The sequence below is a fragment of the Planktothrix sp. PCC 11201 genome, assembly GCF_900009135.1.
In the GTDB taxonomy this organism is placed as follows: Bacteria; Cyanobacteriota; Cyanobacteriia; order Cyanobacteriales; family Microcoleaceae; genus Planktothrix.
Genome location: NZ_LT797688.1, coordinates 787,813 through 845,483 on the forward strand (window position 1 = coordinate 787,813; position 57,671 = coordinate 845,483).

The 57,671-nt window shown below is 39.7% G+C and carries 48 protein-coding genes, 1 tRNA gene and 3 pseudogenes (2 of these 52 only partly in view); 29 read left to right on the forward strand and 23 right to left on the reverse strand.

What is annotated here, in order from left to right; all coding sequences use genetic code 11:
• The 4 genes from PL11201_RS04145 to PL11201_RS04160 all read left to right on the forward strand — a co-directional run.
• Nucleotides 1–418: the 3' portion of a tetratricopeptide repeat protein gene (locus PL11201_RS04145; RefSeq protein WP_079677322.1), read on the forward strand. 917 nt of this gene lie to the left of the window's left edge; only the last 418 of its 1,335 coding nucleotides appear in the window; the start codon falls outside the window, past its left edge; its stop codon occupies nt 416–418.
• Between the two features lie 19 nt (nt 419–437).
• Nucleotides 438–959 (forward strand): ElyC/SanA/YdcF family protein, encoded by a 522-nt coding sequence (locus PL11201_RS04150; protein ID WP_079677323.1) that lies wholly within the window; start codon nt 438–440, stop codon nt 957–959.
• Nucleotides 960–1,091: 132 nt separating this feature from the next.
• A complete protein-coding gene (locus PL11201_RS04155; RefSeq protein ID WP_079677324.1) occupies nt 1,092–1,682 on the forward strand; it encodes a chromophore lyase CpcT/CpeT in 591 nt (196 codons plus the stop codon).
• Between the two features lie 58 nt (nt 1,683–1,740).
• Nucleotides 1,741–2,898, forward strand: coding sequence for an NAD-dependent epimerase/dehydratase family protein (locus PL11201_RS04160; RefSeq protein WP_079677325.1), 1,158 nt, complete (start codon nt 1,741–1,743; stop codon nt 2,896–2,898).
• Between the two features lie 126 nt (nt 2,899–3,024).
• On the opposite strand, the gene PL11201_RS04165 is transcribed toward PL11201_RS04160, so the two are convergent.
• Complete coding sequence (locus PL11201_RS04165; RefSeq protein WP_079677326.1) at nt 3,025–3,381, reverse strand: KGK domain-containing protein; 357 nt, start codon at nt 3,379–3,381, stop codon at nt 3,025–3,027.
• Nucleotides 3,382–3,425: 44 nt separating this feature from the next.
• Nucleotides 3,426–4,454: a c-type cytochrome biogenesis protein CcsB gene (ccsB, locus tag PL11201_RS04170; RefSeq protein WP_079677327.1), complete on the reverse strand. Its 1,029-nt coding sequence runs from the start codon at nt 4,452–4,454 to the stop codon at nt 3,426–3,428.
• Nucleotides 4,455–4,639: 185 nt separating this feature from the next.
• Here ccsB and PL11201_RS04175 point away from each other — a divergent pair, with 185 nt between their 5' ends.
• Both PL11201_RS04175 and PL11201_RS26740 read left to right on the forward strand, forming a co-directional pair.
• On the forward strand, nt 4,640–5,137 hold the full coding sequence (locus PL11201_RS04175; RefSeq protein ID WP_079677328.1) for a 2TM domain-containing protein: 498 nt from the start codon (nt 4,640–4,642) through the stop codon (nt 5,135–5,137).
• Nucleotides 5,138–5,340: 203 nt separating this feature from the next.
• A complete protein-coding gene (locus tag PL11201_RS26740; RefSeq protein ID WP_162832328.1) occupies nt 5,341–5,490 on the forward strand; it encodes a hypothetical protein in 150 nt (49 codons plus the stop codon).
• 117 nt (nt 5,491–5,607) lie between these two features.
• On the opposite strand, the gene PL11201_RS04180 is transcribed toward PL11201_RS26740, so the two are convergent.
• Complete coding sequence (locus tag PL11201_RS04180) at nt 5,608–6,294, reverse strand: diacylglycerol/polyprenol kinase family protein (protein WP_079677329.1); 687 nt, start codon at nt 6,292–6,294, stop codon at nt 5,608–5,610.
• Nucleotides 6,295–6,558: 264 nt separating this feature from the next.
• Between PL11201_RS04180 and PL11201_RS04185 the strand changes: the two genes are divergently transcribed.
• The 5 genes from PL11201_RS04185 to PL11201_RS04205 all read left to right on the forward strand — a co-directional run bounded on the left by PL11201_RS04185 (nt 6,559) and on the right by PL11201_RS04205 (nt 12,813).
• Nucleotides 6,559–7,017 (forward strand): phosphate-starvation-inducible PsiE family protein, encoded by a 459-nt coding sequence (locus PL11201_RS04185; RefSeq protein ID WP_079677404.1) that lies wholly within the window; start codon nt 6,559–6,561, stop codon nt 7,015–7,017.
• Between the two features lie 140 nt (nt 7,018–7,157).
• A complete protein-coding gene (locus tag PL11201_RS04190) occupies nt 7,158–10,769 on the forward strand; it encodes a Yip1 family protein (RefSeq protein ID WP_079677405.1) in 3,612 nt (1,203 codons plus the stop codon).
• Nucleotides 10,770–11,234: 465 nt separating this feature from the next.
• Nucleotides 11,235–12,140: a polysaccharide deacetylase family protein gene (locus tag PL11201_RS04195; RefSeq protein ID WP_079677330.1), complete on the forward strand. Its 906-nt coding sequence runs from the start codon at nt 11,235–11,237 to the stop codon at nt 12,138–12,140.
• Nucleotides 12,141–12,289: 149 nt separating this feature from the next.
• Nucleotides 12,290–12,505, forward strand: a complete 216-nt coding sequence (locus PL11201_RS04200; protein WP_079677331.1) for a hypothetical protein — start codon at nt 12,290–12,292, stop codon at nt 12,503–12,505.
• A gap of 128 nt (nt 12,506–12,633) precedes the next feature.
• The gene (locus PL11201_RS04205; protein ID WP_144017662.1) at nt 12,634–12,813 is read left to right on the forward strand and encodes a PIN domain-containing protein; all 180 of its coding nucleotides are present in this window, start codon (nt 12,634–12,636) and stop codon (nt 12,811–12,813) included.
• Nucleotides 12,814–12,876: 63 nt separating this feature from the next.
• Here PL11201_RS04205 and ilvD read toward each other — a convergent pair whose 3' ends face one another.
• The gene (gene ilvD, locus PL11201_RS04210; RefSeq protein ID WP_079677333.1) at nt 12,877–14,562 is read right to left on the reverse strand and encodes a dihydroxy-acid dehydratase; all 1,686 of its coding nucleotides are present in this window, start codon (nt 14,560–14,562) and stop codon (nt 12,877–12,879) included.
• Between the two features lie 170 nt (nt 14,563–14,732).
• Between ilvD and PL11201_RS04215 the strand changes: the two genes are divergently transcribed.
• Together PL11201_RS04215 and PL11201_RS04220 are read left to right on the forward strand one after the other, a co-directional pair.
• On the forward strand, nt 14,733–15,443 hold the full coding sequence (locus tag PL11201_RS04215) for a TIGR04283 family arsenosugar biosynthesis glycosyltransferase (protein WP_079677334.1): 711 nt from the start codon (nt 14,733–14,735) through the stop codon (nt 15,441–15,443).
• A gap of 186 nt (nt 15,444–15,629) precedes the next feature.
• Nucleotides 15,630–15,702: transfer RNA gene (locus tag PL11201_RS04220), tRNA-Thr, on the forward strand.
• A 335-nt stretch (nt 15,703–16,037) separates the two neighbouring features.
• Here PL11201_RS04220 and PL11201_RS04225 read toward each other — a convergent pair.
• From PL11201_RS04225 to PL11201_RS04240, 3 genes and pseudogenes are all read right to left on the reverse strand, one after another.
• Nucleotides 16,038–16,293, reverse strand: a pseudogene (locus PL11201_RS04225) (IS701 family transposase); the annotation flags it as partial.
• A gap of 657 nt (nt 16,294–16,950) precedes the next feature.
• A complete protein-coding gene (locus tag PL11201_RS04235) occupies nt 16,951–17,514 on the reverse strand; it encodes a 2'-5' RNA ligase family protein (protein WP_079677336.1) in 564 nt (187 codons plus the stop codon).
• Nucleotides 17,515–17,673: 159 nt separating this feature from the next.
• Nucleotides 17,674–18,828, reverse strand: coding sequence for an ABC transporter ATP-binding protein (locus PL11201_RS04240; RefSeq protein ID WP_079677337.1), 1,155 nt, complete (start codon nt 18,826–18,828; stop codon nt 17,674–17,676).
• Nucleotides 18,829–19,007: 179 nt separating this feature from the next.
• On the opposite strand from PL11201_RS04240, the gene PL11201_RS04245 reads away from it, so the two are divergent.
• Together PL11201_RS04245 and mnmE are read left to right on the forward strand one after the other, a co-directional pair.
• The gene (locus tag PL11201_RS04245; RefSeq protein ID WP_079677338.1) at nt 19,008–19,823 is read left to right on the forward strand and encodes a squalene/phytoene synthase family protein; all 816 of its coding nucleotides are present in this window, start codon (nt 19,008–19,010) and stop codon (nt 19,821–19,823) included.
• A 129-nt stretch (nt 19,824–19,952) separates the two neighbouring features.
• Nucleotides 19,953–21,362: a tRNA uridine-5-carboxymethylaminomethyl(34) synthesis GTPase MnmE gene (mnmE, locus tag PL11201_RS04250; RefSeq protein WP_079677339.1), complete on the forward strand. Its 1,410-nt coding sequence runs from the start codon at nt 19,953–19,955 to the stop codon at nt 21,360–21,362.
• Nucleotides 21,363–21,504: 142 nt separating this feature from the next.
• Here mnmE and PL11201_RS04255 read toward each other — a convergent pair whose 3' ends face one another.
• The 3 genes from PL11201_RS04255 to PL11201_RS04265 form a co-directional block, all read right to left on the reverse strand.
• Entirely contained in the window at nt 21,505–22,020 is a 516-nt protein-coding gene (locus PL11201_RS04255) for a hypothetical protein (RefSeq protein ID WP_144017663.1), read from the reverse strand.
• A 50-nt stretch (nt 22,021–22,070) separates the two neighbouring features.
• Nucleotides 22,071–23,195 carry an aldo/keto reductase gene (locus PL11201_RS04260; RefSeq protein ID WP_079677340.1) on the reverse strand — a complete coding sequence of 375 codons (1,125 nt, stop codon included), beginning with the start codon at nt 23,193–23,195 and terminating at the stop codon, nt 22,071–22,073.
• A 135-nt stretch (nt 23,196–23,330) separates the two neighbouring features.
• Nucleotides 23,331–23,840: a bifunctional nuclease family protein gene (locus PL11201_RS04265; RefSeq protein WP_079677341.1), complete on the reverse strand. Its 510-nt coding sequence runs from the start codon at nt 23,838–23,840 to the stop codon at nt 23,331–23,333.
• A 193-nt stretch (nt 23,841–24,033) separates the two neighbouring features.
• Between PL11201_RS04265 and ribE the strand changes: the two genes are divergently transcribed.
• Entirely contained in the window at nt 24,034–24,756 is a 723-nt protein-coding gene (ribE, locus tag PL11201_RS04270; protein ID WP_079677342.1) for a riboflavin synthase, read from the forward strand.
• Nucleotides 24,757–24,957: 201 nt separating this feature from the next.
• Nucleotides 24,958–26,349: an asparagine--tRNA ligase gene (gene asnS / locus PL11201_RS04275; RefSeq protein ID WP_079677343.1), complete on the forward strand. Its 1,392-nt coding sequence runs from the start codon at nt 24,958–24,960 to the stop codon at nt 26,347–26,349.
• A gap of 68 nt (nt 26,350–26,417) precedes the next feature.
• On the opposite strand, the gene PL11201_RS04280 is transcribed toward asnS, so the two are convergent.
• From PL11201_RS04280 to PL11201_RS04290, 3 genes and pseudogenes are all read right to left on the reverse strand, one after another.
• Nucleotides 26,418–27,695 (reverse strand): NAD(P)/FAD-dependent oxidoreductase, encoded by a 1,278-nt coding sequence (locus tag PL11201_RS04280; protein ID WP_079677344.1) that lies wholly within the window; start codon nt 27,693–27,695, stop codon nt 26,418–26,420.
• A 192-nt stretch (nt 27,696–27,887) separates the two neighbouring features.
• Nucleotides 27,888–29,078: an LL-diaminopimelate aminotransferase gene (locus PL11201_RS04285; protein ID WP_079677345.1), complete on the reverse strand. Its 1,191-nt coding sequence runs from the start codon at nt 29,076–29,078 to the stop codon at nt 27,888–27,890.
• Nucleotides 29,079–29,354: 276 nt separating this feature from the next.
• Nucleotides 29,355–29,915, reverse strand: a pseudogene (locus PL11201_RS04290) (IS701 family transposase); the annotation flags it as partial.
• 361 nt (nt 29,916–30,276) lie between these two features.
• Here PL11201_RS04290 and PL11201_RS04295 point away from each other — a divergent pair.
• A pseudogene (locus tag PL11201_RS04295) lies at nt 30,277–31,099 on the forward strand (hypothetical protein).
• 152 nt (nt 31,100–31,251) lie between these two features.
• Here PL11201_RS04295 and fabF read toward each other — a convergent pair.
• The 5 genes from fabF to PL11201_RS04320 all read right to left on the reverse strand — a co-directional run bounded on the left by fabF (nt 31,252) and on the right by PL11201_RS04320 (nt 35,828).
• Nucleotides 31,252–32,511 (reverse strand): beta-ketoacyl-ACP synthase II, encoded by a 1,260-nt coding sequence (gene fabF, locus PL11201_RS04300; RefSeq protein WP_079677347.1) that lies wholly within the window; start codon nt 32,509–32,511, stop codon nt 31,252–31,254.
• A gap of 226 nt (nt 32,512–32,737) precedes the next feature.
• On the reverse strand, nt 32,738–32,977 hold the full coding sequence (acpP, locus tag PL11201_RS04305; RefSeq protein ID WP_079677407.1) for an acyl carrier protein: 240 nt from the start codon (nt 32,975–32,977) through the stop codon (nt 32,738–32,740).
• Between the two features lie 454 nt (nt 32,978–33,431).
• A complete protein-coding gene (locus tag PL11201_RS04310; protein ID WP_079677348.1) occupies nt 33,432–33,902 on the reverse strand; it encodes a hypothetical protein in 471 nt (156 codons plus the stop codon).
• Complete coding sequence (locus tag PL11201_RS04315; RefSeq protein WP_339394343.1) at nt 33,877–35,100, reverse strand: urease accessory protein UreH domain-containing protein; 1,224 nt, start codon at nt 35,098–35,100, stop codon at nt 33,877–33,879. Before PL11201_RS04315 ends, PL11201_RS04310 begins: the two co-directional genes overlap by 26 nt.
• 8 nt (nt 35,101–35,108) lie before the next feature.
• Nucleotides 35,109–35,828: a class I SAM-dependent methyltransferase gene (locus tag PL11201_RS04320; protein ID WP_079677349.1), complete on the reverse strand. Its 720-nt coding sequence runs from the start codon at nt 35,826–35,828 to the stop codon at nt 35,109–35,111.
• Nucleotides 35,829–36,361: 533 nt separating this feature from the next.
• Between PL11201_RS04320 and PL11201_RS04330 the strand changes: the two genes are divergently transcribed.
• From PL11201_RS04330 to PL11201_RS04360, 7 genes are all read left to right on the forward strand, one after another.
• Nucleotides 36,362–38,893 carry a mannose-1-phosphate guanyltransferase gene (locus PL11201_RS04330; RefSeq protein WP_079677351.1) on the forward strand — a complete coding sequence of 844 codons (2,532 nt, stop codon included), beginning with the start codon at nt 36,362–36,364 and terminating at the stop codon, nt 38,891–38,893.
• 111 nt (nt 38,894–39,004) lie between these two features.
• A complete protein-coding gene (locus PL11201_RS04335; RefSeq protein WP_079677352.1) occupies nt 39,005–39,613 on the forward strand; it encodes a single-stranded DNA-binding protein in 609 nt (202 codons plus the stop codon).
• 208 nt (nt 39,614–39,821) lie between these two features.
• Entirely contained in the window at nt 39,822–42,536 is a 2,715-nt protein-coding gene (locus PL11201_RS04340) for a bifunctional diguanylate cyclase/phosphodiesterase (RefSeq protein ID WP_159451511.1), read from the forward strand.
• A 324-nt stretch (nt 42,537–42,860) separates the two neighbouring features.
• Nucleotides 42,861–43,163 (forward strand): RNA recognition motif domain-containing protein, encoded by a 303-nt coding sequence (locus tag PL11201_RS04345; protein WP_079677354.1) that lies wholly within the window; start codon nt 42,861–42,863, stop codon nt 43,161–43,163.
• A gap of 340 nt (nt 43,164–43,503) precedes the next feature.
• On the forward strand, nt 43,504–43,854 hold the full coding sequence (locus PL11201_RS27280) for an RNA recognition motif domain-containing protein (protein WP_079677355.1): 351 nt from the start codon (nt 43,504–43,506) through the stop codon (nt 43,852–43,854).
• Nucleotides 43,855–44,208: 354 nt separating this feature from the next.
• Complete coding sequence (locus PL11201_RS04355; RefSeq protein ID WP_079677356.1) at nt 44,209–44,520, forward strand: RNA recognition motif domain-containing protein; 312 nt, start codon at nt 44,209–44,211, stop codon at nt 44,518–44,520.
• Between the two features lie 227 nt (nt 44,521–44,747).
• Nucleotides 44,748–47,567, forward strand: coding sequence for a TIGR02921 family PEP-CTERM protein (locus PL11201_RS04360; RefSeq protein WP_079677357.1), 2,820 nt, complete (start codon nt 44,748–44,750; stop codon nt 47,565–47,567).
• A gap of 38 nt (nt 47,568–47,605) precedes the next feature.
• On the opposite strand, the gene PL11201_RS04365 is transcribed toward PL11201_RS04360, so the two are convergent.
• The 5 genes from PL11201_RS04365 to lgt all read right to left on the reverse strand — a co-directional run bounded on the left by PL11201_RS04365 (nt 47,606) and on the right by lgt (nt 52,863).
• Nucleotides 47,606–48,283, reverse strand: coding sequence for a hypothetical protein (locus PL11201_RS04365; protein ID WP_079677358.1), 678 nt, complete (start codon nt 48,281–48,283; stop codon nt 47,606–47,608).
• Between the two features lie 371 nt (nt 48,284–48,654).
• Entirely contained in the window at nt 48,655–50,082 is a 1,428-nt protein-coding gene (gene pyk, locus PL11201_RS04370; protein WP_079677359.1) for a pyruvate kinase, read from the reverse strand.
• Between the two features lie 142 nt (nt 50,083–50,224).
• Nucleotides 50,225–51,040 carry an SDR family oxidoreductase gene (locus PL11201_RS04375; protein ID WP_079677360.1) on the reverse strand — a complete coding sequence of 272 codons (816 nt, stop codon included), beginning with the start codon at nt 51,038–51,040 and terminating at the stop codon, nt 50,225–50,227.
• Nucleotides 51,030–51,872: a precorrin-4 C(11)-methyltransferase gene (cobM, locus tag PL11201_RS04380; RefSeq protein ID WP_079677361.1), complete on the reverse strand. Its 843-nt coding sequence runs from the start codon at nt 51,870–51,872 to the stop codon at nt 51,030–51,032. The genes PL11201_RS04375 and cobM overlap by 11 nt, the downstream gene beginning before the upstream one ends.
• Before the next feature lie 127 nt (nt 51,873–51,999).
• The gene (gene lgt / locus PL11201_RS04385; protein ID WP_079677362.1) at nt 52,000–52,863 is read right to left on the reverse strand and encodes a prolipoprotein diacylglyceryl transferase; all 864 of its coding nucleotides are present in this window, start codon (nt 52,861–52,863) and stop codon (nt 52,000–52,002) included.
• Between the two features lie 272 nt (nt 52,864–53,135).
• Here lgt and PL11201_RS04390 point away from each other — a divergent pair, with 272 nt between their 5' ends.
• The 4 genes from PL11201_RS04390 to PL11201_RS04405 all read left to right on the forward strand — a co-directional run.
• Nucleotides 53,136–55,742: a zinc metalloprotease HtpX gene (locus PL11201_RS04390; protein WP_079677363.1), complete on the forward strand. Its 2,607-nt coding sequence runs from the start codon at nt 53,136–53,138 to the stop codon at nt 55,740–55,742.
• Between the two features lie 459 nt (nt 55,743–56,201).
• Nucleotides 56,202–56,396 carry a hypothetical protein gene (locus PL11201_RS04395; RefSeq protein ID WP_079677364.1) on the forward strand — a complete coding sequence of 65 codons (195 nt, stop codon included), beginning with the start codon at nt 56,202–56,204 and terminating at the stop codon, nt 56,394–56,396.
• A 41-nt stretch (nt 56,397–56,437) separates the two neighbouring features.
• Nucleotides 56,438–56,980, forward strand: coding sequence for an RNA recognition motif domain-containing protein (locus PL11201_RS04400; protein ID WP_079677365.1), 543 nt, complete (start codon nt 56,438–56,440; stop codon nt 56,978–56,980).
• Nucleotides 56,981–57,071: 91 nt separating this feature from the next.
• Nucleotides 57,072–57,671: the 5' portion of a nucleotidyltransferase domain-containing protein gene (locus PL11201_RS04405; protein WP_079677366.1), read on the forward strand. Its footprint extends 501 nt past the window's final position; the window shows 600 of its 1,101 coding nt (coding positions 1–600); its start codon is at nt 57,072–57,074; its stop codon lies beyond the right edge, outside the window.

Here is a 57,671-nt window from a genome sequence, read left to right on the forward strand (position 1 = left end):
GGTTTTTATTGCTCATCATCTCGCTTATATCTATCTTAACCAAGGAAATTTGACGGAAGCAAAAAAATTAGCAATAGTAGCTTTTGAAGGCTATAAAAAGACCGAGAATTACCAAGGAATTTCTGATTGTTATGAACAATTAGGTTTGATTAATCTGGCGGAAAATAAGTGTGAACAAGCTATCCAAAATTTTAAAATAGCCCTAGAAATGAGACAAGCTAGTTTGAATAGACATGGAACAGCTAGTTGTTTATTGGATTTAGCTTTAGCTTATTGGCATAAAAAACAAATTATGAAATCTATTTTTTTCTTAATTAAAGGTTTACAATCCTATGCTCAACTGGGAATTTTAAATAGAGTTCGATTCATGCGAATGCTAAAAATAGCTTATAGTTGGACTCTGGGTAAACAAAACTAAAAAATATCAGAAAATAAATATGAAAGTAGGAATTGTTTGTGGCTATGGTAATATTGTAGACGATAACCTGACTGATTATCTTGATTTTGTAATTAGCCATATCAAGGAGGAAAAAATTGATCAATTAATCCTGAGTGGTGGATGTAGTTTTACAAAATCCCCTATTTCTGAAGCTCAATTAATGAAGCAAATAATCACCAATAAAATATCAGATATAGATTTATTTTTAGAAGAAAAATCTTTAACCACTTTACACAATTTATTATATACAAAATTGATTTTAGATAATTTCGCGTATCATCAAATTCAAGTTGTTTATATATATTGTGATCAAGTTCGTTATTTAAAAATGATTTGTTTGGCTAAAATTATTTTTAGAGATTACCCTGTAAAAGTTATTAAATTACCAAGAAAAGAAAACATCCTGATTTATTTAGCACAAATTCCCTCTGTATTGATTCAATGTTTAGGAGCAATCTTTCCTAATATTGAAAAACAAATTCTGGTCAACAAGAAAAAATGGATTCAAAAATACAGATAGGAGTAATAACTCCCAAGTACAGCTTGTGTTAGTGTTGTCAGTATAGAATCTGGGTAAAAGAACACACCAATGAACTGCGGAATGTCATCTATATTATGATAACTTTGATTCTGATCTCAATCGAATTTAGTTATGACTCATTCCACTGATATTGTTAAACTAGCGCAATTAATGGCGGCGGACTTCAGCAACCAAGCCCAAGCATTTGAAAATCCACCGTTTTTTGCCCATATTCGCGTCTGTATGCGTCCCCTACCTGTAACATTATTAGATGGGGTGAGCTTGTATTTAGAACAAGCCTATGATATTAACTTAAAACAACCCTATCGAGTGCGGGTATTAAAATTAGTTCCGGTAGAAAATCATATTGAAATTGAGAATTATGTGATTGAAAATGAACAAGAATTTTATGGTGCATCCCGGGAACCTGAACGACTTCAAGGGTTAACAAAAGAACGATTAAAAAAAATGGCACAATGTTCTTTTATTACCCATTGGACAGGACATAGTTTTAAAGGAGAAGTCGAACCAGGGAAAGGATGTATGGTGGAACGCAAAGGGAAAGTCACCTATCTAGCAAGTGAATTTGAAATCGACGAACACCACTTTATTAGTCACGACCGAGGACACGACCCCGAAACCGATGAACAACTGTGGGGGGCCTTAGCCGGGCCATTTCAATTCGTGCGCTGGACAAGTTTTGCGGAGGAGGTAAAAATTTGACCCCCTTTCCTGATAAATTTACCGGGTATTGGTACATCAAGATTCAACAAGTGTATTTATGAAAGTCCTGGTTATTGGTGGTGATGGCTACTGCGGTTGGGCGACAGCATTGTATTTGTCTAACCGTGGCTATGAAGTCGGTATTCTGGATAGTTTAGTTCGACGTTATTGGGATCAACAACTGTGTATTGATACACTAACTCCGATTGCTCCAATTCAGCAACGAATTCAGCGTTGGAAAGATTTAACTGGAAAATCCATTGACCTATTTATTGGGGATATTAACAACTACGATTTCCTGATTAAAAGTTTACTGAAGTTTGAACCGGAAGCGATTATTCACTTCGGAGAACAGCGTTCTGCACCTTTCTCAATGATTGATAGAGAACACGCTGTCCTGACCCAAACTAACAACGTGATTGGCAACCTAAATTTATTGTATGCCATGCGGGAACATTTCCCTAATTGTCATCTGGTGAAGTTAGGAACGATGGGAGAATATGGAACTCCCAATATTGATATTGAGGAAGGTTATATTACCATTGAACATAACGGCCGTAAGGATACTTTACCCTATCCCAAACAACCTGGCAGTTTCTATCATTTATCCAAAGTTCATGACAGCCATAATATCCATTTTGCCTGTAAAATTTGGGGTCTGCGAGCAACGGATTTAAACCAAGGAGTGGTTTATGGGGTGTTGACGGAAGAAACCGGGATGGATGAGTTGTTAATTAATCGTCTCGACTATGATGGGGTATTTGGAACGGCGTTAAACCGTTTTTGTATTCAAGCGGCTATTGGTCATCCCTTGACCGTATATGGAACTGGGGGACAAACCAGAGCCTTCTTGGATATTCGGGATACGGTACGATGTATCGAATTAGCATTAGAAAATCCGGCGGATTCTGGACAATTCCGGGTGTTTAATCAGTTTACCGAATTGCATAGCGTCGGTGACTTAGCAATGATGGTAAAAAAAGCAGGAATTGCGTTAGGGTTAGATGTGGAAATCGAAAATATTCCTAATCCTCGTGTTGAACTAGAAGAACATTATTTCAACGCTAAGAATACTAATTTATTGGATTTAGGATTACAACCCCATTTTCTATCGGATTCTCTGTTAGATTCTTTGTTGAATTTTGCTGTTAAGTATCAGCATCGAGTTGATAATAGCCAAATTATGCCCAAAGTTTTATGGCGTAATCCTGGTTAATTTATAACCATGTTTACTGTAGAGAGAGGTTAGGTTCTCTACAGTAAGCCTTATTTGTAGTGAGGCGTTCACGCCTCTAAGCCCTGAAGGGCTTACTACTATTTGCGTTAAATTTACGACGAATCACTAACTCCACATTCCTACACTTTTAGTGGGTTGGTTAACAAAAGGTGGTAGATCCGAATTGGAATCAGAAGGAATTGTCGGGGAAGCATATTCAGAAGTTGGGACACCTCCTTTAGCTTCAACATCCGGTTCATCGGAAGAAAATTCTAAACAAATCCGAAATTTTCCGGTTTTCCAAGATTGACCCGGACGCAAGAGTTGACACTCAATTCCTTCCTTAAATAAATTTTCTTCCTCTAACTTGGATTCCATAATTGACAGGAATTCACTGGCTTTAAAAGTACATTGAAACATCAATGCACTTTCACTGGTATTAATCACATCATCATCATCGAGAATAGAGGTAAAATCGCTCATGTTTATGTCCTGAAAATTGTATTTTGTACTAGGGATTAACTGATTTAGAAAAACCAACCGTAGGAATGTAAACCTTTTCCTAATAGATTAACTCCTAAATAGCACACCCAGACCACCACAAAGCCCGTGGCGGCTAAAATAGCAGGTTTTCGACCTTGCCAACCGCGAGTAATTCTGGCGTGTAAATAGGCTGCAAACACTAACCAAGTAATTAACGCCCAAGTTTCTTTGGGATCCCAACTCCAATAGGAACCCCAAGCCTCATTCGCCCAGACCCCCCCGGAAATAATCCCAATGGTTAACAGGGGAAATCCTAATCCAATAATCCGATAACTGATATTGTCAATGGTTTCCACTAAAGTTAATCGCTGTGGGGAAAGCAGGGGAATCGATTCCAGGTTATCGGTTTTGACGAACTCTAACACAGCTGTTGTGCTATTACCATTGGTTGTGAACCCTTTGGGCTGGGACTCCGCCAGGATTTCTGGAGCATAATTGATCCCATTGCTAACGGGTTTATGATGATTTCGGGAAATCCGGGTTCCTAAAGAACTTCCACTTAACTCGATTTCCTGTCCCCGGGTGAGAATTAAAAAGGCGATCGCTAACAGAGATCCCACCATTAACGTTGCATAACTCAACATCATGACGCTAACGTGCATCATTAACCAATTCGACTTCAATGCTGGGACGAGGGGTTCAGCGACCCGCATTTGGGGCGGTAACTTCAGGGTAGCAAAGGCCGCAATTCCCATCGCCACTGGAGAGGTGACCACCCCAACTAAGCGACTCCGACTCATTTGTTCGGCAATTAGATGAATGGTTGTTAAACCCCAAGTCAGGAAAAACAGGGATTCATAAAGATTACTAATCGGGAAGTAACCCGCCTCAATCCATCTTGCCCCTAATAACGTGGCAATGGAGAGATTGGCGATCGCCATGGACGCAGTTCCCAACACCGACAAATAGGGAATATTAGGAAACGCCGCCCCCACCCAATACAACAATAGGGTGATCAACAAAATGGCAAAAGAAATATTATCTAATCCATTCTGGAGTACAACCAGATTCATGAACGATTCTCCTCGTAACGGTATTGATAACCGACTTTTTTTAACTTTATCTTAAATCTCGCCCCTAGAACTCGCCCTATACCCTGATAGGATAGGTTAGGCTAGATTAAGATTTCATATTATTAGGATTGCAGATCAACTGTAAACCTTGTCCTATTCGTATTTTAGCTTGATCAGAAAAACTTATGACCAACTCAGACAGTCAAATCACCCCGACCTATTTACAGGAAGATATACAAGAAATTCTCTATATTGCTATTTCTCGCAAACAAGATAACGAGGAAATGACTCGTCAAGAATTGTTAGACATTGCCAAAGATTTAGGAATTTCTCCCCTGGATTTAGAATTAGCTGAACAGCAATGGAAGTTACAAAAACAAGAAGCCGATGAAAAGTTAGTCTTTAATACCTATCGCCAAAATCGACTGAAACAAAATCTGATTCAATTTGGGATTGTTAACTCTTTCTTGATTTTAATTAACCTCGTTATTTGGCATGGAATCGGATTTGCAGCCTTTGTCTTTTTAACTTGGGGATTATTTTTAACCCTCAGAGCTTGGAAAACCTATCAATTGGAAGGAGAGGATTATGAAGTAGCATTCAAAGCCTGGAAATTGAAAAAAAATGTTGGCAAATCAATTAATGCTTTTACCGATAAGGTCTTAAAAGGATTGCAGTCTTAAACCTCGCTCGGGTTTGTAGGGGTTTGGTCTTGTCACCCAACCCCGAACCAGGTGAATTAAGTATTTCTTACAATTTGAACAGATAGTATAACTTTAGTAAATACAAAAGTGCAAATAAATGTTGCAAATCCGCACATTTTCTAATTTTTTCCGATAGAATGATTAGTATAGAAGCCTGGATAATAGAGTTGAGGTTAGGAATTATGAATATTTTACGTTCTCTTAAAGAAATGATGACCTATTTAACTGAAGCCGCCGGGCGGATGTTTATTGTTAGTGATGATGTCTACCCATCGGTAGGCACACAACCCTTTGAAGGTAATCCCAATAAAGATCCTCGTTGGAAACACTAGAAATAATTGTGATCAAATATTATGATGTGTTTCAAAATCTACTTAAATCTCCCATAACTCCTATGGGGGATTTATTGTTATTGTTCCCCATTCGTAATTCGTAATTCCCTACTATACCTAAAAAATTTGATTCATAAAAAAAGCTAGTGACGCACTACTTAAAGGAACAGTTAGATTATCAATTCCATACTTTGAAAAAGTTTCTAATCCCGTAGATACAACCGCCACAGCTATTGAAATACTCCAAATTATTTGATTATTTCCTTGAGTTGCTAATAAAATAACACCGGAAATAACAAAACTAACAAACAGCATTGTTAAAGAACCTTCCCAGCTTTTACCATTACCAAAAACTTGATATTTATGTTGACCCCATTGTTGACCAATAACCGCCGCCAAACCATCCCCCCAGGTCATCACTAAAATACCTAAAGCCGCATATTGAGGTTGTTTGATTGTCCAAAACCAACCAATTAAAACCCCAATACTAATCGCATAAAAAAACGTCCCTAAACTTTTACGTCCCACACTATTAATACTCGGAAGAATCGGGGTTTGATAGGAAATCAGGGCAATAATTCCTGAAAGCACACTCGCTGCAATTCCCACCCACGCCGGAATATTTAGCCACCAGGCAAATAGAATCACATTTCCTGTACCAATATGAACAATTTTACGCGAAACTTCGGCATTAACAGCAAAAATCCGATTTAGTCCTTCTGCTACCCCTAAAATTAAACCTAACCAACCAGCAACTAAGATAATTTCAAATCCTAAGTTGTGGATTTCAGCTAAACTCGGCATAGAATTAATGGAATATAAATTAACCTAAATCATTAGTATACGCTGATTCTTGCATTTTCAGACATTTCGCAATATCCTTTTCTATAATCCTAACCCTTTCTAATATAGATTAATTTCAATAGATATGATTGTTGAATTCGGCCAAGAAACTTTTAAAACCGGATTTCTGGACTGGTTAGATTGATTTTAAAAAATAATCTTGCATTAACTGACTATAAATTATATATTGATATTAATTTGTCCAACTCCAATTCACGGGTCACTATGTCACACAAAAGAACTTTTTTTGAATCCCTCACCCATTGGTTTAGCGACGAAAATTTCTTAATGATATTAGAAGAAATTCAAGTGGCGATCGCTAAAACCTTATCAATTGCTATGATAATCGTTATTGTCGTTTGCTGTGGTCAACTAATTTTATATTTAGCCCAAAAATTGTTAACGGATTCTACTCTAATATTTAAAAATTCTTTGTTTGAAATTTTTGGATTATTCTTAAATGTTTTGATTGCTATAGAGATTTTAGAAAATATCTCAGCCTATTTAAAAAAACACGTTATTCAAGTTGAGTTAGTGATTGTCACCTCCTTAATTGCGGTAGGAAGAAAAATCATTATTTTTGATCTCGATAAAAAAGGGGGTGAAGATTTGATTGGACTTGCTATTGCAGTTTTAGCCCTGTCAATCAGTTATTTAATTGTTCGAGTGTATCACGGTAAGTAAGGGCTAGAAATTTATTCAACGGTTGAAACATAGATTGATTTGGTCATAAGTCACTCTAAATATTGCTTTTTATGGTCGTTCAGGTTAGACTTAAAACCATTCAAAAACCATTAATTGCATCTTTAGTAAATTTTTGTTTTATGGAAACCGCATTTAACCAATTCTGGCATCTGGTTTCAGGGGCATTTGCCCTCAACCCAGAAGTTTTTGATCAAATTAATACCTTACCCGATGGTCTCACCGTAGCCTTAATTATTGTTCTCATCGCCGGGTTATCACAAGCAATTGGACAATGTATTGTTTTATTTGCCAATAAAGTTACACCCATTCGTTTTTTTCTCAGCTTAGGAATTTCTGCGATTGTTTTTGCTTTAAGTTATGGATTATGGGCCGGGAGTATTTGGATTGCAAGTAACCTGTTTTTTGATGTTTCTCTAAGTTTTGATCTAATTTTTAGAACTCTAGGACTCAGTTATGCCCCTCAAATGTTAGGGTTTTTAATTGCTTTACCCTACATGGGAATTGCAATTGGAGTATTCCTTTCAATTTGGAGTTTACTGGCTCAATTTATCGGACTAGAAAGCATTGCCGGATTTGAAGATTGGTCAGTCTTTATTTGTACTTTAATCGGCTGGGTTGTCCTCCAAATTGTCCAACGAACTATTGGTCGTCCGATTTTAGCCTTTAGTGGTTGGTTATCTAATTCGGTGGCAGGAACTTCATTAATTACTGACCCGAAAAAACTAGAACAAATGGTCATGTATGACGGGAATGAGCCTCAAATCATTACCGTAGGCAAGGAAATTTGGTTAGAAGCCGAACAGCAAGAAGATGTTCCCAAACAAAAAAGTTCATCTACCGTTAAATTTGTAGCCCTGGCATTGTTGGGCTTTTTATTAGTTTTAATTTTATATCCTAATAGTAATAACCCCTTAACAGTAGGGTTTAGTCTCCTTAATCATAGCTTTAGATTAGGCTTGAAATTAGTTCAATTTGGTTTAATTGCTCTATTAATTTCTATTATCCTAACACCGCTAGAATCTTTAACTTGGTGGGCAGGATGGTATGGAGTTCAACCCTTAGAAAATACCGGAACATTAGTCGAAAATCCTAATATTGATACCCCATTTAATCACTATGTTGTATATTTAGATGGAATCAATCAAGGCTCCTATCAATATTTACCAGAAGTTGAACGTTTTTTAGATGCCCTTGCCATTGCCACTCCCGATAATGTAGCAATTGTTAAAGGGATTATGCCCTATTCTGTTACTAATAAACCCTTAACTGAAAATCGGCCCCTATCCTTTTTGTGGCGGATGATTGACTCCATGGTAGTTCAAAATCCTGCCAACCCCATTGGTTTTATCATTAACGCCCGAAATGTCGTCTCAGTAGCCGTTTCAGCCGATCCCCGTTACGGCCCGATTCAAAATCAAGGCCTGGCGCAAGTTCTGTATAATAGTTTACTCAGCTATGGTTATCCCGTCGATAGTGAAGTTCCAGTGACTTTGATTGGCTACAGTGGTGGCGGTCAAATGTCCATGGGGGCTGTAACCTTTCTTAAACGTACCATTAAAGCCCCGATTACAGTGATTTCTATTGCAGGTGTGATCAGTGGAAATACGGGGACAATGGTAGCAGAACATCTCTATCATCTGGTTGGGGATCAGGATAGCGTGGAAAAAGTGGGGGCAATTATTTTCCCTGGACGCTGGCCGATTTCTCTGTTATCAAACTGGAATTTTGCCAAACGGCGGGGCAAAATTAGTTTTATCTCTTTGGGGCCAGTGGGACACAATATGATGGGTGGCCCGATGGGAGATAATCAACTACCAAATGGCAAAACCCATCTGCAACAAACCGTTGATATTGTCACTGGAATTTTATTAGAAAATTGGGAAATTACTGGGCTAGATCCTAATATTTTCAAAAAATCTAGTAACTATGAACTCTACAAAAAAGCCCCTTTTAACCAAGTTGCATATTATCCAGTTAAACAAACTCTTAATCCCGAATTATATCAACCCGTAGGGAATTGGATAGGTCGATTAATTTTACCTAAATTATCAGAGCGGGAACAGGTGCAGGGCGTATTATTTGAGATTTATCATGCCGATTCATCCCATCAGCATCGAGTCGGACAAATTGTTAATTTAAGATGGGATTTACAGGTTTCTTCTGTCAAGGAAAGAGTTAAATTAGTCACCCAGGATGTCAACTTTATTGATCAGGTAAAAGTTAGTAAATCCCAAGGTAATATTCACCCAGAAAGAATCAATGGTTGGTCAAAAGTTGACCCCTTAGAATCCATAGCCGGAGCTAGACCCCAGGATGATATGATTGTGGTTTTAAAAGATCCTGTAGTCTTGAAAGATACGGGTTTAGAACGTCCAAGTTTGTATATTCAACATGATCCAGTTGAAATTACTGGCCGATTTTATGCCCTGGTTCGGTTTATTGAAAATTTAGGCAATGACTTCTTTTTGGTGCGTCATTATTCTCCCGCCTCTCAACAATTTAACGGCCCCGAAGAAAGGGTCTATTTACCCTCAGTCATTGCTAACCGAGATGGGGCTTTATCTTCAATAAATCAGGATTTAGAACAATCTCCGGTTAATGCTTCAGGATGGTATATTTTTGGACAGAAAAATATTGATGGTCAGTTTGTAGTACAGGCGATCGCCCCCTATCAATTATTTTCTTTAACTCCTGATTTGGTGATTTCAGGACAACAAAAAACCCTAGATTATATTAACTGGGAATACTGGAAAAATAAAGTCACACCCCAAGGACAGGTTAAGACAATTTTCCTCAATCCTAATCAGGATAATTCCACTAACAATATTGTCCCGGAATCCCTCTGGAAAGAAGGGGATAGAGCCTTATTAATGCACGTTTATGGAGGCATTGGCGGGCCAAATGGAGATCATACTCCCTTTGGGATTTATTTCGGACATTTTGCCTATGGAATCGCTACGGTGGTGCGCGATCGCCTTACTCAAGACCTGCGATTTAACATCGAATATCGCCAAATTTATACCCATAATTGTGATGGAATAATCTCAGGAAGTTTAGACTGGACAAGGTATAGTGGCGATCGTCAATTCGGTTGGTTAGGATCTCGTCCCTTTACCGATATTCTAATTAAATTTGATCCCCTCACCCAAGATTATGATTTTGATGGGTTCAAGTTTTCTCCCTTGGATATTGTGATTAATGAACTAGATATTATGACCGCTCGATATCGCGTAGGGGATGGAACTGGAACCACTTTTGTCAGTGCAATTAATTCCTGTTCTCAAGATTCCAGTCAAGCCTTATATTTATCATTAAGAAGAATGCTGGCGCAGTTTGAATTAAATCCCCTATTAATGAAATGGTTACGAGAAAATCCCCACCACGAACAAGCCCAACGGTTCATTCAATTAAGAACCTTAGTTGCCAGTTTAGAAAGTATCTTAATTGCTGGAAGGAAAGTCCGAAAAGATTGGCAATATGGTTCTCCAACTTTAGGGCGTTTTACTCAAGAAACCCCCCTAAAAACCCTGTCTCGGTTAAGCTCTAGTTGGCGCTCATTATTACCGCGATTAATTAATGATAAAATCGCCATGATTTTCCTCCAATTAGGAGCCTATCTCTGGATTCTCCGCACCCATCAAGTCGGTGGTCATGATCCTACCCTGAAAGCCCTGATTCCCACGGATTTTTGGTTTGGAGTTCCTAAATTGAAAAACTTTGAATATGATTAGTTATTCAAATAGTTTTTGTAAAGATTCATGAATAAAGTTTAGATTCTGCAAAGGTTTATGATCTGAATTTAAAGATTTAGTTAAATCAAGACCGCTCAGAAGATTAATAGATACTACATGACGATGATTAGAGTATATTGGAGAATATCCAGGGTATTATCAGCACGTTCTCTGATGCGGAAGCGGGTTTTGAGCCAGGATTAGTCAGAAATCGGACTAACAATTAACTCTGCATTCGAGGGGTAAACCGATACCGCAACCCACAGGGGGTAGACTATGACCGGATTAGAATTAGCAATTTTCATTGTCGGGCCGTTAGTGTCATTTTTATTTGCGATCGCACTAACACCCAACAAAGCCGAAATTGTTTCCGATCAGGAACATTCTCATATTTAGTTAAGATTTACGGGAGTTAGAGGGAAAGTCTCGTAGTCTATAGTCAGATTATCCTGACTTTGAAAATCAATGATAGGTTCCCGAAATTTTCAACGGTTTTCACAGATTCTACTCGGTGGTGTTAGTGGAATATTTGTAGTGAGTTTTAATCATGGACAAGTTGCTGTTTCCTTACCTATTGTTGGACTACAAGCTCAAAATTCGGTGATCACACAACCGATTAATTCTGCTGAAAATGGCATGGAAGATCCGACAATTCCACCATTAGGAAAACCAGACTCTTTTATTCCTAGAAAACCTTTTCCACCACCTAATTTAAAGAAACCAGAAAAACCCTATTATTCTTTAATTCCAGAACGCTATAAAGGCAAAACCGTTCATAATGTTTCCCCTCGAAATCAAGAAAAAGTTATTGCCTTAACCTTTGATGATGGCCCCTGGCCAGAAACACCCAAGGTCTTAACAGTTTTAAAAGAGTTTAATGTTAAAGCCACCTTCTTTATTCTAGGCCAAAATTTACCGTTATATCCTAACATTATTAAGCAAGTAGTTCAGGAAGGTCACGCCGTTGGAAATCATAGTTGGACGCATTCTTATCCAAAAATGGAACCGCAAAAAGCTAAAGCCGAAATTGAAAATACATCGGCAAAATTACAGTTGATGACGGGATTAAAAACCAGGTTATTTCGGCCGCCTGGGGGAATTTTAGATAATGGTGTTGCCGACTATGCCCGCAGTAAAAATTATGCCATTATTATGTGGTCTATTGATACGAAAGACTTCCAACAACCCACAGCTTCAATTTTAGCAAATCGCGTTTTAAATCAAGCCCGTCCAGGGGATATTGTGTTAATGCACGATGGCGGCGGAAATCGTTCTCAAACCATAGAAGCGTTAAAAATTATGATTCCTGAATTACAAAAACGTGGCTATCGGTTTGTAACAGTTTCCGAATTGTTGAATTTAGCTGAATAATAGAGCGCTAAAGCCCAACAACGGGTGTTTGCGATCTTCGCAGCTTACCGTAGGTATCGCTTTTTAATACTTAAAAATAGTTGGCAAAAATTGATCCTATTGGTTATAATTGCTAAAAAGATTTAATATAGAAGGAGATCATCGCTACAATGTACAAAGTTATCCAAGCAACTTGTAATAATGGTAATCTGATCCTCTCTGAAAAGTTGAGTGATGAATGGGAAGGAAAAAGTTTTAAAGTTATTCTTGTGGAAACAGATGAAATTGAAGTCAAAAAGCAAAGATTTTTTGAGTTTATAGATCAACATTCCTTGATTCTTCCTGATGACTATGAATTTAATAGAGAGGAACTTTATGAAAAATAAGGTTTTATTAGACACTAACCTCTGGGTTTATCTTTACTCCCAAAATTCACCGAAGAAGTCTGTTAAAGTGAGAGAGTTGGTTAATAATAACTTTACCTCAATCATTTGTGGAAATAGATATTTTAAAAGTGATCACAGCGTTAGACATTAATTCTAAATACGGTTATACTTATTGGGATAGTCTAGTTCTGGCTACGGCTTTACAACACAATTGTAATATTTTATCTTCAGAAGATATGCAAGCTAATCAACTCATTGAACAAAAAACAATAATTATCAATCCATTTTTAGTAACACAATTAGAGTAAATAATATAATTAAATGAGCCCTGAAGGGCTCACTACGAGGTTTCACGCCTAGGTATGGGAGAATTAACCTAAGTTTAAATCCGTCACAGCACCAATACTGCTGGATGAAACTAACTTAGCATATTTGGCTAAAACTCCTTTAGTATAACGGGGTTTTGGAGCTTGCCAATTTTGCCGACGTTGGGCTAATTCTTCCTCGGAAATATTCACTTGTAATAACCGTTGATGGGCATCAATGGTAATACTATCCCCCTCTTGAATTAAACCAATATTCCCACCAACCGCAGCTTCTGGGGCAACATGACCGACCACCATGCCATAGGTGCCCCCAGAGAAACGACCATCGGTAATTAATCCGACTTTATCCCCTAAACCTGCCCCAATAATTGCCGAAGTTGGCGCTAACATTTCCCGCATTCCTGGCCCGCCTTTCGGCCCTTCATAACGAATCACAATCACATCACCAGCACTAATTTTTCCGGCTAAAATGGCATCCAAACATTCTTCTTCCGATTCAAAAACCCGGGCTGGGCCAGTAATCACTGGATTTTTAACTCCGGTAATTTTAGCAACCGCACCTTCCGTGGCTAAATTGCCTTTTAAAATGGCTAAATGTCCTTGAGCATACATAGGATTATTCCAAGGACGAATTACATCTTGGTCGGGACTAGGTTCGGAGGGAACATCGGCTAATTGTTCGGCAACAGTTTTCCCAGTTATTGTTAAGGCATCCCCGTGAATTAAGCCTTTTTCTAATAACATTTTCATCACTAACGGAATACCCCCGGCTTTGTGTAAATCCGTAGCCACATAACGACCACTGGGCTTTAAATCACACAATACGGGAACCTTCGCCCGAATCACTTCAAAATCATCAATAGTTAGTTCAACTCCGATGGCATTAGCAATAGCTAATAAGTGTAAAACTGAATTAGTTGAACCGCCCACGGCCATAATCACAGCGATCGCATTTTCAAAGGCTTTTCGGGTGATAATTTGACGGGGAAGAATACCATTTTTAATCGCTTCTCGTAACACATAGGCCGACTTTTCTGTACTTTCGGCTTTTTCCTCATCTTCTGCTGCCATGGTGGAGGAATACATTAAACTCATTCCCATCGCTTCAATGGCAGAAGACATGGTATTTGCTGTGTACATTCCCCCACAGGAACCCGCCCCTGGACACGACCGACGTTCGACTTCAATTAATTCTGTTTCGTCAATTTTTCCCGCGCTATATTGTCCGACGGCTTCAAAAGCGCTAACAACAGTTAAATCTTTACCATTATAATGTCCGGGTTTAATCGTTCCACCGTATACAAATATCGCCGGAATATTCATCCGAGAAATCGCAATCATCGCCCCGGGCATATTTTTATCACAGCCACCAATTGCTAAAACCGCATCCATACTTTGGGCGTTACAAGCGGTTTCAATAGAATCAGCAATTACCTCGCGGGAAACTAAAGAATATTTCATCCCCTCAGTCCCCATAGAAATGCCATCGCTGACGGTAATTGTCCCGAACATTTGCGGCATAGCCCCCGCTTGTTTTAGGGCGGCTTCAGCGCGTAATGCTAGGGTGTTGATGCCCATATTGCAGGGGGTGATGGTGCTGTAACCGTTGGCAATCCCGACTATGGGCTTGACAAAATCGTGATCCCCAAATCCCACCGCCCGCAACATGGCACGGTTTGGGGTGCGTTGGGTTCCTTGGGTAATGGCTTGACTTCTAAGGTTATCGGACATTAATGCTTCCTCATTGTGTGCGGGTTGTGTTCCAACGGTTCAACGACGTTTTTTGTGGTGTTGTTACTCGCTGATCTAACCCGTTTTTTATATGGTTATTATTATCTCAGAAAATGTGATAAATTATTAATTACTTTAGAAATTGATGGGGTTGGCTCAATAATACTTCGATGAATTTTAGTTTTGAATCTGAAAAAGTTTCAATCATTATTCCGGTTTTAAATGAAGCCGAAAATATTGGGTTGGTAATTTCTACAATTCAACGGGCAGAAAATATAGAAATTATTATTGTTGATGGGGAAAGTCAGGATAATACCGTTGAAATAGCTCAAGGTTTGGGGGTGAAAGTGATATCGACAAATCGAGGACGGGCACTACAAATGAATGTAGGAGCAAAGGTGGCAACGGGGAAGATTTTATTATTCTTGCATGGAGATACTCAATTACCCCTAGGATTTGAAACGGAAATCCGAAAAACTTTGAACGATTCTAATATAATTGCCGGAGCGTTTAAATTAAAAATTAATGCCCCCGAATTGAGTTTAAGGTTCATTGAAACCACCGTATTCTGGCGTTCAAAATATTTACAAATGCCCTACGGAGATCAGGCTATTTTTATCAAAGCTACCACTTTTTTGGAGATAGGTGGATTTCCTGAACAACCGATTATGGAGGATTTTGAATTCATCCGTCGTTTAAATCGTCTAGGGAAAATTGAGATTTTATCAAGTCCTGTAATTACATCAGGACGACGGTGGCAAAAGTTAGGCATATTCAAAACCACATTTATGAATCAGTGTATGGTCATCGGATATTATCTAGGAATTTCCCCGACAAAATTAGCTCAATGGTATCGGGGGAAGGGAATAGGTAATGGGTAATTACGAATTACGAATTACGAATGGGTTTTGGGTGATATTAAGCGAGCGAGGACGTGACGCCAACGCACTGCTTCTGCTCCCCCTGTTCCCTAATATAAAATCAGATTTTGCCGTTGTCCTAAAAAAATGTTGACAATCGAGATCAGGTTTTGCTATAATTTGACATCGTGCAAATATAAATTCCTTGCTGCTTTAGCTCAGTTGGTAGAGCGGTTCACTCGTAATGAACAGGCCGTCGGTTCAAGTCCGATAAGCAGCTTTTTGATTTCCAATTCTATAACGCTTTATTTATCGGTCTTTCACCTTTAGCCTGTTCATTACGAGTGAACCGCTCTACCAATTATCCCTCGTTTTTCCCTCAATCTATCTACAGCTTATCGGGTAATTGAGGGAATACCCCATAGCTTACTCATACAAACATTTAATCTAAAACCCTAAATAATTAATTTTTACTTATACCTTTAAAACTTAAAATCCCACTATCACAAAAAGTTAAACCTGTCAAATCAGATAAATAGAAAGTTATATAAGGAATAACCCATAAATTATTCCCACAGTACTTACGCAAGCACGCTATATATAGCGTATCAAAAGTACATGATCTAGTTTGGTTTTATCATCATGCTCTGGCTGATATATGCGATAATCAATTACCCAAAATAAACCCAGTTCTGGATTAACATAAAAACCCAATACCTGACAGTACACGATGTTCTGTTCCACTATATTGACGACGGACTAATTCAATCTTTTCCCCAAACCTTTTAGCCAATACTGTATCATCAAAAATGATCGCACTATTTTCACTGATTTGGATATCTTTTTTGACATTTTGCCACAAAGATATTGACTGTTAAATATCTATCAATCAGCATAATTTTTGTGTCTAAATTTTATATTGCTGGCGCAAATACTTGAACAATTGGCAGCGTTCGCTGGCTTACTGCACACTATATATAGTGTGCTTGCGTAAGTCCTGTCTGAGTTTGATACATTTGTCCAGAAACTTATTAATCCCTGAGATGCTCCACTCACAGCCGGAAGCTAGGCTTGTGCGTTTCCCTCCTTTCCATGGCTCAATAAACTTGAAATTGAGCCGGGTTTCAACCCGTTGGGCTGTTCCCTTGGGTATTAGTGGTTCGATAGCTAACCAATGTTTTAAAACATCGCCATAGGTTTCAAACCCACCTATAGGGGATTTATCCAGTCTATCCATTTTCTATCCGTTCCAAAATAAGTGATTAATTTTGGATAGACTACTGAACGATAGAATCAGTGTTTGAACGTTATTCGGGGGTTCGAGTCCCTCCATACTCGTTTTTTTTGTTGCCACAACCTAACTACCGTCAGGATTCGAGTGACTTTAATCCTTGATTTTGATTTGTGCCTGTGTTGAACAATTAGTCAAGCGTATACCCATGTCAACCCTATGAAAATAGTATCTCGTCCGGGGGATTTTGTCAAGTAAATTCCCTGGAAATCGGCGAAAAATTTATCTAATAATAGACTACAGACGAGAATCAAGATAAGGAAACTGAGTTTTGATATTCCAGGTTTGTCCGTTATGAATTAATAAAGTTAATTGAGGGACAGTAAACTCAAAATAAATCGGACGTTGGGCAAATTCTAGCCATGCGGCTTTAAAAGCTATTCGACTTAAATCTTTAAAAGCGACGGTAATATGGGGAGAAAACGAACGTTTTTTAGAAACTTCATCAACAATATTAAGCTGTTGTGCTAAATTATCCATTAACTGTTGTTGAAGATTAATTAATTCTGGTGTTTTGATTACATCTACAAACAGGACACGCGGAGGAAAAGCATTAAACCCCGATAATGTGATCGGAATGGGGGTATGATTAATGGCAAATGTAGTTAAATGTTGTTCTAAAGTTGGCAGGTCTTCTATTAACCATTTAAACGGGGGTTGTAAAGTAATATGGGGAGGAGATTTCAAGGCATGGCAACTATTATAGGTTTGAGCAAAATAATGTTTAATTTCCGTAATGTGATCTTGAATAGGTTGAGGAGGAAGTAAGGCAAGAAAAAACAGTTTTTCTGAAGTTTTCATATCTAAACCCGTAGGGTTTCACTATCAACGGCTAGAATATAAAGTTTAACTGCTTAACAGTTTAGTGGTTTGTTTTTAATTTTTTGGTATGGCAAAATCGGGCTATCTAAATTCAATGGAGTTGAGAGTTAAGAGAGTCCTGAAGGACTTACTACGGGTTTATTTTTGGTCGGGTAGTGCTAAACAATCTGTTGTTCCCCAACAGACATAAATGGGGGTATTGCTATCGGGTAAACTATCGAAGGTTTTAGATTGACGAACCATAACATTTTCCCCTGATAATAATTTCACCACATATTGAATATGGGTTCCCAAATACATTGTATTTAATAAACGACCTTCAAAACAATTCACCGAGTTGCCCACGGGATAAAAACTCAATGTCACCTTCTCAGGACGCACACTAACAACCGCCGATGCACCTGTTCTTAAATCTTGCTGGGGGAGTTGAATACCTGGAATTTCAATCTGTTGAATTTCAATACTTAATCCGGTTTCTGTAACTATAAATAAACTGGTAGCATCGACACCTTCAACCGTACCCCGAAATAGGTTGGTATCCCCAATAAAATCGGCAACAAAAGGAGTTTGAGGATATTCATAAATCTCGTTAGGACTGCCAATTTGTTCAATTCTGCCATCGTGCATCACAGCAATTCGATCAGACAGACTCATGGCTTCTTCTTGGTCGTGGGTGACCATAATAAATGTTAAACCCAAATTGCGATGGAGATTGGTGAGTTCTACCTGCATTTGTTTCCGCAGTTTTAAATCCAAAGCCCCTAAAGGTTCATCTAATAATAATACCGCCGGACGATTAACTAAAGCCCTGGCTAAAGCAACCCGTTGCTGCTGACCCCCGGATAGTTGAGAGGGATAACGGTTAGCAAAGGACTCCATTTTGACCAAAGCTAAGGCTTCCCGAACTTTTTCCTCAACTTCCGGCTTGATGAGGCGTTTTAGCCTAAGTCCAAAGGCGATATTTTCCCAAACCGTCAAATGGTTAAACAGAGCATAACTTTGAAATACCGTATTCACCGGACGCAGATAGGCGGGAGTTTGGGTAACGGACTGACCCCGAATTAGGACTTCTCCGGCTGAGGGCATTTCAAACCCGGCTATCAGTCGCAGTGTTGTGGTTTTACCGCAACCCGATGGCCCCAAAATACTAAAAAATTCTCCTCGACGAATATCGAGATCCACGCCACGAACAGCCGTTTCCCCATTAAAAACTTTGAACACTTTGCGAAGTTCAACATCAAACTTCGCTGGCGTCCCAATAGCACCTTGATTCTGCGTCGCCGCTTGCAGCATAGTGTTACGTTTGGAGATTTACCCTGACTACAGCTTATCTGATCAACACTGTTACTGACAAGATGATAGCCTAGGGAAGTCCAGATTCCGCTTTGGAGCCTGAGACCGATTCCGGTGTACAATATCGAGCGCGAAAGTACAGCAATTAAAGGGCTAACTTGGTGTGAGGAGTTAAATGAATGAATTGGCAAAAAGATCCCCTGTCCGTCCTGCAAGATACAAGTCGAACCTTTTATATCCCCATTAGTCGTTTACCTCCTTTGCTCCAAGAAGCCGTGGCGTCTGCGTATTTGTGTATGCGGGCGATTGATGAAGTTGAAGATCATCCCGGTTTGGATAATGCCACAAAAGCCCGATTGCTGCATAGGATGAGCCAAAATTTTCAAGCGGCGGTGTGTCGAGAAACCATTGTGGATGATTGGTTTGCGGAATTTTCCGATACTGAAACCTTGGAAGAAGTGACCCTACGGGTGGGAGAATGGGCCAAATTAGCCCCGGAACGAATTGGCCCTCGGATTTGGGATGCAACGGCGGCGATGGCTGACCGGATGGCGTTTTGGGCTGAACGCAATTGGCTAATTGAAACCGAAGCGGAGTTAGATCAATATACCTTCGGTGTGGCGGGGGCTGTGGGGCTGTTGTTATCGGATTTGTGGGCTTGGTACGATGGTACACAAACGCACCGAGTTCATGCCATTGGATTTGGTCGAGGGTTACAGGCGGTGAATATTCTGCGGAATTATCGGGATGATGGAAGTCGAGGGGTGGATTTCTTTCCCGAAGGTTGGACATCGGAACAAATGCACAGCTATGCAAAACGAAATTTAGCCTTAGCAGATGCCTACACCGAGGCGTTACCGTCTGGCCCCGCCTTGGATTTTTGCCGAATTCCTCTAGCTTTGGCCCATGCCACTTTAAATGTATTAGCAGAGGGTCAGGACAAACTAACTCGCAGTGCAGTTGTGGAGTTGATTGAACAGGTTTGTGGAGGGTAAGTAGGAGGCAGAGGGAGCAGGGGGGGCAGGGGAGGTAGGGGGAGCAGGGGAGGCAGGAGGAGCAGGGGGAGCAGAGGGAGCAGGGGNCGTTAAAATTACAGATAAAATTGATGTTATCAATGGGAAAAAATGGCTGAATTTTTGGGAACTGGGGGAACAATTGTGGCGATCGCCACGGCTATTGTACCGCAACAGGGAAGTGTCGGAATTGTGCGGATGTCGGGGAGTGAAGCTCAATCGATTGCCCAACAGTTGTTTGATACTCCCGGACGACAAATTTGGGAAAGTCACCGAATTTTATATGGGTATATTCGCCATCCCCAAACTAAAAAAAACATTGATGAAGTGTTGTTATTATTAATGTTATCTCCCCGTTCCTATACCCGGGAAGATGTGGTAGAATTTCACTGTCATGGGGGGATAATTGCGGTTCAACAAGTCTTGCAATTGTGTATAGAATTAGGGGCAAGATTGGCACAACCCGGAGAATTTACCCTGCGAGCTTTTTTAAATGGTAGATTAGATTTAACCCAAGCCGAAAGTGTAGCGGAATTAGTCGGATCTCAATCCATTGCGGCGGCACAAACGGCTTTAGCTGGATTACAAGGAAAATTAGCCCATCCGATTCGAGAATTACGGGCAACCTGTTTAGATATTTTAGCTGAAATTGAAGCCAGAGTGGATTTTGAGGAAGATTTGCCCCCGTTAAATGAGTCAGAAATTATCGCCCAGATTCATCAAGTTTTAGAACAATTATCGCAATTTTTAGCAACGGCTGACACGGGAGAACTATTAAGAACCGGGTTAAAAGTTGCAATTGTTGGTCGTCCGAATGTGGGAAAATCGAGTTTATTAAATGCTTGGAGTCGGAGCGATCGCGCCATTGTTACGGACTTACCTGGAACCACTCGGGATGTGGTAGAATCGCAATTAGTTGTGGGAGGAATCCCAATTCAAGTCTTAGATACCGCCGGAATTCGTCACTCGGAAGATCAAGTGGAAAAAATTGGTATTGAGCGATCGCATCAAGCCGCCCAATCTGCCGATTTAGTGTTATTCACCTTAGATGCTGTTGTGGGTTTGACGGAAGCAGATTTAGAGATTTATCAACAGATCAAACACCGTCATTTTATTGTTATAATTAATAAAATTGATCAGGTTCATTCAGAGCAATTAGAGGAGTTGAAACAGACCATAATTCACAGTTTAATGATAGAAAATATTGAGATAGTTTCTATGTCAGCCGGGTTAAATCAAGGTATTCCAGATTTAGAAATAGCAATATTAAATTCAGTTTACGGAGGAAATATTCAAGCTGCTAATTTGGAGTTTGCCATTAACCAACGTCAAGCCGCCGCTTTAACCCGTGCTAAATTGTGTTTAGAACAGGTGGAAACAACCATTAATGATCAACTTCCCTTTGATTTCTGGACAATTGATCTCCGAGGTGCGATTCATGCGTTAGGGGAAGTCACGGGAGAAGAAGTTACAGAATCGGTTTTAGATCGGATATTTAGTCGGTTTTGTATTGGTAAATAGTGTTAATTAAACAGAAATAAACTAGAATCGACGTGAAATAAATTAGCCAGTGCGATCGATTGATTCAGAGTAATATTTTGTTGTTGATTCAAAACTTTTTATAGGTTATCCCTTGATCCAAATATTAAAATTAATTTTACAATTATTTAAAATCCCGTCTTCTTAAACCAGTAGATCGAATTTTAACCTTACACTCTAAAGGAGATATGGTAAAATCACAGTAATAATAGGCAAGTAAATCCCCTTGAAGGTTACAAACTCGCAAATTATAACCATAACTTTGAGCTACGGTCGCAAATCGATTGACCAGTACATATTGTCCTAAATACTGTTCTGCATTCCATTTTTCTCGGTCTACTACTAATGTTATAAAAGAATCTAAATAAAGATTAGGTGAAAGTTGCACAACACCATCTTCAATATACCAAGTTTTCATAACTTTGTCTTCATAGAGTTTTTCGGCTAACCAAAGATTAGGAATGCTTGGTTCGGTTTGAGATAGGGGAGGAAAGGGTAAAACAGCATCTTCTGAAAAACAGTGTTTGGTAGGTTTATTCAGAGAAATTTCTGGAGATGTTTGCGATCGCACTGGATAAATGAAACTATTAAAAATCAAGATATAGATAAAAATTTTAGCTAATTTATTGATAAAATTCATAAATTATGATATGATTAAATGAACCACAAACAGACGAAGGAAGATAATTTTTATTCCCAAAGTCGTTTTCTTTCTTGCCCTTTCAGCAGTTCGTGGGTATCTCTTAATAAAGTGGGAATGTCTAATTGTTCAGGACAACGGGGTAAACAGTCGCCACAGTCGTTACAACGATTTGCTTTATTACCTGGAAACCAATGACCGGCATTTTCAAACATTTGATAACGATATTTGCCAAATTCGATCATATCGTAAGCCAGGGCTAAATTTCTTAACCGTAATACTTCGGGAATATTGATCTGTTCTGGACAGGGTAAACATTGATCACATTGACTGCATTTTGTTGTTCCTAAACGTTCTATTTTTTGGGTTTCTAATTTTTGAAAAATGGCTATTTCTTCTGAGGTTAATTCAATATCGTTATCAGCTACTTTTAAAAAAGGGTTATCTAATTCTTCGGGGGTCGCCGCCCCTAAACTTAAAGTTGTAATCCGGTGATCATTTAATAAGAATCGGTAATTTAATATTAGGGGAGAAATCGGTTCACAGAGATTTTTTAAGGTTTCTGGAGGAGCATAAAGTTGTCCACCTTTATCCGCCGGAGAAATAATAAAAATCCCCATATCTTTTTGAGCCGCTAACTCAAGGGCGATCGCATTTCTTTGAAAGAAATAGTAATAATGCAGATTGACAAATTGAAATAAATCTGTTTGAATTGCCTCTAAAATGATTTCAAGGGGAGCATGAGTTGAAAACCCTAAATGGTGAACTCGACCATCGGCGATCGCTTTCTCAACTCCTGATAATCCTTGAAGGGTTTGTTCTAGGTGTTCTCTGGTGTTAATTCCATGAATAGCTAGACAGTCGAGATAATCTAAATTTAGGCGTTCTAGGGATTGCTCAATTTTTTGTTCTAACACATCTGGGTTAGAATTGGGGGTGATTTTAGTCGTAATATAAAATTGCGATCGCTCTAAGGATAAACCCCCCAATATTGCCGCCCCTAAAAAAAACTCACTTTGACCATAACCCTGTGCGGTTTCAATATGATTTATCCCTAGAGAAATCGCTTTTTTGATTGTTAAACAGGCATTTTCTGGAGATGCTAAATAACGCATTGTACCCAAGGAAAATACAGAAAGATCCAGGTTCGTTTTCCCAAACCGCCTATAACGCATTATTGATATATTGATGATTAGTTGATGATTAACTCTTGCTTATTAGTTATTATTAGTTTTTGGTTATTAGCAAGTACAAGACGCATTTCCCCCCTGCTCCCCCTGCCTCCCCCGCTCCCCCNTCCCCCCTCTCTCCTATTGTGTTTCATCGGTTTTATTCAATTCTGAACGTTTGATTAAATCCGAAGGACTCAAGTTAGAGATAAAGTCTCGAAACGCCCGTCTTTCCGCCTCATCCGCGTCCCTATCCACGGGAATAGAAGCATCTGCAATGACTTCCTCCATCACCCAAATGGGGCTATCGGTGCGTAAAGCAATAGCAATGGCATCACTAGGACGAGCATCAATTTCCTTCCTGATTTCCCCTTGACGCACAATTAACACTGCATAGAACGTGCTATCTTGCAAGGAATGAATGATAATCTTTTCCAGGGTCATATCCCAAGTTTCGAGAAGATTAACAAATAGATCATGGGTCAGGGGTCGGGGTGGTTTGTGATTTTCTAAAGCACCGAGGATGGACTTGGCTTGATCCTGGCCCACATAAATCGGTAAAGCACGTCTCTCGACTGCATCTCGCAGTAGAATAATGGGGCTGCGTGTAGCCGCGTCGAGTGCAATTCCAGCGACTTTCATTTCAATCATTGGGTTTATTAGCCTCTCTATCAAATATTCCCGACAAACTCAGTGGTTAAGCGATACACACTCACACCGACTTTATTCCAGTATGCCTTGATTTTTGTCGGAATCGACATTGGATTTTAGCCGTTGAGGTATTAACCGTTAAGCGTGAACACCTCAACCATCAACACCTCAACCTTTAACAACTAACTGCTCTATGTTTACAGGACTCATTCAAGCGCTGGCAACCCTTCAACCTATAGGACAAGATCAATTCCAAATTAGTTGCGTTTTGGGAGATGTAGACTCAATTTTCCAGGATTTGGCCATCGGCGATAGTGTAGCAGTGGATGGAGTTTGTCTGACGGTGGTAGAAATTCGGGACAAGGGGTTTATCGCCACGGCGTCTCCTGAGACTTTAAATCGGACAAAACTGGGACAGAGTTTAGATGGTTATTTTAACTTAGAAACGTCCCTACGAGCCGGAAGTAAGTTAGGGGGACATTTTGTTACGGGTCATATTGATGGAGTCGGTTGTCTCCAGTCCGTGATTCCGACAGCAAGTTCTTGGGAAATGCGGTTTGGTGCTCCCGTTAATGCCAGCAATATTTGGCGACGTCAAATTGCCCCTTATATTGTGCCCAAAGGTAGTATTGCAGTCAATGGGATTAGTTTAACAATTTCTGATTGTGATCTTGAGGGTAATTGGTTTCAAGTGGCGGTGATTCCCCATAGTTATCAAGAAACGAATTTACGCTATTTACAACCGGGAAGTTGGGTTAATATTGAAGCGGATATTTTAGGAAAATATGTTGGTAAGTTTTTACAAAGTTATCTCAAAGGAAACTTGAATTCCGTTGAAAGTTATGATAGTATTCCCGCTATTTCCGCCTTAACAGAAATTACCCCAGAGTTTTTAGCTGAACATGGATTTAGTTAATTAATGTTATTTTATTGGCGATCGCTCCATTTTTCGCTAATCTAGGAATAATATATAGCAATCCGTGTAGTGGTTGTAGCATTTTATCGTAGGGGTTGGGTCTCCCAACCCAGTGCAAAGAGGGTTGGAAGACCCAACCCCTACCATAAAATATTATAACCTCGGTGTGGATTGCTATAGTAGCCAAAAGGATAAAACAACATGACCGTGAGTAGAATTATTCAACTGTTGAGAACAGGTAAACCCCAAGAAACCGTAACAGTTCAGGGTTGGGTCAGAACTAAACGGGAATTAAAAGAATTTACCTTTGTAGAAGTTAATGATGGTTCAGCTTTAGCTAATTTGCAAGTAGTATTAAATCCCGATTTAGCCGACTATGGAAATATTTTAAAACAACTAAATACAGGTGCTTCGGTAGAAATTTCCGGGGTATTAGTCGAGTCTCCCGCCAAGGGACAACGGATAGAATTAAAAGCATTTGAAGTTAAGGTTTATGGGGATGCAGACGCCGAAACCTACCCCCTACAGAAAAAACGTCATTCCTTTGAATTTCTCCGCGAAATTGGGCATTTACGCGCCCGGACTAATACATTAGGGGCAGTTTTTCGAGTGAGAAATGCCTGTGCTTCGGCGGTACATGAATTTTTCCAAGAACGGGGTTTTTTATGGGTTCATACTCCGATTATTACTTCCAGTGATTGTGAAGGAGCGGGGGAAATGTTTAGTGTAACTAATTTCAAATTAAAGGATATTCCCCTAACAGAATCTCAACAGGTAGATTATAGTCAAGACTTCTTTGGAAAACCAGCTTATTTAACCGTAAGTGGGCAATTAGAAGCGGAAATTATGGCGATGGCTTTTGGCAATGTTTATACTTTTGGGCCGACATTTCGGGCGGAAAATTCTAATACTTCTCGCCATTTAGCGGAATTTTGGATGATTGAACCAGAAATGGCTTTTTGTGATTTAGAAGGGGATATGGATTTAGCCGAAGATTTCTTGAAACATATCTTTAAATCGGTGTTAGAAAAATGTCCTGAAGACATGGAATTTTTCAATGAAAGGATTGATAAATCGGTATTAGAAACGGCTAATAATATTATTAATAATGAGTTTGGACGAATTACTTATACCGAAGCGATCGCAATTTTAGAAAAAGCGGATAAACAGTTTGAATATCCGGTAAGTTGGGGGTTGGATTTACAATCAGAACATGAACGTTATTTAGCGGAAGAATACTTTAAAAAACCCACAATGGTTACGGACTATCCCAAAGAAATTAAAGCCTTTTATATGCGCTTAAATGAGGACGGAAAAACCGTTAGGGCGATGGATGTTTTAGCTCCTAAGATTGGAGAAATTGTCGGAGGTTCCCAACGGGAAGAACGGTTAGAAATGTTAGAAAACCGCATGAAAACTTTAGGAATAAACCCAGAGGAATTATGGTGGTATTTGGAATTGAGAAAATATGGAACCGTCCCCCACGCCGGATTCGGATTAGGATTTGATCGAGTGGTACAATTTATGACGGGGATGGGGAATATTCGGGATATAATTCCTTTCCCCAGAGCGCCACAAACTATTGAGTTTTAAATGGTTGATGGTTGACGGTTGACTGTTCATAGTCAACTGTCTATGGAAGCCCTAAAGGGCTTACTACGTTATTTACCGGTTAACTTCTTCAAACGCTCCGCTTCAAAGGGTGCGCCTTTTAACATCCGATTCCAATATAACCAAGGTAAAATATAACGCTTGGCTAACCACATACTATAACGTTCTTCGGTAGGGTCAAAAGGAAAACTAGAATCCGGTTTATTCTCATAGGTAAACTCCGCCATAATTGTTTTTCCATAACCCGTAATTAACGGACAGCAGGTATAACCATCATAACTTCCCGTTAGTTTTTGAGCATGAATTAAACCATAGAGATTTTCCACTAAAGCAGGTGCTTGTTTGCGAATTGCCGCCGCCGTTTTAGAAGTCGGTAAAGAAGACGCATCTCCTAAGGCAAAAACATTCGGATAAACATTATGTTGTAACGTGGTTTTATTCACATCCACCCATCCTCCAGGTTGCACTGCTAAGGGACTATTCTTAATAAAATCAGGAGAACTCATAGGCGGTGTGACATGAATGAAATCATACTTAATCCTGACTTCCTCCACACCGTTATCCGTTGTCACCGTAAAAATGGCTTCCTTTGTTTCCGGTTGAATTGCTTTGAGATTATGTTTATAATTTACTTCAATATTCCGACGTTCCACCACTTTTTCCAAGGCTTCACAATAGCCCGGAATCGGGAACATTTTAGCTACCGCCGTACAATACATCACCCGGCTGTTTTCCCGTACCCCATTATTGCGGAAAGTATCATCGGCTAAGTACATAATTTTTTGGGGCGCTCCTCCACATTTAATCGGTGTGGAGGGAAAGGTGAAAATTGCATTTCCCCCTTTAAAATTCTTCAACAATTCCCAAGTATAGGGGGCATATTCCAGGGAATAATTACTGGTAACACCATTTTTCCCAATCGCATCTTTTAATCCCTCAACTAAATGCCAATCAATTTGAATTCCCGGACAAACTACTAAGTATTGATAATTAATCCGTTGACCATCTTTTGTAATCACTAAATTATTTTCGGGTTCAAATTTATCCGCATAGGCTTTAATCCACTTGACACCTGGAGGAATACAGTCCTTTTCATCCTTAATTGTATCTTCAATGTCATAGGCTCCCCCACCCACCAACGTCCAAGCGGGTTGATAGTAATGTTTATCTGAGGGTTCAATAATGGCAATATCGAGGCTAGAATTTTTCCGCATTAGTTGGGCGGCGACGGTAATGCCTCCGGCTCCTCCCCCAACAATCACAATTTGATGGCGGGTTATCGGGGTTGTTGGATCGGAATTTGAAGGTTGCGAGGTTGTACTAGACATAATAGCTTGGGACTTCTGGACTGATCTGCCTATTGAGTGTATCGGGGAAGGGAGCTAAATTTTTAATCTATTAACAACTTTTAAGATTTCGGGTTCAAAAGCTGTTCCTACCCCGGCACAGAATAAATTTACAGTTAATTATTGATAATTTAAAATGATTGATTCTGGGTTTTTCTGAGCATAAAGGGTAGGTTAGGATGTTCTTAGAAATTCGGCAATCCGATCTACCGCCGTTGCTAAGATCTCTGGGGGATGAACTAAGGCAAATCGGACATATCCTTCACCTGATTGGCCAAATCCTACCCCCGCAGAGGCGGCGACACCAGTTTTTTCCACCAGTTGCTGGCAAAAACCAATAGAATCCTCTGACCAGGGTTCCGGGAGTTTTGCCCAAATATATAGGGTCGCTTCGGGTTTCGGGATATTCCAGCCAATATTCTGCATTGCTTGAATAAAGGTATCCCGTCGCGCTGCAAAGATGTCCATATTCTGGGCAATATGCTCCTGGGGCCCAGTTAAAGCTGCGATCGCCCCATTCAAAATTCCCTGATATTGGTTAAAATCAACCACCGCTTTAATCTGGCGTAAAGCCAAAATTAACCCCGCATTACCAATGGCAAACCCCACCCGCAAGCCCCCCATATTATAGGACTTAGAAAAAGTAAAGAACTCAATGGAAACGGTTTTATTCGGATCGGCTTGTAAAATAGATGGGGCTAATTCAGCTATAGTTTGTTCTCCCCGGGGAAAGACAAAATCCATATAGGGGAAATCGTGAACCAATACTAAATCATGGTTTTGACAAAATTCCACTGCCTTTTGAAAAAAGGATAAAGGAGCCGTAGCGGAGGTGGGATTATGGGGATAACTCAAGACCATCATCCGAGATTGTGTTAATACGGTTTCGGGAATATCCTCAAACACCGGTAAAAAGTCATTTTCCGTGACTAAGGGCATCGGATACATTTGACCTCCGGCTAAATAGACCCCGCCCAGATGGGAGGGATAACCCGGATCTTGTAATAGGGCAAAATCACCTGGATTGAGGATGGCCAGGGGCAGATGGGCCGTTCCTTCCTGGGAACCAATTAATTGTAAAACCTCGGTTTCTGGATCAATGGCAATACCATAGCGGTTGCGATACCAATGGGCGACGGTTTCCCGAAACTCCTGGGTATTGCGAAATAACAGATAACCATGGGTACTCGGATCGGATAAAGATTCCTGAATTTCGGTGATAATATGATCAGCCACGGGTAAATCGGAAGAACCCAAGGATAAATCAATTAAATCTTGTCCTGCTAATACAGCCTTGGCTTTAGCTCGATCCATATCAGCAAAAACATTAGAGCGTAATAGGTCTAAACGATTAGCAAATTTCATAATGAATTACAAAAAAAAGGGTCTAAAGCCCCTAAGTTTTACCTAGGATTTTTATTCATTCCTATTTATTATAGCAGGACTTACGCAATTACGCTATATATAGCGCATAGAAAATCGGGCGATTTTCGGCGTTTTAGCTCAGAGAATCGCCACACAACCTGATTAAATTAGTCTCAATTCATCAATTTTAAAGCTCAATAAATTTGAGCTTCAAAGACGGATATTTAAGTTCTTGACTGAGGTATTTAGACAATAAATTAGCTTTTAATTCATAAATTGAATTAAATCATTAGTTGCTATATATTCCGTTCTGTTGGCTGAAACAGTTACCCGAAATAACTTCACTTTTTTGTCTCTCGGAAATTTATTAATTTTGATCAGCTTACCTTGCTCTTGTTCTAATTCTGACCAAGTTAGCTGTTCAATCGGTTGATATTTATTTTGCCCTCCTGTGTCATCTACTAAGCGATTTTTCTTGAGCGGAACGTAATAAATCTTTCCCCAATTATCAATTAAAGACATTAGCTTTTGGGCTGCATACCAACTGTCCATTAGGACTTGACTAAACAAAATCTTTTTTTTGAAAATAGCATCATTCAGCATATCTGCCACATGATCTAGCTTCGTTTTCCCATCTCCATCTGGATCGTAAAGATGATTTTCCAGTCCTGAGCGAACTTTTTCCCAAAGCAGTTCCGATGTTAAATCTTCTGAATTTAAGTAGCGATTAATTGTATCGTGGCTAAACTCCTGAATGTGATCAGCAAAGTTAGTTAAGGTATAATTGATTTGACTACTTAGGAGATATTGACAATAGTCTAAATAATTTATACTCATTTTTTTCAAGAATATATTATCTTCCTATTTTAACATTGATTCGATTATTGTCTGTTTTTTAATTGTTCAGTTGGGTTTTATACCCGCCGAGCGTGAAAACGCGATTTTCTATACAGGGCTACGCTACGCATAGCGTAGCTGCGTAAGTCCTGTATAGGATAAAACAACGGTATTGAAATGTTATAGCAGTCGCCACATCTATTAGGACATTCTTGAAAGCTAAAAGCTGCTCACAGTAAGTATTTACCTATAGCGAGATTGCCTATTCCCTATTGCCTCTTGCAATACCCCTCTTCTGTCACTCTCCGAGTGTTAAAATTAAAGTGTGAAAAGATAAAAACGCTACAAATGAGGCAGAGCAATGGATGTAGAGTTACAAGTTCTAAAACATTTGGCAAGAGACGCACAATCAACAACGAGAGTAATAGATGAATATTGTGCCGAGTATAAAGACTTATTCAAAGAAGTAAGAAGTTATGAATGTTTTAAATATTTACATTTAGGAATAATTGCACCAATCAAGAGGAAATCATGGAGTCTGGCTGCCTTCTAGCCAAAAGGTTAGAGCCAATAAATGGTGTCAATTTAAAAGAGTATTTAGCGACGGAAAATCAGAAAATAGATATATTAGAGAAATAATTTATGGTAAAAAAGGAGCGGTAACATATTGGGAGTTAACTACCGATCCAGAAACAATGCCGTCCAATTCTACTTCATTTGTTAAAACGAATCTCCAAGGTAAACTCAAGAAAATTGTGGGCAATCTTTATGGATTAAGAACATGGGTAGAATATGGCTTTCGGCAATGTAAACAAGAATTAGGTTGGACAGACTACCGTTTTACTAATTTTAAGGATATTGAAAAGTGGTGGTCAATTATTTTTTGTGTTTACACAATGATTAGTTTAAATTCTCCCGCTTTTTTCGGCTTGAATCAAGCTCGTCAAATTGAACCTCATGTACAAGAAAGTAATTCTGTTGATTTTTCTGAGCATCAACAATGGGATCATGAACACGGATGGAAGAATGTGCTAAATAATCTTCGCTTAATTGTCCAACCACTGTTGCTATTTTGGTTAATTTATCCCTGGCTAGATATTTTTCCCAATTCCGATTTATTGCTGGGATTCAATCGTCTCATTAGTGCCATGAATGGATTTAAACCCTTTTATTCTTCTGGATAATTTAGTTGATTTACTACTTGCTTAATTCGGAGAGTGACGGAAGAGGGATAAACAACAGCTTATCCCCCAAAACCAGATTGGAGAGCATACCGCTTCCGCCTCAAACCCACCCCCCGAATCAATTCAGAGGGTGGTATCCTGAGATTTTCCGCTCAACCATTAGGTTGAAACTTTCTAAAGACTAGGGTCACATTATGACCCCCAAATCCAAAGGAATTGGATAAAGCCACATCAACCACTTGGGCGCGACTCTGGTGGGGAACATAATCTAAATCACAATCAGGATCGGGATTATCCAAATTAATCGTCGGAGGCACCCGATCTTCGGCAATCGCCATCGCCGTTGCCACCGCTTCAATGCCTCCCGATCCCCCTAATAAGTGACCGGTCATTGATTTAGTCGAACTAACCATCACTTTGTAAGCACTCTCGCCTAATATCCGTTTAATTGCTGCGGTTTCCGTCGTGTCGTTAGCCGAGGTACTGGTTCCATGGGCATTAATATAACTAATTTGATCCGGGGTAATTCCGGCATCCTTGATCGCTAAGGAAATTGCCCGACTTGCGCCTTCTCCCCCAGGAACCGGGGAGGTCATGTGGTAGGCATCACAGGTCATCCCATAACCCACCAATTCCGCATAAATCCGAGCGCCCCGACTTAAAGCACCCTCTAATTCTTCTAATAGTAAAATTCCGGCTCCCTCTCCCATCACAAACCCATCCCGATCGCGATCAAACGGACGACAGGCCTTCAGGGGTTCATGATTGCGAGTAGACAGTGCCCGGGCCGCGGCAAATCCCGCCACCGATAACGGAGTAACCGCCGCTTCGGTGCCGCCACAAATCATCGCTTGAGCATAGCCCCGTTGAATTAAACGAAAGGCATCGCCCACGGAATTGGAGCCAGCCGCGCAGGCCGTTACCGAACAGGAGTTAGGCCCTTTTGCCCCCGTATGAATAGCCGTGAGTCCGGCTGCCATATTGGCAATCATCATCGGGATCATGAATGGACTACAGCGATCGGGGCCACGATTTAAATAGATCTCTTGCTGATCTTCAAGCACCTTCAGTCCGCCAATACCCGTGCCAATAATGACACCCACCTGTTCTGCATTTAAGTCATTAATCACGAATCCGGCATCAGAAACGGCTTGCTGACTAGCCGCCACCGCAAACTGAGCAAAGCGATCCATACGCTTGGCTTCTTTGCGCGAGATGTAATCACAGGGGTCAAATCCCTTTACCTCACCAGCAATGCGACAATCGTGCTTTGACGCATCAAATCGGGTGATTGGGCCAATTCCATTGCGTCCGTTAATTAACCCGTCCCAATATTCAGCCTTGGTATTTCCCAGCGGAGTAATTGCCCCTAAACCTGTTACAACAACGCGCTTCAAATTCATCGTAGTCATGATATTCGATTCAAAAATTGATCACCCAAAATGCAGAACGTCGGTGAGAACCACAACCAACGTTATAATGGCAGTTTAATTAAGATGGGTTAGGATTGCCTAGTTCAGACAGTCGGATACAGGAAAGTTTCTGTGGGACTGACCAACGGCTAATCCTCCGCTTTTTCTGTTGATTTTACCCCAGTTGCAGATTAAGCCAATGCTTTGGCTTGGTTGTCGATGTAGTCTACTGCTGATTTGCTGTGATATAGTCTATAGCGTCTTGAACGGTCTTAATATTTTCAGCATCTTCATCAGGAATTTCGGTATCAAATTCTTCTTCTAATGCCATAACCAGTTCTACTATATCCAGAGAATCGGCGCTTAAGTCTTCAAAGAAGTTAGCCGATGGAATAACTTTCTGTTCATCAACGTCCAATTGTTCTGAAATAATTTTTTTTACTCTTTCTGCGATGTTGTCACTCATAAAAACCTCATAGGAATTGGAAAACTCAGTGTCTTTAGACCTGAGAGAAAATGATTCGACATTGCTCATCAACCAAGATTCATAGCGGTTTTAACCGCCTGCAATCTCCTTTCACTGGGGGAAGGGTGTTGCCATCCGGTGGAGATCTATGTGTCTCCTTTCACCCATTGCTGGGGTGATGTTTGCTCTATTGGATGTCGCGTATACCATTTTATCTGAAAGGGGGATCACCGCAGCAACGATCTCCTAACTTTTTCTGGTCTGGAATTTCGGGTTTCGGGGGTTTGCTGTGGGCTAAAGTCTTTTGGAATTTAAGATGAGACGGGTTAGTATCGTTTTTATCTGCCTTTTAACTGTTGACAAAATTCCATAGCACTGTATATCGGATTGTTTGTCAGTAGGAAAGGTTAACTCGAACCCACCCCTACACCTGGTAAGAAAATCCTGTGAAAATTTATCGGACTGTGACGGAATAATTAGTTTTAAACGGTTTAAAACTATTGTTATCTTTGGAAGTTCCTTTCAGTTCTAATTGATAAATTCCTGCTTGGGGAAATATAACTTCTGTTCCAGGAATACCCTGATATTTTTCCGCAGCAATAGCTTTTAATTGGGGCCGCATTAATGGTTGAGTATTTGGGGAGCGAGGTTCGCGATAAATTGCCAATTGACAATTACATTCAGACAGGGGAATAATTTTGCCTCCACGACGGGTTAATGCAAACCAAATTATGGCTTTTTCTCCCGCCCGGGGATTATGATTTGGTTCTAGGTGGAATGTTACCGCCACATCTCCAGACACTTCCACTTCATGGGCAATAGCCAGGTTAGAATAGGAGAATTTTTGCAGGGGTTGAACACAGAGGAATGTTCCAATAATTAATAACAATTTTAAAGACTTATTTTTGTTTAAGGGGTGCAACATAAAATTTCTCTAATCCCAATATTGACCAAACCGGAAGATACCTAATTAATAATACCATTAAAGTTAAAACAATAAAAATAAAACCTCTTAATTGATCAAGAAATGTTAGATCAAATCTACCGAAATAATTAGAACCAATTAACAGAGCATGAATCACAGCTAAAACCAAAGCTGGAACCGCTAATAAATGAATTCTCCGCCAGAATATTCCTAAATAATTTTGAATATGATCAAAACTGGTGATCGCCGCAGGAATCATCAATAATAATGCTAACCCGCCAGCTATAATTCCTCCTTGATGTTGGGGAATCATAAATTCAAAAGCAGTTAAATTCCATTGAAACGTATGATCTAACATTTGCACCGTATGAACAATTGCTAATACAAAAGCTCCTACCCCTAAAAAACGTCTATATTTTAAAGGTTGTGACCATAGGCGACTAATAGGACGAGCAATTAAGGCAAACATTAAACTGATTAAAGATCCATAACCCGTATAATCAACATGATTTCCGGTTCTTAATAGGGTTAAAATTCCAATTAATAAGGTAATCCATCCCCCCAGTCTAAAGAGTTGATTTCGACGGTCGGTGGTGAATTTTCCGGTTAATAATCCTACGCCCAACATCGTTGGAAAAGTTCCTATCCCAAAGGCTAACATAGTTAGCATTCCTAACCCCAAATTTCCTGTCTCTGCGGCTTTAATTTGGGCTGTGTAAAGAAAACCACAGGGAATTAAACCCCAAATTAACCCTAATAAAATCGGGGTAAAAACATGATTTTGTAAAGATACATTCACCATCCATTTACTCAGGTGATTATGTAAATTTTTCGGGGATAAAGGATGGATAATTGGGAACCGATGAAAGACAGTTGGATTAATTTGAGCTAATCCTAAAATAATTAATAGAATCCCAGTAAAAATTGCCATTCCTTGGCGAAAAATACTGCCAATTCCTGCCACTTGTCCCCCGGCAATTAAAACTGAACCCAACCCGCCAATCATTGCCCCAACTAAGGCATAACTAAGAATCCGGCCGAAATTTAATAAGAGATGAAATTGCCAGGGAATTTTGCCAGGAGAGAGGGATTCATCGGAAACAGAAAAAGCAACGGTTAAGGGGCCGCACATTCCTAAACAGTGACCAAAACTCCCAAGAAATCCTAAAGCACCAATTAATAATAGGTCAATGATCATGATTCCGTTTAAAAGCGGATTTTATAGAGTTGAAACAACGTTCCGGGCTGGCGTTTTAAAATTTTAGCTCCCGTTTCTTTGATGATTTTTTCCCAATTATCTAAGGTTTCCAAGAAAACTTCCGTGCCTAAATAGGTTTCTAAAATTGCCCAATCTTCGGCTAATTCAGCATCGGGAATCAGAACATCAAAAACAAAATCTCCCCCGGGTTTAACTACCCGCTTGACTTCTTTTAAAACCAATTTCCAATAACTGATCGGATAGTAACAACTCCATCCCGTGGCGATCGCTAAATCAAACTGATTCGCCTCATATTGCAATTGATGACCGGGGGCTAAATTTACCCCTTTAAACAGTTTAGAATTTAACTGTGGCCCTCGAATATTCAGGGCATCCTTAGCCACCGTACTAATTTCTTGACCATAAAATAAAGCTCCCCAATCTCGCCAGGGGTAAATTAGAAAACTCACCCCACAACCGATATCTAAACAGTGCTGATTTTTTTGCGGTTTGGCAATTTCCCAAAAGGGGGAAGTGATTTTTTCTGATAAAGTTCCCGCCATGCGATCGCGAAAAATTTCCATCGTTTCAACCTCTGGGGGCAAATCAAAAGATCCCCCTTGATATTCTCGATTAAAACGATTGGCAATCGAAGCGATCGCCCTTTCCAAAGGGTCGGAACTCACAGACAAATTGAAAAAACCCGATGAATTAGAAGATTTAGCCATTCATTGTAAGATGTGTGAAGAAAACCTCTAGGTTTGGAGACCAAACCGCCACAATCAAAGATTACGACCTCGGCGCGAATTGCTATAGCACTCTATTTTGAGCCCTTCAATGCTTTTTTAAAGTTTTTCCGATAGGAAGAATTAAATACAAACAAAACTGGCCATAACAGGGAGAAGATCAGACGGTTTTGGAAACTGCGGTTGAAGTTGGTATTTTCAAACCCCGTCCAAAATTTCCAGATTCCACCCGCATAAATAACGACCAATACTAGGGTAATTAGGGGATTCATGTCTGAAAGATTTTATACCTAAAGGATGATAGACATAGTGAACATGGGTTTATTCTAGCAGTTAATCTTAGAGAATGGTCATTGGGGATAAAATGGGTTAAGAGGGAAGCGATTCAATCGGAAATTTGCTATCCTATTATTGAGAAGGTTTTTAATTATAACAAATTTATTTAAAAACCTAGCTGTGATCAAATCTGGAAAACACCTGATCACCAAATCAGCCTAAATCAATCAGGAGGATATATGCGAGCAGTGCTAATGGCAGGTGGATCAGGAACACGACTACGACCGTTAACCTGCGATCTGCCTAAACCAATGGTACCGATACTCAATCGTCCGATTGCTGAACATATTATCAATCTCCTCAAACAACATAATATTACAGAAGTGATTGCCACATTGCATTATCTTCCCGATGTGATGCGAGAATACTTTCATGATGGCAGTCATTTAGGGGTACAAATCACCTATGCGGTGGAAGAAGATCAACCCCTGGGAACCGCAGGTTGTGTTAAAAATATTGCCGAACTTTTAGATCAAACCTTTTTAGTAATTAGTGGAGATAGTGTTACGGATTTTGATTTGACCGCCGCGATCGAATTTCATCATCGGAAACAATCCAAAGCCACCTTGATTCTAACCCGAATGCCCAACCCCATAGAATTTGGTGTGGTGATTACCGACGAAAATCATCGGATTAATCGCTTTTTAGAAAAACCCGCCGCCAGTGAAGTTTTCTCCGATACGGTGAATACCGGAACCTATATTTTAGAACCAGAAGTTTTAGAGTATCTTCCCTTTGATCAAGAATGTGATTTTTCCCAAGATTTATTCCCCTTACTTTTGGAAAAAGGGATACCCATGTATGGGTTTATTGCTAATAATTATTGGTGTGATATTGGTCATTTAGACATCTATCGAGAAGCCCATTATGATGCCTTAATGGGGAAAGTGAAACTCAAAATTGCCTATCCCGAACGTTCTCCGGGTCTGTGGATTGGAGAAAATACCTTTATTGATGAAACAGCTATTATCGAAACCCCGGTTTTGATTGGTCGCAATTGTCGCATCGGGGCGAGGGCGCAAATTGAAGCCGGAAGCGTGATTGGCGATAATATCACCATCGGAGCCGATGCCAATATCAAACGACCGATTATTTGGAATGGGGCGATTATTGGGGATGATGCCCATTTGCGGGCCTGTGTCATTGCTCGCGGTGCGCGGGTGGGTCGTCGCGCCCATGTCCTAGAAGGGGCGGTGGTCGGTTCTTTATCCACGGTGGGGGAAGAAGCCCAAATTAGCCCCGGGGTACGGGTCTGGCCGAGTAAAAAAATTGAGTCCGGGGCGACTCTGAATATTAATTTAATTTGGGGGAATACAGCCCAACGCAATTTATTCGGTCAACGGGGAGTACAAGGATTAGCCAATATTGATATTACCCCGGAATTTGCGGTTAAATTGGGGGCAGCTTTTGGGTCAACTTTAAAACCCGGTTCTTTGGTAGCAGTTTCCCGGGATCAACGGCCGATTTCTCGGATGGTAACTCGTTCTTTAGTGGCGGGTTTAATGTCCGTTGGGGTGAATATTATTAACTTAGATGCCACCGCCATTCCCATCACTCGTACGGCTATTCCTACTTTAAATGTAGCCGGAGGAATTCACGTCCGCCTCTCCCCAGAACGGGCAGACTATCTATTAATTGAATTTCTGGATAATAAAGGGATTAGTATTACCAAAACCAAAGAGAAAAAGATTGAAGGAGCTTATTTTAAGGAAGATTTAAGACGGGCGCAAATTCCAGAAATTGGTAACGTGAGTTATACGGTTGATTTATTAGATATTTATAGTGCCAGTTTTAGTAAACATATCAATAGTGAAATTTTACGCTACAGCAACGCTAAAGTTGTGATTGACTATGTTTATGCGGTTTCTGGAGCAATTTTACCCCAACTTTTAGCTAAATTTGGTTGTGATGCGGTGGTTTTAAATGCCAGTTTAAATCATACCGCTTTATCAGTTCCTGAACGGGAAAATTTACTCGATCAATTAGGGCGAGTCGTCGAAGCACTACGCGCTAATTTTGGAGCCCAGGTTTATGCCAATGGGGAACAATTTATGTTAGTGGATGAAACTGGAAGTCCCATCCGTGGGGAATTTTTGACCTCCCTGATGGTGAATATGGTCTTAACTTCCCATCCCCGCAGTACCGTTGTGGTTCCTGTACATACTTCCTCCGCCGTCGAACAAATTGCCCGTCGTTTCGATGCTAAAGTCATCCGCACCAAGGCAAATCCAACGGCCTTAATGGAAGCTTGTCACCGCAATCCTAACGTAGTTTTAGGTGGCAGTGGCGATATGGGATTTATCTTCCCCCAACTGCATCCCGGGTTTGATGCCATGTTTTCTATTGCTAAAATTATTGAACTGTTAACCAGTCAGGAAAGATCGCTAACCCAGGTACGAGCCGATTTACCCCACGTTGTCCATCGTCGCTATACCGTGCGTTGTCCTTGGACGGTTAAAGGAGCATTGATGCGGCATTTAGTCGAAACCCATTCCCCCGAAAACTTAGAATTAATTGATGGAGTCAAATTAATTAACTACCAAGACGATAACTGGGTTCTGATTTTACCCGATGCGGGAGAACCCCAGGTTCATATTTTTGCCAATAGCATTGATCGCGATTGGGTTGATACGACCTTGCGAGAATATCGCAATTTAGTTCATGATTTTGTGAATCAATCTCAAGGGATGGATCACCGCGAAGATATTTAAAGTAAAAAATTAATCAAAAACCGTTTAAATTTTCCAATAAAAATGTCATGATTGAAAAAACTCTACTCTAGGAGAGAGTTTAACCTTGTACTTGAATTTATTGATCAAAAAATGAACAGTATTATTCTAATGGCGGAGATTATTCAAGATCCGCAACTTCGTTATACCCCCGATAATCAAATTGCCCTGACTGAAATGTTGGTTCAGTTTCCCGGACTTAGGGATATTGATCCGCCCGCTACTTTAAAAGTAATTGCCTGGGGAAATTTTGCTCAAGAAGTTCACGAAAAATATCATCAAGGAGATCAAATTATTATCGAAGGTCGTCTGGCAATGAATACCATTGACCGGCAGGAAGGATTTAAGGAAAAGCGGGCAGAACTGACCGCCCAACGGATTTATCCGGTACAAATGGATCTTTCCAGACCCACCCAAATCTCCGATCCCGCTACCTCCACCCAAAATAAAGTAGTTCCCTTGGGATCTCGTCGCGTGGCTACTTCTAATCCTGCTGCCGATGAACCCCAAGAGTCCCGTCGTCCCCCGACTAATTCTGCCCCTCCTAGAACTACTCCCCCCGATGAACCGGATAACCCCGATTATGATCCGATTCCTTTCCTGCGACCTGTGCCATTCCAAACCATTAAGATGGGATTGGTTGACTTTTGGGAATTAGAAATCAATTGTCCCCGAGTTGGGTTTGAAAGTCGAAAATTTTAATTTTCGTATCAGTTAAGCTGTTGTATATCTATAGCAATCCGCGACGGGTGAGACGGAGTGTGGGAGCGTCCTCGCTCCCTAGAATATAGAGTTTAAATGCACAACAGCTTATTCCATCCTTGTAATGTTTACTACAGATACTTGATCGGCTGGCTATTGCCTATTGCCTATTGCCTATTCCCTATTCCCCACAAGGAGATCGACACCGGTGAAATTATCACTCCGTCAACTTCTCGTTATTCCTTTTGTGCTACAAATTGCGATCGCCGTGGGAATAACGGGATTTTTTTCTTATAGAAATGGGCAAAAGGCGGTCAATGACTTAGCCACTCAGTTACATCAAGAAATTAGTAGCAGGATAGAGTTATCCCTAAGAACCTATCTGGATCAGGCTCATCTTATGAATGAGACGAATAAAAACGCGCTGACTCAAGAATTTATTTCTTTAACAGATTTCACGGGTTTACAAAGGTTTTTTCTGGGTCAACTCAAGGCTTTACCTTCCATTGATTATGTGGCTTGGGGAAGTGAACAGGGAGAATATATTGGTATTCAAAGAATCAATAATCAACAATTTAATCTGGAAATTGTTCAGAATTCTACTCAAGATTGGTTTCATATTTACCGCTTAACCCCAACGGGAGAACGGGTTAAACTCCTAGAAAGATTGCCTAATTATGATCCCCGTCGTCGTCCCTGGTATCAAGCGGCAAACGAAGCTAAAACAGGCGTCTGGACTCCAATTTATCTTTGGTTTTCTCGCCAAACCTTAGCCATCGATGCTGTTTTACCCCTTTATGATGCAAAAGGACGTTTATTAGGCGTACTAGATACAGCCTTATACCTGTCAGATATTAGTAATTTTCTGAGGAATGTGAAGATTGGTAAATCTGGACAGAGCTTTATTATAGATCGTTCTGGTCTTTTAATTGCTAGTTCTTCAGCCACTAATCCTTTTATCATTAAAGAGCATGAACTTCAAAGAGTAAAAGCGATTAACAGTGATGATATTTTAATTAAGGCCACGGCTAAAAATATACAAAATAAGGTCACAAATTTTGAATCTATTCAAGAGTCTATTGCTTTAGATTTTAAATGGGAGCAGGAACGATATATTGTCAAGGTTTTTCCCTTCTCAGATCCCAGGGGTATTGATTGGCTAATTTGTATTGTAGTTCCCGAACGGGATTTTATGGATTTGATTATTCATAATACAATATTTACGTTATTTCTGTGTATTTTATCTCTGATAATAGCAACTAGTTTAGGAATAATAACAGCCCATAGAATTACGGCTCCTTTGATTCGATTAAGTCAAGCTAGTCAAGCGATCGCCCAAGGAGAATTAGACCAGAATATTGAATTAAATCGAGAAGATGAACTGGGAATTTTGGCGAGGTCATTTAATCAAATGGCTATGCGATTAAAGCGCGTTTTTGAGGAGTTAGAAATTCGAGTGGAAGAACGCACGGCTGAACTCAAAGAAGCTAAGGCACATATTGAAAACTATAATAAAAAATTAGAAGAACGAGTCTATCAACGAACGGCCGAACTTTCTTTGGCTTTAGAAGATTTACAAAAAACACAAATAGAATTATTAAAACAGGAAGAAAAACTAAAATTTGATGCTTTTCACGATAGTTTGACTGGGCTGCCTAATCGGGCTTTGGTATTAAAAAAAATTCAGCATTTAATTGAAATCAATCAAAAAGAAAGCTATTATTTATATGCGGTTTTGTTTTTGGATTTAGATCGTTTTAAAGTGGTTAATGATAGTTTGGGTCATTTGGTCGGAGATGAATTATTAAAGAGTGTAGCCCATCGCTTAAGAGCAGAAACCAAATCTCAGGATACCGTTGCCAGACTTGGGGGAGATGAGTTTATTATTTTACTAGAAAATATTCACAATGAAGATGAAGTGACCGATGTAGCGCAACGCATTATTGAACAGCTTAAACGTCCTTTTTATATTAACAATAACCAGATTTTTACCGGGGTTAGTATTGGAATTACCCTCAGTTCCATGGGATATTTTCAAGCGGAAGCCGTAATTAGAGATGCGGATATTGCCATGTATAATGCCAAACATTTAGGCAAAGGTTGTTATCAAGTATTAACCCAGGCTATGCAAATTCCAGCCCTGCAACGTTTAGAACAGGAAAATCAGTTAAGACAAGCCTTAATTCGTCGGGAATTTATTTTAAACTATCAACCCATTATTGCCTTAGCAACAGGGAAAATAACAGGATTTGAGGTATTAATTCGTTGGAATAATCCCTTGAAAAACATGACTAGTCCCGATGATTTCATTCCAATTGCGGAGGAAACAGGATTAATTCAAGCGATAGATTTATGGGTATTAAAACAAGCCTGTTACCAAATGAATTGTTGGAACCAGCAATTTCCAAATTTACCCCCATTGAGCATTAATATTAATCTATCTCCTATTGATTTAAAACAAATCAATTTAGTAGAAAAAATTCAGCAAATTATGGACAATTATATTCTAAAGAATTGGAGCTTAAAACTAGAAATTACTGAAACTTGTTTTTTAGAAACCCTAACCTTTAATAAGGATTTAATCCACCAACTCCTGGCTATCGGAATTGAGTTATGTATTGATGATTTTGGCACAGGCTATTCCTCTTTGAGTCGGCTACATAATTTTCCCCTGTGTACCTTAAAAATTGATCGTTCTTTTGTTAGCCAAATCCAGTCGGAAGCTAAGGGATCAGAAATTATTCATACGATTATTATGTTAGCCCATAGCTTGGGAATGGATGTGATAGCAGAAGGCATTGAAACAAAGATTCAGTTAGAAAAACTAACCGAGTTGGGGTGTAATTATGGACAGGGTTATCTGATTTCTAAACCATTGGACTGTTCCAAAGCAACGGAGTTCTTAACGAGTCAACTTAGTTAATTAAAATTGACCTCTGAGCAAATATCCGTGACTCAATGAGATACCCAAAATAATACCCAAACCATCCTTTACAATATTTAACAATAGGATCAGACACTAGAGGGGCTTCAGTTTAAGCACAATCGAGTCAAAGAAATTAACTCTGTCAAAGGATAGATATAGCTTTTTCACAAAAGAATGTTATAATCCTGGAAAGATTAGATATCGGTAGCCTAGTTTGCTAGGGCATCAGGAATGTTTTTGCTCCTTAGTGTAAGTTCTACCCGTTTGCCTCCGAGTTCCAATCTCCGCACACCCCTTGATTTTTGACTGAAAAGGTAATTAATGACGATTTATGTAGGCAATCTGTCTTACGACGTAACAGAAACCGACCTCACAGCAGTTTTTGGTGAGTATGGTTCTGTCACAGATGTTCAAATCCCTATTGACCGGGAAACCCAAAAAAAACGGGGTTTTGGCTTCATCAAAATGGCAACGGATGACGAAGAAACCAAAGCAATTGGTGAACTCGATTCGGCAGAATGGATGGGTCGAGTTCTGAAGGTGAATAAAGCCAGACCCAGGGAAGATCGCAAGTCTTCTGGTGGTAGCTGGGGAGATAAACAGAATTACTCGCGACGCTACTAAAAATTTGACCCACGGAAATCTAGTCAATGCTAGGAACATTGGTGGGCAAGGGTTTTTTTGTGTAAGGTAAGACATACCGAGTTTTGGGCTTGTGGAGAGGATGTCAGAGTGCTTGCACTAAAAGTGCTCCTCCGTGAAGCAAGAGCCCTAAGATCAATCCCTAGGATTGTTGCGGGAGTGTCAGTGCCTGTTTTTTAACAGGTTGTGCTAAAGTAATCAGTGAGAGTAAAATTCGGTTGTAGCTTTTGTTTGTAGTCTTGATGGGCATTTCCCGTTTGGTTTGGACAGGCTTCTCTCCGAAATTCTAACCTCCGCACTATTTTGATTTTGGAGATACCCTATGTCTATTTATGTCGGTAATCTTTCTTACGATGTCAGCGAGGAGGATCTGAGCAGCGTTTTTGCAGAGTATGGTGAGGTTAAACGAGTTCAACTTCCTAAAGACCGTGAAACCGGCCGAGTCAGAGGCTTTGCTTTTGTGGAAATGGAAACTGAAACGCAAGAAGACAAAGCCATTGAAGAACTCGATGGTGCTGATTGGATGGGTCGCACCATGAAAGTGAACAAAGCCAAACCCCGTGAAAATTCAGGTGGTGGTGGCGGTGGTCGCTCCTCCTATGGTGGTGGCGGTGGTAATCGTGGCGGTGGCGGCGGTGGTCGCGGTGGCGGCGGTGGTCGCTACTCCAATTAGGATTTGACTGCGGGCATATGCTCGACTTCATCTAAATAAGAAAGCTTAGGTAGTAATACCTGAGCTTTTTTATTGGTTAGGTCGTAATATCTAAGCTTTTTGATTTGAGATTGATTTGGGTTGCTAGATCGGACTGAATTCCAAGATTCAAAGGTTCCTCAGTAAAGCCAAAATTTGGGGAATTGTTGCAGAACTGTCAATTTAATTAAAAATAGGTTACACTAAAGTGGTTAATGAGAGTGAAATTCGGTAGTGGCTTTTGTTTGTAGTCTTGATGGGCATTTCCCGTTTGGTTTGGACAGGCTTCTCTCCGAAATTCTAAGCTCCGCACTATTTTGATTTTGGAGATGCCCTATGTCTATTTATGTCGGCAATCTTTCTTATGACGTTATTGAAGACGATCTAAGAGGGGTCTTTACAGAGTACGGTAATGTTAAACGGGTTCAACTCCCTACAGATCGTGAAACCGGTCGAGTGCGGGGCTTTGCTTTTGTGGAAATGGAAAATGACGCAGAAGAAACAGCAGCTATTGAAGCACTAGATGGAGCGGAATGGATGGGTCGAGACCTGAAAGTGAACAAAGCTAAACCGAAAGAAGACCGAGGATCGTCGGGTGGTGGTCGCTCCTCCTATGGCGGTGGTGGCGGTGGTCGTAGTCGCTATTAAATGGCTTTTTGACCCTTCGGTTTCATCTAAATAAAGAAGGCTTAGGTAGTGATACCTGAGCTTTTTTTATTAGGGTAAAATTTCATACAGAAAAAATTGTAAACTTATATTTCTACAATTCAGTAATCCTTGATAGCTCAAGTGTAGATCGTTAAACTTGAAGACTGAGTAAGTGCGATAGTTTTTGTTCAAATCTTCTACCTTCATACACAGCTTAATCAGGCGATATGAATACAACTAAAACCCTTCATGCTCTATTCGGATTAATTTTTTGGTTGTGGAATGTGACCTTCCTCACCGTTGTTTATATTTGGATTTTACCCTTTCTAGCAATTTTCCTGGTTTTAGCCACCTTTGCTGGAGAAATCGAACTAGAATTTACCTTAACAATACTCGCTTTAATTGCCATTCCCACCGTTTGCGTGATTATTGCCAATCGGCATTTTCGTCAAAGACCTGTAGAGTTAATCCGGTTATTTTATGGTGTAGAAGCACCGCTATTTTTATTCTGTCTGGTGCGGTTATTTATTCTGCGGGAAATGACCCCGGCTAGTCGTTTTGTATTAAGCACTATTTTAATTTGTATCACTGCCTTTTTTGTAGAATTAGTCTGGGGATATTTAGGACAAAAACAGCATAAAACCTCTGGAGTTTTATCAGGAATACAACTGGCTGTCCATAGCCTGATGTTATTGGTCGGATTTTATTTAGGAATAGTTCTGCTGTATTATGCTGTTCCGGCTGCTGTAGTTCTGTTAAGACAGTTATTTTCATGGAATTTTTTAGAATATCTTTGGTGGGATTTAACTCATAATTTCTTGTTAGGTTTTGCTGTGCTGACTATTCTTTACGCCGGAACAGCCACATTATTTTTAGGAATGCCTTCGGCTTTAGTTGCTCTTTATGTTCATTCAGGACAGCGAATTTTACGCAACTTTTCAACCCAATATGGTCGGACTCGCGCCACCCAAATCTCATTAGGAGTTGTAACCCTTTGGACTGTATTATTAATCGGTTTCCTTCGTCAACCTCAAGTTTTAGCCTTTCAAAAGTTAGAAAATATTCCCCAAACCGAACCCCAAAAACAAGAATTATTAGCCCAATCTGAATCTATTCGGAAAGGATTAGTCAATGCCTATTTATCCCCCTATCGTTATTTAGGAGCGGTTAAAGATAGTAATTCGATGGAGGCAATGTATAAAGATGTTTTTAATTTGCCTCAACCTCTTTTAGATGGGATTCAGAATAGTTATAATCAACTGATGTCTCCCTTTCTTTATCAAGGAGATTTAGAGAAAGATGCGGACAAAGCCGAGAAACTCTATGCTAATTTTTTTGATACTCCGATTGAAAAAGCCGAACGTCTGGCGATTCAACACGCGCTTAAATCTACAGTTATTTTAGATGATGCTAAAGCGGGTTTATTGAATATCAATCAGAAAAAAGTTTGGTTAGCCAAACAAGAAGTTACTGTTCAAGAACAGGGGGACTGGGGCGAGGTGGAAATCCACGAAATTTATCAAAATCAAACTAAGGATGTAGAGGAAATTTTTTACTCTTTCACCTTACCTGAAACCGCCGTAATTACGGGCATTTGGTTAGGAGATACGAATAATAAAGCCAGCCGTTTTCCCTTTACGGTTTCTCCCCGGGGGGCGGCGCAAAAAGTATATAATTCTCAAGTTAAACGGGAACGTCCCGTTGACCCGGCATTGTTAGAACAAGTGGGAACCCAACATTATCGACTGCGTGCATTTCCTATTCCGCCGAAATTAGTTTCTTGGGAGATAAATAATCCTAACCCTCCCGCAGAATTGCATCTGTGGTTAACCTATAAAGTCATGGTTCAAGGTAATCAATGGCCCTTGCCTAAATTGGGAGAAAAACGTAATATTTTCTGGACAAAAGCCACGAAAAGAATTAGAAATCAAAAATCAATTAAAGGATTTGAAAAAGATTGGTTAGAGGCCAGTTTACCCGCCGCTCAACAGCCGATGCAATCCCATCAAGTCAGTTTAGCTGATTATAAAATTACGGCTCAACCCTTAGCAGAAAAGGATTATATTTTACCCCAAAATCAACGATTTGCGATTATTTTGGATACTTCTCGCAGTATGGGAACCCATAAACAGGAATTAGCGAAAACCTTAGATTGGTTTAAGCAGAATATTATTCCCCAGAATCAAACGGATTTATATGTTACTGCAACGGCGGGAAATCAACCGCAATTTATAAATGATTTGCCACAGTTTCAGGTCAAGCAAAAAGTCTTTTATGGAACCTTACAAATTAAAGAGATGTTACGCCAGTTTGTACAGTTGCGAGGTAATCGAACCTACGACGGAATTGTATTAATTAGTGATGAAGGCAGTTATGAGTTATCAGAAGATAAAACCGGGGTTCCTCAGCTTGCAGTTCCCCTGTGGATTGTTCATTTGGGTTCCCTGGCTGGTGCTTATGAAGATGGAACTTTAAAGATGATTCAACATAGTGGGGGCGGGGTTTCGACCGATATTTCTGAAGTGATGAAACGGGTGGCGACAACGGAACAATTAACCCAAAAATTGGCAGGTTCAACTCAACCCAAGTCAGGAAAAAATCAAGAAAAACCCCAGGTTTTAACCGTGGCGGATGGCTATGCTTGGTTCATGGAAAAAACGACGGAAAAAGCCACAGAATCTCAGGGGTTTGAACCGATTGCAGCGCGATTATTAGTTCGGGGATTAAGTCAGAAAAACCCTGAACAACAATTGGCTAAATTAGATGCTATTCATGCGATCGCCAAGACCTATAATATTGTTACTCCCTATTCTTCGATGATTGTTTTAGTTAATGATGAACAACGTCAAGCCTTGAAAGCCGCAGAAGCTTCTAATGATCGATTTAATCGGAAGATAGAGGATGGTAAAGAACAGTTAAATAAACCCAATAATCCACTTAATAAAGCCGCTAGTGTTCCTGAACCTGGAATGACGATTGGTTTAGGGGTTATTGCCCTGTTTATTGTTGTTAAATCTCAAAGAAATAAAGATAAAAATTGGTTTTGATATTTTAATTAAATGATTAAATTAAAAGCGATTGCTCTTTAAACCCCAGAAAAATCATTCCGAATTTGCTGTAAAGCTCGATAGAATTTTTTACGACGAACCCATGCCACATAACCCGCAAAACAACAATTTCCCTCCGGGTCAATCAAAAACACATGATCAACTTCTACTAAGTTTTTCCAAACATTAATTTTTATATTATTCTTTAATGTAATGTAGGGGGTTGAATATCCTACATTTTGGAAATGGGTAGGATTCATACCCTTGATTTTTTGTAATCTGTTTATAATCTCTTCGATGGTGGTATCAGGGCGTGGGGTTGGGGTTGGGGTTGGGGTTGGGGTGAGTTCAGGACGAATTTCAATATTGAGTTCAATTTTAGCAACGGTATATTTACCGGAACCCATAAGCTCACCGCCACTTTTATTATAAGTTCCTCGTAACTTTCCATCAATATAAAGTTCAAAACGTCCACACCAATCTTGACCAAATAACCCTCTGAGAATTCGTTCTTTAAGCGGATAGGTCTTAATCATCAAGTTTAATAAATTAACCCCTTCTTGTAAGCTAGAAGTAGAAGAAATATTAAGTTTTTGCCCCGTCACTAAGGAAAAATAATCTTCATTCACCCAAATACACGCCTCATCCCGACCTTCAATTAAGCGAATTTCGATTGAACGGGGATTCAGGGCCGAAAGTTTAATAACAGATTCCATAATTCACCTCAATTGTAGGGTGTGTAAGCGCAGTGCGGGCAATCACCTAACACTTATTTTAACCTATTTTAACCTATAGCACTACGCACTCTTAGAACACCGAAACACCGGAACAGTAAGCAGTGAATGAGTTTGCTGGATTTAGAATTGTCCTAACTGTAATGCGTGGCGCTATATATAGCAATCCGCGACGCGCGAGACGGAGGTTGTAACATTTTATCGTAGGGGTTGGGTCTCCCAACCCTCTTTGCGCCTGGGTTGGGAGACCCAACCCCTACGGGTTTTGATCACAAATCCTACACGGATTACTATAGTTACCCCAAGTAAGGAGAATTGTCGTTAGTTAAGGGGATTGGTTGGGGCTAGAAAGATTAATCCGCAATTGTGTGAATTTTTAAGAAATTTGTACCCCGAGCTTTTTTAGTTGGAACCCCCCCAATAATTAGAATTTTATCTCCAACTTGAGCTAAATTCCGGTCTAATAATTTAGTTTGGGCGAGATCAATTAACCCTTCAAAAGAATCGACTTGATGTTCTAATAAAATCGGTTTCACACCCCAAACTAAATTTAAACGGTGATAAACTTTATGGTTGGGAGTCAGGGCGATAACGGGAACCTTGGGGCGTTCTCCGGCGGCTAAAATTGCCGTATATCCGCTACTGGTATAGGCAACAATACAATGTAACTTCAGGGTTTTATCAATGATATTCAACGCTTCACTTAAAGCATGGGTTTCATCAGACATCACCGCCGGATAATTTTTAAATTCGATTTCCGGTTCAACATCACTGGCAATTTTCGATAACATTTGTACTGATTTCACCGGGAATTTACCAACAGCAGATTCTCCCGATAACATCACCGCATCCGTACCATCAATAATTGCATTGGCAACGTCACTGGCTTCGGCGCGAGTCGGACGGGCACTATGAATCATGCTATCTAACATTTGGGTGGCGGTAATCACGGGAATCCCTTTTTGATTACACATCCGAATGATTTGTTTTTGCAATAAAGGGACTTTTTCGGGACTCATTTCTACCCCTAAATCCCCCCGTGCAACCATTAAACCATCACATTCATTGATAATAGATTCTAAGTTAGCGATCGCTTGGGGTTTTTCAATTTTAGCAATCACCGGAATTTCTGAAGCCCCCTTTTGGGCTAATAACGTTTTTAAGGCGATAACATCCTCAGCCCGACGAACAAAACTCAGGGAAACCCAGTCTATCCCTTGAGAAATCCCAAAGTCTAAATCCTGTATATCTTTCTCCGTTAAGGAGGGAAGACGCAAAATTAAACTGGGTAAATTCACCCCTTTACGACTTTTTAGGGTTCCTCCTTCAATGATGCGACATTGAACGGAATTTCCTTGAATTTCTTCTATTTTTAATTCCAATAATCCATCATCAAGTAAAACTTGCGATCCGGGCTTGGCTTCTTCGGATAAATAGGGATAATCAATGGGGACGGTATTCGGTTGATTTTCAAAACTATCAACGGGAACTAAGGTTAATAATTCACCTTCAACTAATTCTATTTCTCCCGATGGTAGCAGACCAATCCGAATTTTTGGCCCCTGTAAATCTTGTAATAAGGTAATCGGAGTATCACATTCTTTAGCAACTTGTCGCAGCAGTTTTACCATTTCCGCATGATCTTCATAACTGCCATGGGAAAAATTTAATCGAGCAACATTCATTCCTGCATTCAGCATTTGACGAATAATTTCTGGGGATTTACTCGCCGGGCCAATAGTGGCAACAATTTTGGTGCGATTTTTGAAAGGTTTAGTCATGGTTTTTTACTCCCAATGGAATAATAATTAAAAGTTCTTGGGATCAAATTTAACTCTTGTCTAGGATATTCTATCAATAGTTTACCTGTTGAACTAAAGTGTTGCATAGATTGATCCACTTTGGATGAATCTTAACCCTAATTTAACTTTTTATCCGTTTAATTAGGGAATCAAAATAGCGACTTAATAGGGGAAAGAGTAAACTATGGAAAGTATTTAGAAGTTTAATTTCTAATCCAGGAGCGATCGCAAATTTATTTTTATTCATCATTCCCCTGACAATTTCTTGAGCAATATCCTCGGGTTCCCAAGGTTTCACGGTTCCGGTAATGGCTTTTGTTTCTAAAGGTTTAGTCTTATTTTCAGCGATTAATTGCGGGGTATTAGTATCCGGGGGATAAACAATAGAAACTTGAATTCCCAAGGGTTTTAATTCCCCTCGCAGGGATTCCGCTAATCCTCTGAGGGCAAATTTAGTAGGACTATAGGCGGTATAACCATAAATTCCAATTAATCCAGCCCCCGATGAAATCATAATAATTTTACCCTGTTTTTGTGCTATCATTGTAGGTAAAACTTCTCGAATACAATACAAAGATCCCCAATAATTAACCGCCATTGTTTGTTCAAAAACTTCTAGCGGAAGTTCTCTAAAATACCCCGGATAGGCCGTACCCGCCGAGAGAATTAAAATATCTACGCCTCCCAAAACTATTATGGCTTGTTTGATAGCATTTTCCGCTTCTTCCCGCACCGAAACATCCGCAGAAAGGGTAAAAATTTTTTGCTTTTGATACAATTTTACCGCGTTAATTTCCTTTTGGGCTTGGTCAAGGATGGTTTGATTTCGAGCAATAAGGGTTAAATTTGCCCCTAAACTCACTAACAATTGAGCCGTTGCTTTACCAATTCCACTGGAACCACCAGTAATAATAATATTTTTTTGATTAAAATTCATAAGTACACCGTAGGGGCGAGGTCTCCTCGCCCAAGTCTGGGTCTGGCTGACGGAATAAATGGGAATGTTCCGGGTTATATAATTTCGATCTAAAAGTTGAAGCCTGGGGCGTTTTTGCTAAAGCGGGACTAATTACATAAAGGGTGGTTCTAATTAAGTTTTCTTCCTGGGTAACTTGTGCCATTTTTTCTAAGGGAACTACCCGGATTTTTTCATCTGGCCATCCCAAACGATAACAAATAGCAATCGGCATTTCTGCGGGATAATATTTGATTAACTTTTGCTGAGTTTCTTCCACATAACGCGCACTCAAATATAAACATAAACTAGCTTTATGAGCCGCTAAACTTTCTAATTCCTCATCCGCAGGAACACTAGTTGCTCTCCCACTCACCCTGGTTAAAATAATTGTTTGTACCAATTCCGGGACAGTTAATTCTATTTTTAATTTAGCCGCCGCATCTTGAAAAGCACTAATTCCAGGGACAATTTCAAACTCAATTTCTGCCTCTATTAGTTGTTGTATTTGCTCATAAATAGCCCCATATAAACTCGGATCACCCGAATGTAATCTGACAACAGAACGCCCTTGATGAACTCTTTGAATCATGAAAGGAACAATTTCTTCTAAGGTTTTATCAGAGGTTTTAATTAATTCTGCCTCCGCCCGCACCCCCTTTAAAATCTGTTGAGGAACTAGAGAATCGGCAAATACAATTACATCCGCACAGGCTAATAATCTTTGAGCTTTCACAGTTAATAATTCTGGATCACCCGGCCCTGCTCCAACAATATAAACCGCAGGTTTGAGTAATGCGATATCCGGTTCCATGATATTCTAATTTCCTAAAATTGACGCTGGATTTCTATTTTTTCCGGATCTCAACTGAGCCACTGAGAAGACAAGAATGGTAGATGCACCCTGGTTAAAGCCCTGACAATTGAGTCTAGGGCTTTTTTTATTCGGATTCCGAGGGATGGGATTTCTGCACAATATCGGGTAAGGTTCGCTTCAATCCATATAACCAAATTAAACCAAATAACCCTAACATCATCGCCGTCAAACTAACCAGTTGAGCCATTTTTAAAGACCCTAACATTAAACTATCCGTGCGTAATCCTTCAATCCAAATTCGACCCAAACTATAGGTCAATAAATAGACCAAGAATATTGTCCCTGATTTTAAAGGATGTTTGCCTTTTAAACCTTTTAAGAATAAGGTGATTAATAGGGCAAATATAGTTAAATTCCACAGGGATTCATATAAAAAAGTTGGGTGAAAATATTCGTAGGATTCAAAACCATTAGGGCGGCGTTCCGGGGGAATATAAAGTTTCCAAGGTAAATCCGTTGGACTTCCGAATGCTTCAGAATTAAAAAAGTTACCCCATCTGCCGATAGCTTGACCCAAAATCAAAGAAGGGGCAATTATATCGGCTAATTGCCAAAAGGGAATTTGTTTAATTTTAGCAAATAGTAAAGTGGCTATTAATCCGCCGATAATTGCTCCATGAATGGCAATTCCTCCCTTCCAAATTGCCATAATATTCCCGGGATTATCGGCATAACTTTCCCATTGAAATACCACATAATACAATCTGGCAAAAGGAATCGCTCCAATCACTAACCAAATAGCTAAATCTCCAATCAGTTCGGGATCAATTTGGCGACGACTGGCAAGATACCCAGATAAGGATACTCCAATCAAGACCGCCGAGGCAATTAACAAGCCATACCACCGAATTGATAACGGCCCGATTTCAAAGATGATGGGGCCGGGAGAGGTAAATTGAAATGCTAGAAATAAGTAATTTGTATCCATAATAGCTGATTTTGAGCCAAGCCATTGTATCACTCCTTGGGGATCAAATGTCAGGTTTAATTTTTTTTCCTAGAAGAAAGTTGATTAAAATATGTAATCAAAGGAATTTTAAGATATTTTGATCAAGAAAATGGGTACAATAGGATTTATTGTGCTTTCCATCAATTTTCAACCCTTTAGATGAGATCGAATCAATCATTTTTATGATTTTAGGATATGGGTTTTCCCCTTAAACCGTGAATGTTAACTTGTTTTAATTCTTAATTTCTCCTATGTCTTCCTCCAATTTATCCCCCAATTCATCGGATTTAGCATCAGGATTAGCAGCGTTAAAACAGAAGAATTATCAACAGGCGATCGCTTTTTTAGAACCTGTTGCTCAATCTGATAATTCCGGTCAATTTAAGGCGCAAATGGGGTTAGTGATTGCTTATGAACGCACAGGAAATACTAAATTAGCGATTAATTTATGTCAGAGTTTAACTCAATCTCAGCAGGAAAATATTAAAAATTGGGCTACGGATTATTTAAGACAATTATTAAAACGCCATCCCCCTAAGCTCCAAAATATTAGTCCTAATATTGCACCTCAACCTTCAGAATTACCCCCTATTACAGAAACGGGTTTTATCCCGTTAAATCCTAATCTACAACCCACAAAAGCTAAATCGACTCTAGCCAAAACTCCCAAACTTTCCTCCCCATCACCTCCGAAAAAGTCCCCGAATCCTTCTTTATCTCAACCCACACCTTTAAATCTGAAAAAAACCGCAAAAATCCCCCCAAGTTCTCAAGCAAAAATTCCCGATTCTTCTATTAATTTAGAACCGGAAATTATTCAACCGCCACCCCAGTCTCAAGAATGGCAATGGCGACAAGCTGGACGAGCTACGAATTGGCAACAACTTAAACCTTTACAATCGAGTTATTTTAAACTAGAACAATTATTAATGGCTGTCGGTTTAACTTGGTTTATTCCGATTGTTTTTGCTTTTATTAATAATAGTTTAAATCAAATTTGGATTTGGCAACCCATTTTAAATCCTTGGCAACAATTATCCAGTCAACCTTGGCAAATTATTTTTATTATTTTATTTGTCTTTGCTGTGGGTTGGATTTGGCAAACATCCCGATTGTTTGCGGAACTTTCCCTAACTGTTTTAGCAATAATTTGGTTAACTCCTCGTTTATTAGAGGAATTGATGAAACTCACGAATAATAGTTTATCTTGGCTGCCTATTGTACAACCGATTCCTTTATTTTATCAAAATCCCACCCCAGGAGTTTATATCACTCTATTGATTTTATTTATCTTCTTACCTTGGTTATGGGATGGATTGCTAAAACTGAGTTATGGATTAAAACCTTTACCTTTAACCACATTATTTAATCAAAGTCAAGAAACCAATAAACTATTAAGAAATTATTGCCAAAAGAAAAAAATTAAAATGCCTGAAATCAAACTATTATCCATTGATAATCCGGTGATTTTTTCCTATGGAAATTTGCGACGATTTGCTAGAATAGTTGTGAGTCAAGGATTATTAGATCAATTAACAGAAGATGAAATTGCCGTCCTATTTGCCAGAGAAATTGCGACCATCGGGGAATGGGATTTCGCGGTAATGTCTTTGGCAACATTGGTTAGTCAAATTCCCTATTTAATCTATTGGTATTTAGCAGAATTAACCGAAAAATTACCCGATCTTAATATTCCGCTTCCAGCCATTATCCGAGGTATTTTACATCAAATTTTGAATGCAATCTCTATTTTTATCTGTCCGTTATGTTATGGATTATATAAACTTTTAAGATTTCCCTCCTTGTATTTATCCCGTCGTCGAGTTTATTATAGCGATCGCATGGCTTGTAACCTCACCGGAAATCCCAATGCTTTAAGTCGTGCATTATTAAAAATTACGATAAAATTATCCCAAACCATTCAAACCGAGGGAAAAACCAGCTTTCTTTTAGAATCTTTCGATAGATTGATTCCAATTAATCATCAACAGGCTTTAACCTTCGGTAGTTTAACAGCTTACAGATCAATCAATTCTTTATTAACCTGGGATTTAACCAATTGTTACACCCCTGAATTAACCTTAAATCAATCCCATCCCCTAATTGGAGAACGCTTAAAAATCCTCGGTTTTTATGCGAATTATTGGAAATTAGAACCCGAATTTGATCTATCGAATATTACCCCAGCTAAACCCCCCAAATTACTCACCAACAATTCCCCCTTATTACTACAAGGTGCGCCGTTTTTTGGTATTCCCTCTGGAATGATCATTGGGGGAATCATTTGGTTAATGGGGGGACTCTGTTCTCTTTTAGGACTATGGCAATTAGAATGGTTATGGGGAGACTATTGGATTATGACGGCTTCAATTACCATTGGTTGTGGCTTAGGTATTTTAATTCGGATTAATCCCTTTTTTCCCGAAATCAAACCCACTAATATTTTAAATCAACCTAACTTATTGGATTTAGTGGTCAACCCTAAGACTATTCCGGTTGATAGTCAACCGATTTGTTTAACTGGTCAACTCCTCGGTCGAAGCGGTTTAAGAAATACCTTTGCTCAAGATTTGATCCTACAAACCCCAAGCGGAATCGTCAAACTCCATTATCTCCCCGAAAAAACCCCCCTGACCAATTTTTTGCCACGCATTCGTCATCCCCAGGAATTGATTACTCAAACGGTTAAGGTAACGGGATGGTGGCGACGGGGGGCGACACCCTGGGTGGATGTGGAAACCCTAGAAACCTCCGATTCTCGGACAGTCCTACGGGGGGGACATCCCCTGTGGTCAACGATTTTGGCCGTTATTCTCACCCTCTGGGGGGTTTACCTGGCATCTCAAGGCGGCTGGTAAAATGAAGTTGATCCAGAAAGATTGCTTTTTTTGACCGATTAGTGATACATTCTTTAACCAAAGAGTCAAAACAACCTTATCCCTTTTTGGATAGAGTTATTCCGATCACTCGGTTGATGAAAGTTCAGAAAGTTTGCCAAATTAAATGCGAAAATCTTGGCAGAACCCTAGAACTATGTTCCAGGATGTGCTATCCTAGGGATTGTCTTATGACGATCCGGTACTGGAAAACCCATAGCAAAGGTTCTAGGTTCCACTCAATAGCCTGACTGGTACAAGGCGAAGCAGCAACTTAAAGAAATGATTCAATTTTTGTTGAATGCTGTAATCAACTATTGGCAATGCAAAGTCAGGAAGTTAACATCCAGTGAGTTAACTTTATATGGTTTTAGCTATAGGAAGTTAAATCTATTTTTGAACACAGAGATAACAAAACTCTATAGCATTAAGTTTTGACAGATGGCAAAAAGTTTACAAGACAACCGAGCAAACCCGCTTTCCCTACATGATAAGTTCAACATGGAGAGAATAATAGGACTTTATCTTAATTTTAAGATGGAGTTGGTTGTTGAGTTTAATTTAACCAGCCCAAGTGCTGATGGCTTGGGGGTTGATCCTCAACTTGTGTTTTTAAACGACACAGGTTGGGGATGATTTCGTTTACTTATTTTTCATTTAACTTGGAGGTTCTACTTATGTCCGTTCGTCTTTATATTGGTAATCTTCCTAAAGAATTAGAACGCAAAGAATTACAAGATGTCTTTGCAGAAGAAGGAGATACCGTTTCTGCTAAGGTAATTACCGATCGCAAAACTGGCAAATGTCGGGGTTTTGGATTTGTAACGGTGCAGACCGATGAAGTCGCGGATCAAATTGTTGAAAAATATAATGGGGTAATGTTTAGAGAAAATGCTCTAAAAATAGAAAAAGCATTACCTCGGAAAAAAGGAAAAGGTGACGGTGTTGGTGAGGAGGAAAACGGTGGAGAAGATGATCAACCCCAACAACAGCAACAGCAACAGCAACAGCCGGTTCAACAACCGGTTAAATCATCGGGTAATATGCCGAAAAGTGGTGGGAGTGGTAAAAACCGGAACAAAAAATCAAAACATTCTTCCGGTGGTCAAACTTCTACATCGAGAAGCAGTGGTGATGATTCCTTCCAACCCGATCCTCGTTGGGCTAATGAATTAGAAAAACTAAAACAAATTCTAGCCGCCCAAGCCGCCAACCCTTAATTTTCTTGGCTTTGTTTGAATGAGAATGAACCCGCCTGAATCAATATTGAGGTGGGTTCTTTTTATCTTAGCACTAAAGGCGAAGAACCTTATGAACCGTTTAGAGATTGAAAACCGGACAATTTTACTGGCGTTAACGGGTTCCAGAGGTTATGGACTGGACACACCCACTTCTGATTACGATTATCGTGGGGTATTTATTGCCACCGAACCCTATTATTTGGGATTTAATATCATTGAACAAAAAGATCGGGGTTGGGAAACAGAACCCACAGAAAAGTTTCCCTTTTTATCTCAAGATACCTGTTTATATGAATTAAAAAAATTTCTGAAACTCTTGATTGATAATAACCCTAATATTTTAGAATTATTATGGTTTAAAGATTATGTTCATTTGACGGAAGTTGGGGAACGATTGAAAGAACATCGTCAGATTTTTTTATCTAAAAAAGTTAAACAGACCTATTCTGGCTATGGCTATGCTCAAATTAAAAAGTTAGAATCCCATCGCCGTTGGTTATTGAATCCACCAACGGGGAAACCCACAGCGGCGGAATTTGGTTTGGTGGAGACACCACCCTTAACCGTTAGTCAGATGAATGGTTTTTTAGAATATTTATATGGGTTAGTTCGCGATCGAATTGAATTTTTAGAACCCACCCAAGAACTCTATAAACTGCTAACGGCGGAC

What these genes read in the sequence shown, in the direction of transcription:
- PL11201_RS04150 (WP_079677323.1), top strand. Translation starts at nt 438, where the DNA reads ATGAAAGTAGGAATTGTTTGTGGCTATGGTAATATTGTAGACGATAAC.
- PL11201_RS04155 (WP_079677324.1), top strand. Translation starts at nt 1,092, where the DNA reads ATGACTCATTCCACTGATATTGTTAAACTAGCGCAATTAATGGCGGCG.
- PL11201_RS04160 (WP_079677325.1), top strand. Translation starts at nt 1,741, where the DNA reads ATGAAAGTCCTGGTTATTGGTGGTGATGGCTACTGCGGTTGGGCGACA.
- PL11201_RS04165 (WP_079677326.1), bottom strand. Translation starts at nt 3,381, where the DNA reads ATGAGCGATTTTACCTCTATTCTCGATGATGATGATGTGATTAATACC.
- ccsB (WP_079677327.1), bottom strand. Translation starts at nt 4,454, where the DNA reads ATGAATCTGGTTGTACTCCAGAATGGATTAGATAATATTTCTTTTGCC.
- PL11201_RS04175 (WP_079677328.1), top strand. Translation starts at nt 4,640, where the DNA reads ATGACCAACTCAGACAGTCAAATCACCCCGACCTATTTACAGGAAGAT.
- PL11201_RS26740 (WP_162832328.1), top strand. Translation starts at nt 5,341, where the DNA reads ATGAATATTTTACGTTCTCTTAAAGAAATGATGACCTATTTAACTGAA.
- PL11201_RS04180 (WP_079677329.1), bottom strand. Translation starts at nt 6,294, where the DNA reads ATGCCGAGTTTAGCTGAAATCCACAACTTAGGATTTGAAATTATCTTA.
- PL11201_RS04185 (WP_079677404.1), top strand. Translation starts at nt 6,559, where the DNA reads ATGTCACACAAAAGAACTTTTTTTGAATCCCTCACCCATTGGTTTAGC.
- PL11201_RS04190 (WP_079677405.1), top strand. Translation starts at nt 7,158, where the DNA reads ATGGAAACCGCATTTAACCAATTCTGGCATCTGGTTTCAGGGGCATTT.
- PL11201_RS04195 (WP_079677330.1), top strand. Translation starts at nt 11,235, where the DNA reads ATGATAGGTTCCCGAAATTTTCAACGGTTTTCACAGATTCTACTCGGT.
- PL11201_RS04200 (WP_079677331.1), top strand. Translation starts at nt 12,290, where the DNA reads ATGTACAAAGTTATCCAAGCAACTTGTAATAATGGTAATCTGATCCTC.
- ilvD (WP_079677333.1), bottom strand. Translation starts at nt 14,562, where the DNA reads ATGTCCGATAACCTTAGAAGTCAAGCCATTACCCAAGGAACCCAACGC.
- PL11201_RS04215 (WP_079677334.1), top strand. Translation starts at nt 14,733, where the DNA reads ATGAATTTTAGTTTTGAATCTGAAAAAGTTTCAATCATTATTCCGGTT.
- PL11201_RS04235 (WP_079677336.1), bottom strand. Translation starts at nt 17,514, where the DNA reads ATGAAAACTTCAGAAAAACTGTTTTTTCTTGCCTTACTTCCTCCTCAA.
- PL11201_RS04240 (WP_079677337.1), bottom strand. Translation starts at nt 18,828, where the DNA reads ATGCTGCAAGCGGCGACGCAGAATCAAGGTGCTATTGGGACGCCAGCG.
- PL11201_RS04245 (WP_079677338.1), top strand. Translation starts at nt 19,008, where the DNA reads ATGAATTGGCAAAAAGATCCCCTGTCCGTCCTGCAAGATACAAGTCGA.
- mnmE (WP_079677339.1), top strand. Translation starts at nt 19,953, where the DNA reads ATGGCTGAATTTTTGGGAACTGGGGGAACAATTGTGGCGATCGCCACG.
- PL11201_RS04255 (WP_144017663.1), bottom strand. Translation starts at nt 22,020, where the DNA reads ATGAATTTTATCAATAAATTAGCTAAAATTTTTATCTATATCTTGATT.
- PL11201_RS04260 (WP_079677340.1), bottom strand. Translation starts at nt 23,195, where the DNA reads ATGCGTTATAGGCGGTTTGGGAAAACGAACCTGGATCTTTCTGTATTT.
- PL11201_RS04265 (WP_079677341.1), bottom strand. Translation starts at nt 23,840, where the DNA reads ATGATTGAAATGAAAGTCGCTGGAATTGCACTCGACGCGGCTACACGC.
- ribE (WP_079677342.1), top strand. Translation starts at nt 24,034, where the DNA reads ATGTTTACAGGACTCATTCAAGCGCTGGCAACCCTTCAACCTATAGGA.
- asnS (WP_079677343.1), top strand. Translation starts at nt 24,958, where the DNA reads ATGACCGTGAGTAGAATTATTCAACTGTTGAGAACAGGTAAACCCCAA.
- PL11201_RS04280 (WP_079677344.1), bottom strand. Translation starts at nt 27,695, where the DNA reads ATGTCTAGTACAACCTCGCAACCTTCAAATTCCGATCCAACAACCCCG.
- PL11201_RS04285 (WP_079677345.1), bottom strand. Translation starts at nt 29,078, where the DNA reads ATGAAATTTGCTAATCGTTTAGACCTATTACGCTCTAATGTTTTTGCT.
- fabF (WP_079677347.1), bottom strand. Translation starts at nt 32,511, where the DNA reads ATGACTACGATGAATTTGAAGCGCGTTGTTGTAACAGGTTTAGGGGCA.
- acpP (WP_079677407.1), bottom strand. Translation starts at nt 32,977, where the DNA reads ATGAGTGACAACATCGCAGAAAGAGTAAAAAAAATTATTTCAGAACAA.
- PL11201_RS04310 (WP_079677348.1), bottom strand. Translation starts at nt 33,902, where the DNA reads ATGTTGCACCCCTTAAACAAAAATAAGTCTTTAAAATTGTTATTAATT.
- PL11201_RS04315 (WP_339394343.1), bottom strand. Translation starts at nt 35,100, where the DNA reads ATGATCATTGACCTATTATTAATTGGTGCTTTAGGATTTCTTGGGAGT.
- PL11201_RS04320 (WP_079677349.1), bottom strand. Translation starts at nt 35,828, where the DNA reads ATGGCTAAATCTTCTAATTCATCGGGTTTTTTCAATTTGTCTGTGAGT.
- PL11201_RS04330 (WP_079677351.1), top strand. Translation starts at nt 36,362, where the DNA reads ATGCGAGCAGTGCTAATGGCAGGTGGATCAGGAACACGACTACGACCG.
- PL11201_RS04335 (WP_079677352.1), top strand. Translation starts at nt 39,005, where the DNA reads ATGAACAGTATTATTCTAATGGCGGAGATTATTCAAGATCCGCAACTT.
- PL11201_RS04345 (WP_079677354.1), top strand. Translation starts at nt 42,861, where the DNA reads ATGACGATTTATGTAGGCAATCTGTCTTACGACGTAACAGAAACCGAC.
- PL11201_RS27280 (WP_079677355.1), top strand. Translation starts at nt 43,504, where the DNA reads ATGTCTATTTATGTCGGTAATCTTTCTTACGATGTCAGCGAGGAGGAT.
- PL11201_RS04355 (WP_079677356.1), top strand. Translation starts at nt 44,209, where the DNA reads ATGTCTATTTATGTCGGCAATCTTTCTTATGACGTTATTGAAGACGAT.
- PL11201_RS04360 (WP_079677357.1), top strand. Translation starts at nt 44,748, where the DNA reads ATGAATACAACTAAAACCCTTCATGCTCTATTCGGATTAATTTTTTGG.
- PL11201_RS04365 (WP_079677358.1), bottom strand. Translation starts at nt 48,283, where the DNA reads ATGGAATCTGTTATTAAACTTTCGGCCCTGAATCCCCGTTCAATCGAA.
- pyk (WP_079677359.1), bottom strand. Translation starts at nt 50,082, where the DNA reads ATGACTAAACCTTTCAAAAATCGCACCAAAATTGTTGCCACTATTGGC.
- PL11201_RS04375 (WP_079677360.1), bottom strand. Translation starts at nt 51,040, where the DNA reads ATGAATTTTAATCAAAAAAATATTATTATTACTGGTGGTTCCAGTGGA.
- cobM (WP_079677361.1), bottom strand. Translation starts at nt 51,872, where the DNA reads ATGGAACCGGATATCGCATTACTCAAACCTGCGGTTTATATTGTTGGA.
- lgt (WP_079677362.1), bottom strand. Translation starts at nt 52,863, where the DNA reads ATGGATACAAATTACTTATTTCTAGCATTTCAATTTACCTCTCCCGGC.
- PL11201_RS04390 (WP_079677363.1), top strand. Translation starts at nt 53,136, where the DNA reads ATGTCTTCCTCCAATTTATCCCCCAATTCATCGGATTTAGCATCAGGA.
- PL11201_RS04395 (WP_079677364.1), top strand. Translation starts at nt 56,202, where the DNA reads ATGGCAAAAAGTTTACAAGACAACCGAGCAAACCCGCTTTCCCTACAT.
- PL11201_RS04400 (WP_079677365.1), top strand. Translation starts at nt 56,438, where the DNA reads ATGTCCGTTCGTCTTTATATTGGTAATCTTCCTAAAGAATTAGAACGC.